This is a genomic window from Streptomyces sp. NPDC058620 (assembly GCF_042717135.1).
Lineage (GTDB): Bacteria > Actinomycetota > Actinomycetes > Streptomycetales > Streptomycetaceae > Streptomyces.
Window position 1 is genome coordinate 93,019 of sequence record NZ_JBHXQO010000005.1, and the last position, 56,595, is coordinate 149,613.

General features: G+C 68.9%; 59 protein-coding genes and 1 pseudogene (2 of these 60 cut by a window edge). 44 read left to right on the plus strand and 16 right to left on the minus strand.

The annotated features are described in order from the left end of the window. The 8 genes in view from ACFWSK_RS07965 to ACFWSK_RS08000 are tightly spaced (at most 60 nt apart) and all read left to right on the plus strand, a layout consistent with a single transcriptional unit that may run on beyond the window. Positions 1-618: the 3' portion of a 7-carboxy-7-deazaguanine synthase QueE gene (locus ACFWSK_RS07965; RefSeq protein ID WP_383783016.1), read on the plus strand. It extends 129 nt beyond the left edge of the window; only the last 618 of its 747 coding nucleotides appear in the window; its start codon lies beyond the left edge, outside the window; it ends in the stop codon at positions 616-618. Positions 619-673: 55 nt separating this feature from the next. Next, a complete protein-coding gene (gene folE / locus ACFWSK_RS07970; protein ID WP_383783017.1) occupies positions 674-1,303 on the plus strand; it encodes a GTP cyclohydrolase I in 630 nt (209 codons plus the stop codon). After that, positions 1,300-2,127, plus strand: coding sequence for a hypothetical protein (locus ACFWSK_RS07975; protein ID WP_383783018.1), 828 nt, complete (start codon positions 1,300-1,302; stop codon positions 2,125-2,127). Before folE ends, ACFWSK_RS07975 begins: the two co-directional genes overlap by 4 nt. Then, complete coding sequence (locus ACFWSK_RS07980; protein ID WP_383783019.1) at positions 2,124-3,203, plus strand: hypothetical protein; 1,080 nt, start codon at positions 2,124-2,126, stop codon at positions 3,201-3,203. The genes ACFWSK_RS07975 and ACFWSK_RS07980 overlap by 4 nt, the downstream gene beginning before the upstream one ends. Further along, positions 3,200-3,892 (plus strand): dTMP kinase, encoded by a 693-nt coding sequence (locus ACFWSK_RS07985; RefSeq protein WP_383783020.1) that lies wholly within the window; start codon positions 3,200-3,202, stop codon positions 3,890-3,892. Before ACFWSK_RS07980 ends, ACFWSK_RS07985 begins: the two co-directional genes overlap by 4 nt. 36 nt (positions 3,893-3,928) lie before the next feature. Next, positions 3,929-4,858, plus strand: a complete 930-nt coding sequence (locus ACFWSK_RS07990; RefSeq protein WP_383783021.1) for a DUF2797 domain-containing protein — start codon at positions 3,929-3,931, stop codon at positions 4,856-4,858. Between the two features lie 60 nt (positions 4,859-4,918). Then, positions 4,919-5,764 (plus strand): class I SAM-dependent methyltransferase, encoded by an 846-nt coding sequence (locus ACFWSK_RS07995; RefSeq protein WP_383783022.1) that lies wholly within the window; start codon positions 4,919-4,921, stop codon positions 5,762-5,764. Continuing rightward, on the plus strand, positions 5,761-6,306 hold the full coding sequence (locus ACFWSK_RS08000; protein ID WP_383783023.1) for an NUDIX hydrolase: 546 nt from the start codon (positions 5,761-5,763) through the stop codon (positions 6,304-6,306). The genes ACFWSK_RS07995 and ACFWSK_RS08000 overlap by 4 nt, the downstream gene beginning before the upstream one ends. A gap of 20 nt (positions 6,307-6,326) precedes the next feature. Here the strand turns inward: ACFWSK_RS08000 and ACFWSK_RS08005 are convergent, their stop codons facing one another. Next, the gene (locus tag ACFWSK_RS08005) at positions 6,327-6,833 is read right to left on the minus strand and encodes an NUDIX domain-containing protein (protein ID WP_383783024.1); all 507 of its coding nucleotides are present in this window, start codon (positions 6,831-6,833) and stop codon (positions 6,327-6,329) included. Positions 6,834-6,999: 166 nt separating this feature from the next. Between ACFWSK_RS08005 and ACFWSK_RS08010 the strand changes: the two genes are divergently transcribed. From ACFWSK_RS08010 to ACFWSK_RS08105, 20 genes are all read left to right on the plus strand, one after another. After that, positions 7,000-8,208 (plus strand): hypothetical protein, encoded by a 1,209-nt coding sequence (locus ACFWSK_RS08010; protein ID WP_383783025.1) that lies wholly within the window; start codon positions 7,000-7,002, stop codon positions 8,206-8,208. A 213-nt stretch (positions 8,209-8,421) separates the two neighbouring features. Beyond that, positions 8,422-8,847 (plus strand): NUDIX domain-containing protein, encoded by a 426-nt coding sequence (locus ACFWSK_RS08015; RefSeq protein ID WP_383783026.1) that lies wholly within the window; start codon positions 8,422-8,424, stop codon positions 8,845-8,847. Continuing rightward, complete coding sequence (locus ACFWSK_RS08020; protein ID WP_383783027.1) at positions 8,844-10,832, plus strand: ABC transporter ATP-binding protein; 1,989 nt, start codon at positions 8,844-8,846, stop codon at positions 10,830-10,832. The genes ACFWSK_RS08015 and ACFWSK_RS08020 overlap by 4 nt, the downstream gene beginning before the upstream one ends. 108 nt (positions 10,833-10,940) lie before the next feature. Continuing rightward, a complete protein-coding gene (locus ACFWSK_RS08025) occupies positions 10,941-11,996 on the plus strand; it encodes an NUDIX domain-containing protein (protein ID WP_383783028.1) in 1,056 nt (351 codons plus the stop codon). Positions 11,997-12,053: 57 nt separating this feature from the next. Beyond that, positions 12,054-13,535, plus strand: a complete 1,482-nt coding sequence (locus ACFWSK_RS08030; protein WP_383783029.1) for an NUDIX domain-containing protein — start codon at positions 12,054-12,056, stop codon at positions 13,533-13,535. 71 nt (positions 13,536-13,606) lie between these two features. Beyond that, on the plus strand, positions 13,607-14,797 hold the full coding sequence (locus ACFWSK_RS08035; RefSeq protein ID WP_383783030.1) for a M15 family metallopeptidase: 1,191 nt from the start codon (positions 13,607-13,609) through the stop codon (positions 14,795-14,797). Positions 14,798-14,923: 126 nt separating this feature from the next. Beyond that, on the plus strand, positions 14,924-15,826 hold the full coding sequence (locus ACFWSK_RS08040) for an NUDIX domain-containing protein (RefSeq protein ID WP_383783031.1): 903 nt from the start codon (positions 14,924-14,926) through the stop codon (positions 15,824-15,826). 29 nt (positions 15,827-15,855) lie between these two features. Beyond that, positions 15,856-17,028 carry an NUDIX domain-containing protein gene (locus ACFWSK_RS08045; protein ID WP_383783032.1) on the plus strand — a complete coding sequence of 391 codons (1,173 nt, stop codon included), beginning with the start codon at positions 15,856-15,858 and terminating at the stop codon, positions 17,026-17,028. Positions 17,029-17,134: 106 nt separating this feature from the next. After that, positions 17,135-18,253: a hypothetical protein gene (locus ACFWSK_RS08050; protein WP_267081118.1), complete on the plus strand. Its 1,119-nt coding sequence runs from the start codon at positions 17,135-17,137 to the stop codon at positions 18,251-18,253. Continuing rightward, a complete protein-coding gene (locus tag ACFWSK_RS08055) occupies positions 18,240-19,289 on the plus strand; it encodes an enolase C-terminal domain-like protein (protein ID WP_383783033.1) in 1,050 nt (349 codons plus the stop codon). The genes ACFWSK_RS08050 and ACFWSK_RS08055 overlap by 14 nt, the downstream gene beginning before the upstream one ends. Positions 19,290-19,312: 23 nt before the next feature. Further along, entirely contained in the window at positions 19,313-19,738 is a 426-nt protein-coding gene (locus ACFWSK_RS08060) for a hypothetical protein (protein WP_383783034.1), read from the plus strand. A gap of 20 nt (positions 19,739-19,758) precedes the next feature. Then, the gene (locus tag ACFWSK_RS08065; RefSeq protein WP_383783035.1) at positions 19,759-20,433 is read left to right on the plus strand and encodes an HAD family hydrolase; all 675 of its coding nucleotides are present in this window, start codon (positions 19,759-19,761) and stop codon (positions 20,431-20,433) included. Continuing rightward, positions 20,430-21,209, plus strand: coding sequence for a class I SAM-dependent methyltransferase (locus ACFWSK_RS08070; protein ID WP_267081114.1), 780 nt, complete (start codon positions 20,430-20,432; stop codon positions 21,207-21,209). Before ACFWSK_RS08065 ends, ACFWSK_RS08070 begins: the two co-directional genes overlap by 4 nt. A gap of 78 nt (positions 21,210-21,287) precedes the next feature. Then, a complete protein-coding gene (locus ACFWSK_RS08075) occupies positions 21,288-22,058 on the plus strand; it encodes a phytanoyl-CoA dioxygenase family protein (RefSeq protein ID WP_383783036.1) in 771 nt (256 codons plus the stop codon). Positions 22,059-22,072: 14 nt separating this feature from the next. Then, on the plus strand, positions 22,073-22,726 hold the full coding sequence (locus ACFWSK_RS08080; protein WP_383783037.1) for an L-threonylcarbamoyladenylate synthase: 654 nt from the start codon (positions 22,073-22,075) through the stop codon (positions 22,724-22,726). Beyond that, positions 22,716-24,833, plus strand: coding sequence for a phosphoketolase (locus ACFWSK_RS08085; protein ID WP_383783038.1), 2,118 nt, complete (start codon positions 22,716-22,718; stop codon positions 24,831-24,833). Before ACFWSK_RS08080 ends, ACFWSK_RS08085 begins: the two co-directional genes overlap by 11 nt. Continuing rightward, positions 24,830-25,696: a phytanoyl-CoA dioxygenase family protein gene (locus ACFWSK_RS08090; protein WP_383783039.1), complete on the plus strand. Its 867-nt coding sequence runs from the start codon at positions 24,830-24,832 to the stop codon at positions 25,694-25,696. The genes ACFWSK_RS08085 and ACFWSK_RS08090 overlap by 4 nt, the downstream gene beginning before the upstream one ends. Positions 25,697-25,837: 141 nt before the next feature. Continuing rightward, the gene (locus ACFWSK_RS08095) at positions 25,838-26,287 is read left to right on the plus strand and encodes an NUDIX domain-containing protein (RefSeq protein ID WP_383783040.1); all 450 of its coding nucleotides are present in this window, start codon (positions 25,838-25,840) and stop codon (positions 26,285-26,287) included. A 360-nt stretch (positions 26,288-26,647) separates the two neighbouring features. Next, the gene (locus tag ACFWSK_RS08100; RefSeq protein ID WP_383783041.1) at positions 26,648-27,586 is read left to right on the plus strand and encodes a hypothetical protein; all 939 of its coding nucleotides are present in this window, start codon (positions 26,648-26,650) and stop codon (positions 27,584-27,586) included. Between the two features lie 1,312 nt (positions 27,587-28,898). After that, the gene (locus ACFWSK_RS08105) at positions 28,899-30,110 is read left to right on the plus strand and encodes an MAB_1171c family putative transporter (protein WP_383783042.1); all 1,212 of its coding nucleotides are present in this window, start codon (positions 28,899-28,901) and stop codon (positions 30,108-30,110) included. A gap of 24 nt (positions 30,111-30,134) precedes the next feature. On the opposite strand, the gene ACFWSK_RS08110 is transcribed toward ACFWSK_RS08105, so the two are convergent. Both ACFWSK_RS08110 and ACFWSK_RS08115 read right to left on the minus strand, forming a co-directional pair. After that, positions 30,135-30,671: a hypothetical protein gene (locus ACFWSK_RS08110; protein ID WP_383783158.1), complete on the minus strand. Its 537-nt coding sequence runs from the start codon at positions 30,669-30,671 to the stop codon at positions 30,135-30,137. A gap of 135 nt (positions 30,672-30,806) precedes the next feature. Then, positions 30,807-30,992 (minus strand): annotated as a pseudogene (locus tag ACFWSK_RS08115) (helix-turn-helix domain-containing protein); the annotation flags it as partial. A 957-nt stretch (positions 30,993-31,949) separates the two neighbouring features. Here ACFWSK_RS08115 and ACFWSK_RS08120 point away from each other — a divergent pair. The 8 genes from ACFWSK_RS08120 (at position 31,950) to ACFWSK_RS08155 (ending at position 39,046) form a co-directional block, all read left to right on the plus strand. Further along, the gene (locus ACFWSK_RS08120; protein WP_383783043.1) at positions 31,950-32,873 is read left to right on the plus strand and encodes a helix-turn-helix domain-containing protein; all 924 of its coding nucleotides are present in this window, start codon (positions 31,950-31,952) and stop codon (positions 32,871-32,873) included. A 5-nt stretch (positions 32,874-32,878) separates the two neighbouring features. Further along, complete coding sequence (locus tag ACFWSK_RS08125) at positions 32,879-33,565, plus strand: hypothetical protein (RefSeq protein ID WP_383783044.1); 687 nt, start codon at positions 32,879-32,881, stop codon at positions 33,563-33,565. 151 nt (positions 33,566-33,716) lie between these two features. Continuing rightward, entirely contained in the window at positions 33,717-34,343 is a 627-nt protein-coding gene (locus ACFWSK_RS08130) for a WhiB family transcriptional regulator (RefSeq protein ID WP_383783045.1), read from the plus strand. A gap of 14 nt (positions 34,344-34,357) precedes the next feature. Then, the gene (locus ACFWSK_RS08135; protein ID WP_383783046.1) at positions 34,358-36,106 is read left to right on the plus strand and encodes a hypothetical protein; all 1,749 of its coding nucleotides are present in this window, start codon (positions 34,358-34,360) and stop codon (positions 36,104-36,106) included. After that, positions 36,103-36,294 (plus strand): hypothetical protein, encoded by a 192-nt coding sequence (locus tag ACFWSK_RS08140; RefSeq protein WP_383783047.1) that lies wholly within the window; start codon positions 36,103-36,105, stop codon positions 36,292-36,294. Before ACFWSK_RS08135 ends, ACFWSK_RS08140 begins: the two co-directional genes overlap by 4 nt. A gap of 159 nt (positions 36,295-36,453) precedes the next feature. Beyond that, positions 36,454-36,627 (plus strand): hypothetical protein, encoded by a 174-nt coding sequence (locus ACFWSK_RS08145; RefSeq protein WP_383783048.1) that lies wholly within the window; start codon positions 36,454-36,456, stop codon positions 36,625-36,627. Positions 36,628-36,950: 323 nt separating this feature from the next. Then, entirely contained in the window at positions 36,951-37,301 is a 351-nt protein-coding gene (locus ACFWSK_RS08150) for a plasmid mobilization protein (protein ID WP_383783154.1), read from the plus strand. Next, positions 37,298-39,046: a relaxase/mobilization nuclease domain-containing protein gene (locus ACFWSK_RS08155; RefSeq protein WP_383783049.1), complete on the plus strand. Its 1,749-nt coding sequence runs from the start codon at positions 37,298-37,300 to the stop codon at positions 39,044-39,046. The genes ACFWSK_RS08150 and ACFWSK_RS08155 overlap by 4 nt, the downstream gene beginning before the upstream one ends. Positions 39,047-39,054: 8 nt before the next feature. Here ACFWSK_RS08155 and ACFWSK_RS08160 read toward each other — a convergent pair whose 3' ends face one another. Further along, the gene (locus tag ACFWSK_RS08160; RefSeq protein ID WP_383783050.1) at positions 39,055-39,201 is read right to left on the minus strand and encodes a hypothetical protein; all 147 of its coding nucleotides are present in this window, start codon (positions 39,199-39,201) and stop codon (positions 39,055-39,057) included. Between the two features lie 260 nt (positions 39,202-39,461). Here ACFWSK_RS08160 and ACFWSK_RS08165 point away from each other — a divergent pair, with 260 nt between their 5' ends. Together ACFWSK_RS08165 and ACFWSK_RS08170 are read left to right on the plus strand one after the other, a co-directional pair. Then, on the plus strand, positions 39,462-39,905 hold the full coding sequence (locus ACFWSK_RS08165; protein ID WP_383783051.1) for a hypothetical protein: 444 nt from the start codon (positions 39,462-39,464) through the stop codon (positions 39,903-39,905). A 94-nt stretch (positions 39,906-39,999) separates the two neighbouring features. Continuing rightward, entirely contained in the window at positions 40,000-40,695 is a 696-nt protein-coding gene (locus ACFWSK_RS08170; protein ID WP_383783052.1) for a hypothetical protein, read from the plus strand. 82 nt (positions 40,696-40,777) lie between these two features. On the opposite strand, the gene ACFWSK_RS08175 is transcribed toward ACFWSK_RS08170, so the two are convergent. The 4 genes from ACFWSK_RS08175 to ACFWSK_RS08190 form a co-directional block, all read right to left on the minus strand. Next, a complete protein-coding gene (locus ACFWSK_RS08175) occupies positions 40,778-41,851 on the minus strand; it encodes a hypothetical protein (protein WP_383783053.1) in 1,074 nt (357 codons plus the stop codon). 170 nt (positions 41,852-42,021) lie between these two features. Next, positions 42,022-42,708, minus strand: a complete 687-nt coding sequence (locus ACFWSK_RS08180; RefSeq protein ID WP_097242927.1) for a DUF317 domain-containing protein — start codon at positions 42,706-42,708, stop codon at positions 42,022-42,024. Positions 42,709-42,786: 78 nt separating this feature from the next. Further along, the gene (locus ACFWSK_RS08185) at positions 42,787-43,068 is read right to left on the minus strand and encodes a hypothetical protein (RefSeq protein WP_097242928.1); all 282 of its coding nucleotides are present in this window, start codon (positions 43,066-43,068) and stop codon (positions 42,787-42,789) included. Positions 43,069-43,168: 100 nt separating this feature from the next. Further along, on the minus strand, positions 43,169-43,540 hold the full coding sequence (locus ACFWSK_RS08190; RefSeq protein WP_383783054.1) for a DUF317 domain-containing protein: 372 nt from the start codon (positions 43,538-43,540) through the stop codon (positions 43,169-43,171). Between the two features lie 304 nt (positions 43,541-43,844). Between ACFWSK_RS08190 and ACFWSK_RS08195 the strand changes: the two genes are divergently transcribed. From ACFWSK_RS08195 to ACFWSK_RS08205, 3 genes are all read left to right on the plus strand, one after another. Continuing rightward, complete coding sequence (locus ACFWSK_RS08195) at positions 43,845-45,656, plus strand: hypothetical protein (protein ID WP_383783055.1); 1,812 nt, start codon at positions 43,845-43,847, stop codon at positions 45,654-45,656. After that, complete coding sequence (locus ACFWSK_RS08200; RefSeq protein WP_097242930.1) at positions 45,656-47,290, plus strand: UvrD-helicase domain-containing protein; 1,635 nt, start codon at positions 45,656-45,658, stop codon at positions 47,288-47,290. Before ACFWSK_RS08195 ends, ACFWSK_RS08200 begins: the two co-directional genes overlap by 1 nt. A 321-nt stretch (positions 47,291-47,611) precedes the next feature. Next, positions 47,612-48,304 carry a hypothetical protein gene (locus ACFWSK_RS08205; protein WP_383783056.1) on the plus strand — a complete coding sequence of 231 codons (693 nt, stop codon included), beginning with the start codon at positions 47,612-47,614 and terminating at the stop codon, positions 48,302-48,304. Between the two features lie 15 nt (positions 48,305-48,319). Here ACFWSK_RS08205 and ACFWSK_RS08210 read toward each other — a convergent pair whose 3' ends face one another. Beyond that, a complete protein-coding gene (locus ACFWSK_RS08210) occupies positions 48,320-49,381 on the minus strand; it encodes a hypothetical protein (RefSeq protein ID WP_383783057.1) in 1,062 nt (353 codons plus the stop codon). Positions 49,382-49,715: 334 nt separating this feature from the next. On the opposite strand from ACFWSK_RS08210, the gene ACFWSK_RS08215 reads away from it, so the two are divergent. Together ACFWSK_RS08215 and ACFWSK_RS08220 are read left to right on the plus strand one after the other, a co-directional pair. After that, positions 49,716-49,859, plus strand: coding sequence for a hypothetical protein (locus tag ACFWSK_RS08215; RefSeq protein WP_164493841.1), 144 nt, complete (start codon positions 49,716-49,718; stop codon positions 49,857-49,859). Between the two features lie 20 nt (positions 49,860-49,879). Beyond that, a complete protein-coding gene (locus ACFWSK_RS08220; protein ID WP_383783058.1) occupies positions 49,880-50,746 on the plus strand; it encodes an SDR family oxidoreductase in 867 nt (288 codons plus the stop codon). An 8-nt stretch (positions 50,747-50,754) separates the two neighbouring features. On the opposite strand, the gene ACFWSK_RS08225 is transcribed toward ACFWSK_RS08220, so the two are convergent. From ACFWSK_RS08225 to ACFWSK_RS08235, 3 genes are all read right to left on the minus strand, one after another. Beyond that, positions 50,755-51,195: a GFA family protein gene (locus ACFWSK_RS08225; protein ID WP_097242934.1), complete on the minus strand. Its 441-nt coding sequence runs from the start codon at positions 51,193-51,195 to the stop codon at positions 50,755-50,757. Between the two features lie 400 nt (positions 51,196-51,595). Beyond that, positions 51,596-52,516, minus strand: a complete 921-nt coding sequence (locus ACFWSK_RS08230) for a hypothetical protein (protein ID WP_383783059.1) — start codon at positions 52,514-52,516, stop codon at positions 51,596-51,598. Positions 52,517-53,000: 484 nt separating this feature from the next. Then, positions 53,001-53,867 carry a SpaA isopeptide-forming pilin-related protein gene (locus ACFWSK_RS08235; RefSeq protein ID WP_383783060.1) on the minus strand — a complete coding sequence of 289 codons (867 nt, stop codon included), beginning with the start codon at positions 53,865-53,867 and terminating at the stop codon, positions 53,001-53,003. Here ACFWSK_RS08235 and ACFWSK_RS08240 point away from each other — a divergent pair. Then, on the plus strand, positions 53,860-54,039 hold the full coding sequence (locus ACFWSK_RS08240; RefSeq protein ID WP_239987848.1) for a hypothetical protein: 180 nt from the start codon (positions 53,860-53,862) through the stop codon (positions 54,037-54,039). The two genes, ACFWSK_RS08235 and ACFWSK_RS08240, sit on opposite strands and share 8 nt — an antisense overlap. A 46-nt stretch (positions 54,040-54,085) precedes the next feature. On the opposite strand, the gene ACFWSK_RS08245 is transcribed toward ACFWSK_RS08240, so the two are convergent. The 4 genes in view from ACFWSK_RS08245 to ACFWSK_RS08260 are tightly spaced (at most 41 nt apart) and all read right to left on the minus strand, a layout consistent with a single transcriptional unit that may run on beyond the window. Beyond that, entirely contained in the window at positions 54,086-54,580 is a 495-nt protein-coding gene (locus tag ACFWSK_RS08245; RefSeq protein WP_097242937.1) for a hypothetical protein, read from the minus strand. Between the two features lie 26 nt (positions 54,581-54,606). Beyond that, positions 54,607-55,080: a hypothetical protein gene (locus ACFWSK_RS08250; protein WP_383783061.1), complete on the minus strand. Its 474-nt coding sequence runs from the start codon at positions 55,078-55,080 to the stop codon at positions 54,607-54,609. A 33-nt stretch (positions 55,081-55,113) separates the two neighbouring features. Then, the gene (locus ACFWSK_RS08255) at positions 55,114-55,998 is read right to left on the minus strand and encodes a DUF317 domain-containing protein (protein ID WP_383783062.1); all 885 of its coding nucleotides are present in this window, start codon (positions 55,996-55,998) and stop codon (positions 55,114-55,116) included. A 41-nt stretch (positions 55,999-56,039) separates the two neighbouring features. Continuing rightward, positions 56,040-56,595, minus strand: the 3' end of a protein-coding gene (locus tag ACFWSK_RS08260) for an ATP-grasp domain-containing protein (protein ID WP_383783063.1). 668 nt of this gene lie beyond the right edge of the window; the window shows 556 of its 1,224 coding nt (coding positions 669-1,224); its start codon lies off the right edge, out of view; its stop codon occupies positions 56,040-56,042.

Consider the following 56,595-nt stretch of genomic DNA (forward strand, 5'->3'; position numbering starts at 1 on the left):
GCGCTGTTCATCCGCCTGTCCCGGTGCAACCTCACCTGCGCGAAATGCGACACGAAGTACACCTGGGACTGGTCTAGGTTCGATCCGCGCAAAGAGTCGACGAAGCGGTCCGTGGCGGACCTGGTGGCCTGGGCGGAGTCCTCGCCGGTCGAGCTGGTCGTGATCACCGGCGGCGAGCCGTTGATCCAACAGGCGCGGCTGGTGCCTCTCGTGCGGGGGCTGACAGCAGTCGGCAAGCGGGTCGAGTTCGAGACGAACGGCACCATCGCGCCCGCTCCCGAGCTGATGGCCGACGGGATCCGGTTCAACGTCTCGCCCAAGCTCGCCAGCTTCGGCGTGGAGGAGACCAAAAGCATCGTCCCCGCCGCGCTGGAGTCGTTCGTGGCCTCCGGGCGGTCGGCGTTCAAGTTCGTCGCTTCCACGGTGGCCGACCTCGACCGGATCGCTGAACTGGCCGACGCCCACCGGCTCGCACCGGTGTGGGTAATGCCGGAGGGCACCACCCCCGAGGCGATCACCGCGACCACCCGGGTCCTCGCGGACGCGGTCGCGGCCCGGCACTGGCACTTCACCACCCGGCTTCACGTGTTGGCCTTTGCGGACACCCGAGGCCGCTGACCGCACGCGCCACCATGCCCATCCGTTCCCCAGTCCCCGGAAACGAGAGACGCCCATGACGACCTCTATCGCCAGCCCGGCAGTGGCGCCGCCCGCCGCCGCCCCTGGGCCCACTGCGGCCATCGACACCGGCCGGGTCGCCGGCCTGATCCACCAGCTCTTGGTCGAGCTGGGCGAGGACCCCGCCCGCGAGGGGCTGACCGGCACTCCGGACCGCGTAGCGGCCTGGTGGAACGCCTTCCTGTCCCCGGACGGCGCAGCAACGGCCACTTGCTTCACCGAGTCCCAGTTGGGCGGTCAGCTGGTCATCGTGGGCGGCATGAGCGTGTGGTCGCTCTGCGAGCACCACATGCTGCCCATGAACTTGCAGGTCACGGCCGGATACGTGCCAGACGGCGAGGTGGTGGGCCTGTCGAAGTTCGGGCGGATCGCCCAGCACTTCGCCGGCCGACTGCAGGTCCAGGAACGCTTCACCCGCCAGGTCGCCGAATACCTGGGCGGCGTGATCGGACACGAGAACGTCGCCGTCACCGTGCGCGGCGTGCACCTGTGCATGAGCATGCGTGGCGTACGGATGGAGGAGGCCCGTACCACCACTGTGCACTCGGGCGGGCGCTTCGGTACCGACCTCGTCCTTTCCCAGCAGTTCCTCACCCTCACCACCGGCCTGTGGGGGGCGCGGTGACCGCCAACACCGGCATCGGCTTTTCCGTCATCGCTCCGCCTGCCTACCTGGAGCACTTCGTCGCCCAGGAGCCCGCCCGCGTCCACCACGTCGCCGCCCAGCGCGTGCTGTCCGACGAGATCTACCGGGGCTTCTTCGCTCGCGAGGCCGAGCGTGGAGCCGAGATCATCGTCGACAACGGGCTCTTCGACCTCGGCTACGCCCTGCAGGCGGAAAGCCTTGTCGAAGCCGCGCTGGCGGTGTCAGCGAGGGAAATCATCCTGCCGGACGTCATGCGGGACGGGGCCGCGACCTTTAAGGCGAGCGAGAAGGCCGCGCGCGAGATCCGGGAGCTGTCCGCCGATGCATTCCGGCTGTGCGCGGTACTGCACGCCGGGGACGATGACGAGTGGCTGCGCACCTACGACGCCTTCGTGACCAGCGACTGGGCCGGGGCCATCGCCCTACCGGCCTCGCGTCGACCGGACCCCGACGAGCAGCTGTGCCGCACCCGCTGGTTGGCGACCGCCTACCTGCAGGACCACGGCTTGGTCGACGATCTGCTCGTCTACCGGCTCCTCGGTCTGGGCCGGACCGGGCACCTGGAGCTGATCGAGCAGCGCGAGCACGAGTGGATCTCCTCCGTGGACGGCGCGGCCCCGGTCATCCTCGGCGCGATGGGCGTCGCCCTGCTGCCCGAAGGGCCGTACGAGAAGCCCTCCACGCCCCGCATCGAGAAGCTCGGCCCGATCCCCGAAGACCGGTTCGACCTCATCCGGAAGAACATCTCCGTCGTCCGCGCGGCGGCCGGCAGCACCGTGACGATCGCCGAGGAGCACCGATGACCCCCCTACTGGCCGACCCCGCCCCCGGGCTCCTGCGCGCCGCCCCGATCGAGCCAGCCGGGCACACCATGACCCACGCGAGGCTGCTGCGCTACCTGGAGATCAAGGTCCACCACCTCGTCCAGGACCAGAACTGGGACAGCATCCGCGTCATCGGCGGCTACGACCGCACAGCGGTGGTCTCCCGGTACGAGAAGACCGGGAAGCTGTTCAACATCGAGCGGCCCACCGCGGAGGTCCACGGTCGTGACCTCGTCGTCAAGGCGTTCCCTGGAGCCGACTACGTCCAGCACTACGCCCTGATCATCGCCACGTACCTGGCCATGACCGGCCGCCCGGCCAGCACCGTCACCTATCAGCCGCCCGATCAGGAGGAGTGCCGAACGGCGCTCAACGCGTTTGACCTGGAACTGGACGGCGACCTGGTGGTCGTCGGCTGGGGCCTTCAGTACCTCGCTCCCGAGAACGGAGTCTGGACTCGCGGGCCCGGCTACGCGTGGCAGCGCACCGAGGTCGCCGGCCGTCGTGTGGTCTACCTCGGGTTCCTCCACAGCATCTGGGGGGACGTGGCCGGACGGGTCGTCGCGCGCCTTGCCGAACTCGGCGCAGGCGATGTCGTCTACGTCGGCAAGGTCGGCTCGCTGACTCCGGGCGTCGAACCGAACGCCTGGCTGGCGACCGGCAACACCAGCCTGATACGCGGGGCGTTGGTGAGCTGGGACGACTTCTTCGGCGACTACGCCGCCGCCCACGACGGGGTGCGCAGCGGTCTGCACGTCTCCTCCCCGTCGATCTTGCTGGAGAACCGCGACTGGCTTCTCCAGCACACCGCCTCGTACGCCTTCGTCGACCCGGAGATCGGTCCCATGGGGGCGGCGGCGCGTCAGGCGGGGATCAGGTTCGGTTACCTCCACGTCATTTCCAACAACCTCGCCACCCACTTTCCCGCCGACCTGTCCAATGAGCGTCACAGCGACGTCCTGCGCCAGCGCGCCGTCCTGGTGGACCGCATCCGCACCATCATCACCGGTCGCCTGACCTCCAGCCCGACCCACAGCCTGGGAGAATCCCGATGACGGCGAACGCGCCGACCACCCCCGCAGCCGGGAAGTTGATCACCTTCGTCGGCGGTGACGGGGCCGGCAAGTCCACCCTCGCTGCCCGCCTACACCAGGCCATCAACGACGCCGGCCACACGGCAGTCCTCATCGGCAAGCACAGCACCGACGTCCCCCAGGACCCGGAACTGTCCGCCTACCTCGACCGTCTCAACGAGCTGGTCTACCGGCGCGACGCCCGCGTCGCCCAGGCATGCGGCGACCACTACTGGCTGCTGGCCCTCGCCTCCTGGTACACCCTGCAGGACCGGCTCGTCATCCAGCCGGCCCTCGCCGCGGGCACCCACGTGATCCTCGACAATGCGCACCACAAGATCCTCGCCCGGTACGCCGTCAACCCCAAGGTCTCCCCCGGCCTGTGCGAGCACGTCTTCGCGCATCTGACGCAGCCGGACCTGGTGTTCTTCCTGAACATCGGTGCCCGCGAGGCACTCGTCCGCAAGGGCTCGTTCACTTCCCTGGAGGCTGGCCACGCCGGCGGCGGTGACGAGGACTTCATCCGCTACCAGGACACCGTCTTGGACCAGATGCGCGAACAGGCGCAGCGAGGTACCTGGCTGACGCTGGACGTCGCCCAGTTGGACCGCGACCAGGTCTTCAAGGCCGCTGCCGCTGCCCTGGCCGACCGTCTGCATCTGACCGTCTGACCCGGCCCTCCCGCCCCGATCGACAAGGAACGCACCATGGACCAGGCCCTGCCCACCAGCGGGACAAACGTCTGCCACGGCATCATCTGGGCGAGCGGAGACCCCCGCCTTTTGCTCGCCCCCGTGACCGGCGGGCCACTTGTCTACGCCCCGGTCATGGGCAGGCGCCTGGGTTACCAAGTGAGCGGTAGCGGCCGGTGGTGCACCGGCCGGTACCGGTTCGCCGACCGCGTCCGCGTCGAGGCGGTCGCCTGCCCTGACCGGGCCCCGGCCGAGGCCGGCGGCCAGTGCGCGGCCTGCGCCGGGCGGGACGACTTCCGCTTCGCCCACCGGTTCCACTCCGGCGGGCACGTTCCCGACGCCCTGGCGGCGTACATGGCCCAGCCGCACTGGCTGTACCTGGCGACGTTCGCCGACGGCACCACCAAGATCGGCACCGCGGCCGAACCCCGTAAGCGCTCCCGCCTCGACGAACAGGGTGCCCTGATCGCTACCTACCTCGTCCGGAGTCCTGACGGCCGCGCCGTGCGGTTTCTGGAGGATGCCCTCACCCGCCGCCTCGGCCTGACGCAGACCGTGCGAGCCGCGGCCAAGCTGACGGCCCTGGCCGAGCTGCGCGACCTCGCCCCGGCCCGCGCCGCCCACCAGCAGCACCTCGACCGCGCCACCGAGGCCCTGAGCGGCCTGAACGTCCCGGCCACACCGGAGCCGTGGACGCCGCCCGGCGAAGGCGACCTGCTGCGGACGCCGGAGACCGGGCGCGCCTTGTACCCGCACGACCCACGCTCCGGTGAGCACGGGCTGACGGTGCTCTCCTGCCTCGGCTCCCAGGTCCTCGCCACCCTCGACGGCGACGGTCAACAACTGCCCTACCTGCTCGACCTCGGCACCCTCAAGGGCCGGCGCATCGTCCTCGGCGCACAGTTCTCCTCACCGCCCGCCGCCATACAGTCCGCGCTCTTTTGACCCTGTCCGAACGCACGGCCTGCACTGCCGGGCCGCCCCGAGAAGCGAGGCCACAGCAACATGGCACCCCAGGACGCCATCCTCGGCTGGGACAAGGACACCAACGCCGAGGCGTACAACACCTTCACCCGCGCCCACCCCATGTACGACGCGACCAGCCGCGACCTCGCACGCCGATGCCATCTGGCCAACGCCAGCCTGGTGGTCGACCTGTGCGGCGGCGCCGGCGCGACCGCCCGCGCGATCCTCGACCTGATTCCCGCCCGCGCCCGGGTCGTCTCCGTCGACAACGCCGCCGCGATGCAGCGTGCCGGCCGCCGCACCCTGACCGACGCCCGCCTGACCTGGATCACCTCCCCGGCCGAACGGCTCGCCGACCACCTCCACGCTGGCAGCGCCGATGCCGTGGTGTGCAACTCCGCGATCTGGAAGACCGATACCGCCGCAGTGTTCGCGGCCGTCGCGCACATCCTGCGCCCGGGCGGGCACTTCGTATTCAACATCGGCGGCGGCTTCGCCAGCGTCCGGCACCCCGACGAACTGTCCGCCCGCACCGGGCCTTCCCTCAACGCCCTCATCCGCCAAGTCGCCGCTGAGGCCCACGGATACACCCCACCGCCTCGCGACGCCGACAGGCCGCCGAAGCTGCCGCTGGAGACAGCCACCGAGCAGCTGACCGCGGCGGGACTGACGGTCGTCGAAACAGAGGTCACCGCCCAGCACAGCACCATGGCCGAGAAGAAGGCGTGGCTGTCCATCCCCGTCTTCGCGCGGCCCGAGGGCGACTTCACCCACGTCCAGCGGATGCAGATCCTCGACACCGCCTACGCCATGACCACCCCCGACGCCCCGGCCGTGACGAGCTGGCTCGTCGTCGTTGCCCAACGGCCGGAGGCCACCGCATGACCCCGGCCGCCCCGGCTCCCAGCGGCAGGATCCGCCTCTGTGACCACGCAAGCGTCGGGGTACTGATCTCCTCCCCGAGCGGCCTCCTGGTGTTCGAGCGGGCGACCCCTCCAGCCGGAATCGCCCCGGTCGCCGGCCACGTCGACCAGCATGGTGACCCCGAGCAGACAGCCCGCAACGAGGTCCTCGAAGAGGTCGGTCTCACCGTCACCCACCTGCACCTGCTCCTGGACCAGTGGCGGCCCAACCACTGCCGCCGCACGCCCAGCGGTCCGGTCGGCCACCACTGGTGGATCTTCCAGGCCGAGGTTTCCGGGTCGCTGCGCCCCTCGGCCCGGGAGGTCCGCGCCCCCCGGTGGATCCACCCCGACCAGCTGCAGCAGCACGCGCTGCGGACTGCCGCGTACGCCAATGGGTGCCTGGACCGTGAGGAGTTCGAGCGCGAACCCGGTCTGGAGCCGGTGTGGTGCCGTTTCTTGCACGGCCTTGAGCTTGTCACCCTGCCCGCGGCTGACCTCGATCGGATCGAGGCCGTCCTATGAACGGCGACCAAGGGCCTACCTCAGCGGGAGCCGACCGCCCGGCCTGCCGCAAGGCGGCGAGCGTGCGCACGGATCCGCTCACGGTCCGCGGGGAAGACGCTGTCCCAGTCGGCGTCCAGACGGAACCATGCCGCCGGCTGGTTCTGCTCCCCGGCGAGCGGTGCGTCGCGTTCGGCGACCGCGGCATAGGACAGGCCCAGCGTCGGAGACCAGTCGGCCCGGTAGGAACGCACCGCCACGGCTGCGGGCTCGGGCAGCAGCTCGCTGTGCAGGCCGGTCTCTTCCAGCAGCTCTCGTGCCGCCGCCGCACGCGGCGCCTCGCCCGGCTCCACCTTGCCGCCGGGCGGCACCCATCCGCGCACGCGGTGCTTGACCAGCAGGACGTGCTCGAAAGCAGGGTCGGTGACCCACACCTCGGCCGCCAGCGGCTCCATCGGGTGCCGGCGGGCTTCCTCCAGCCAGGCCCGTGCACCGTCGAACTCCGATGCGGCGAGGCGGGCATCCGCAACAGCCTCGTCCAAGATCATCTGACCGACTTCACCATGATTCACCCGCCCCACCCTAGGCCGACGAACCGGCCGAACGTCGCAGCGACGAGCAGGCAGCCATCCGGGGATGTCCGGCCGACCCGGCGGCCCCTTCGGGCTGCAGGGCGATCACCCGTGGCGCCCGCTTCACACGAAGGAGACCAGCGTGCACGATGAGCAACCCTCGGCCTGGGGAGCCTGGGTCGTCCTCGGCGGCGTCCACCTCCTCAACCGGAGCGCACCACGGCGCCCAGACGAGCCGATCGTGCTCGTACGGGTGCCACCGCAAGAGGTATGCCGACCAGCAACCACCGTGATCGTCCGCTGGAACGAGCTGGGGCTCTGCCCAGCCGAAGCGCTGCACCCCGGCGGCACCCGGCTAGGGGCGGCCAGGATCGACGGCGGCAAACTGTTCCCCGACGCCATCGCCGGCAATGCCCTGCGCGGCCTGGTCGGCACCGAGGCCGCCCCCGGCCTGGTGCCGCTGTGCTACCTGGCCGAACACCCCGGCGGCGGCTACCACGCGTACGCGCAAATCCGCTTCCACCCCGAGGACGCCTGCTTCGTCCGCACCACCCGAGAACCAGTCGGCCACGGCCCGGTCGAGGAACTGCGCTGGCTTGAGCCCATGCTGACGGCACACGCCGAGTCGGGCACGGCGCTTAACAACCACCTGCGTTACTTCCGCAAGCACTTCTCCGGCACCGAGCTGGAGTTCAAGTACACCCTCGACCCGGCACCGGACATCTGGGCCGCGTCCATGGAACTACTCAAGGCACTGCGCGACGGCAAGCTGGAGGGCTGCCGTCCGGAGTACCGGGAAGAGTTCCAGATCCACCACACCGAGAACCATCTATTCGACGTCACCGGCCCCGAGCCCGAGATCGGCTACGCCTCCTTCATCCCCACCGTCACCGCCGGGCACGTGCTCAAGCGGAAGTGGTTCGCCGAGGACGCCTTCGCCCGCCGCGAGGAACTCACCCCCGGCCTCGGCATCACCTCCGACCGCTTCGAGGCGTTCCTGCGCGAAGACCTGGGCCTCCAGGTCCGGGCCATGCCGCCCTTCCAGCGCGTCCGCTACGACATCCAGTGCGAGTCGCTGCGCACCGGACACGTCTACGGCATCTTCCTCGACCGCTGCGCCCTCCTGGCGGCCCCCGAGGTGGTGCTCTCCCAGTGCGAGCTGGAGTATCTCCGCTCGCGCAGCATCCTCGACCACGACCAAGACGAGGTCCTCATCGAGATGAAGCGGATCGACATCTGGCTCTGCGAGTACCTCGCCAGCCACGGCTGGGCAGCCGAGCACACCTTCTACTCGAAACGCAGCTTCCTTCGCGACGCCATCGCCCTCCGCCCGGATCTCGCCACACCATGACCGACCAGGCGGCCCCCGGCAATCCCCCGCAGGAGGTACCGCAACCCACACGAGTGATCGAACACAGCATCACAAACCGCCCCACCCGACCACAGAAGGAGAGGGCTCGCTATTCGAAAATGCGTTCCAGATTTCGCCCGCGTCCACCCGTTACGGCGACAGCAGACCCGCCGTTACCCGATCACCTGTCCGCATCCACCCCGAGGAGCCCACATGCATCCCGTACGCCGCCCTGCGCTCGTTCATCCTGAGTTCGAAAACACCGCTGCCTCCTCGGGCGTCGGCCTTCACCTTGACTCCGACCGCGCCGTCGGCGAACCGCACAACCACGCCGCGCGGCGCGAGGCGGAGAAAGAGACGGGGGTCTGCATCAGCGTCGGGCAACAGGAGTTCTACGGCCTCATTCACCACCATGATTCCGCGGACGGCCTGGACCGGATCGCCGTCGTCTTCGCCGCCCAGTCGCGGGCGGGCGAGCCACACAACGCCGAGCCGGACAAGCACGAGGGCTTGTTCTGGGGGGCAATGGAGAAGCCTCCGCCGGACTGCCACCCGTACACCACCTCCATCTTCCACATGACCACTCACGGCCCGTCCTGCCGGGCTCTGAACTGGCCGACGCAGGGAGGCAGCGAGTGAAGCGATTCTTCGGCAAGGTCCGCATGGCGGAGCCCCAGGTATCCGAGGCAGAACGCGAACTCTTCGGCGGGCCGTTGCGCTACGACATGGGCTGGTCCCAACATGAGCACGCGGGCCTGGACTTGACCATGCGCTCCGCGCTGCGCCAGATGCCCAGACTCGTCGGCGCCGCCCTGCGGATGGCCTGGAGCGCGGATCGCCGCGCGCTCGTGGCAGTGGCAATCAGCGAACTCGGCCAGGGCATCGCCGCCGCGATCGGCCTGCTTGCCATCAACGCGGTCATGCACGCGCTGTTAGGGGGCGGAGACGCTGTCGAGCGGCTGCACGCCTTGCTGCCGGGACTGGTCGCAGCCGCAGGCGTCGCCGTCGTGAACTCCGCCCTGGCCGGCTGGTCGACCTCTCGGGCCGGCCGCCTGGAGCCAAAGGTCGAGCGAATCGCCACCACCCAGTACCTGGCCGCGGCCACCGCCGTCGAACTCGAAGCCATCGACGACCCGGACTTCCGTCGTCTGATCGACATCGCCCAGTACGGGCCCGCCTCCGCGCGCCGCATGATCGGCGCCTGTGTCTCCGCGCTGAACAGCAGTATCTCGCTGATCGCCACGGCCGGTGTGCTCACCATCCTGCATCCGGCACTGCTGCCCATGCTGCTGGTCATCGCCGCACCCCGCGGGTGGGGCGCCATGCGGGTGGCACAGGAACGCTACGTGTCGATGATGAGCTGGATCGAACACCTGCGGGCCAGCCGCCTCATCGGCAACCTCCTCACCGAACGCACCGCCGCACAAGAAGTGCGCATCCACGCCGTCGGTCCCTTCCTCCTCGACCGGTACCGGCGCATGGCCGACAGCGCAGAGGCGGAGCAGGAACGTCTGGCCTCCAGCAAGGCCGTCACCGAATGGGTCGCCTCCGCACTGTCCGGGCTTGCGATGGCCGCCACCTACGGAACGATGATCTGGCTGATCATGGCCGGGCACATGAGCCTCGCCGTCGCCGGCACTGCCGTGATCGCGGTACGGACCGGGTCAGCGAGCCTGGGTGCCCTGGTGATGAACATCAACCAGCTGCACGAAGAGTCCCTCTACGTCCGGGACCACGGACAGTTCCTGGTCGAAGCTACCCAACGCGCCATCCCCCAGACCGGCAGTCCCGTCCCCTCCCAGGTCAAACAGGTCTCCCTTGAACACGTCACCTACCGGTACCCCGACCGCGACGCACCGGCCCTGGACGACGTGACGCTCACCTTCCCCATGGGGTCGGTCGTCGCCGTGGTAGGCGAGAACGGCTCCGGCAAAAGCACCTTGATGAAGATCCTGTCCGGTCTGCTTCTCCCTCACGCCGGGTCGGTGAGGTGGGGCGAGTCCGACGTCTCCGGGCTGAAGCGCTCCCAGGTCTTCGACCGCGTCTCGCTTCTCACACAGGACTTCCAGCGCTGGCCCGTAACCGCCGCGATGAACATCCGCATCGGCCGCCCCGACCACGACGCCTCGAAGCATGACCTGCAGACGTCCGTCGACTACGCCGGCGCCGGATCCATCACCGCCAAACTCCCCAACGGCCTGGAAAGCATGCTCGGCCGCATGTTCCGCGGAGCCATCGAACTCTCCGGCGGCGAATGGCAGAAGGTGGGCCTAGCCCGCACCCACTGGCGCAGCTCAACATCGCAGGAGGACAGCGTCCTCATCGTCGACGAGCCGACCTCCGCCCTCGACCCCGAAGCCGAGATCGCTGCCTTCGACCGCATCCGGCGCCTCGCCGCCCCGCACCGGGCCGTCGTCCTGGTCACCCACCGCATGTCCGGCGTCCGCCACGCCGACCACATCTACGTCCTCAACCAAGGGCGCCTCGCCGAACACGGCACGCACGACGACCTCATCGCCGCACGTGGCCGGTATGCCGCCATGTTCGACACCCAGGCCGCCCAGTACGCCCCGACCCCGAACGTCCCGAAGCCTGCTTCGCCCCGCGTCGTAGACAAGGCATGACCCGCCCCACCGAAAGGCAGAGCCATGCCCTCCTCTCTCCCTTCGTCAGCACGAGTTGCCTCGCAGTCCGTCCTGTCAGCAGCGCAGTACGCCGCAACCCGTCACGCTGTGTGGCTCGGCGCCGCCGCGATCATCACCGACCAGGTCGGCCGCGTTCTGTTGGTCCACCCCACCTACCTCGAGGACGACAGGTGGCTGCTGCCCGGAGGCGTCGTCGAACCCGGCGAGCATCCCTTGGACACCTGCAGGCGCGAGATCACCGAGGAACTGGGCCTGTCGAGCCTGCCCCTGACGGGCGTGCTCGCCGTCCACTCCCTCTCGTCACACCACGCCGACCTCCGGCCCGGCATGCCCTGCCCCGGAGAGATCCGGTACGTCTTCGACGGGGGAACCCTCACGGCCGACCAGGTCGAGGCGATCTGCCTGCCGCGCGAGGAACTGTCTGAGTTCGCCTTCTTCGAGACCCGAGACGCGGTACAGCGGCTGCGCTCCGTCGACGGGCAGATCATGCTCGCCGCCTACCGTGCCCGGCTGGGGAACACCGCCACCGCGCACCTCGCCGACGGCCAGCACATTCTCGACGTCCCGGCGCTGGACCACCATGACGTCCACGTCCGCTACCGCCCCCTGTGGGACAGCCCCCTCAACCGCGGTCCCGTGCCCGAGCGGCTACCCGTGCAGCAAGCCTGGGCTTGGTGCTTCGTTCCCGACGGCAGGGTCGTACTTGTGGCCGACCCCGGCCCGCGGGGCGCGCTGCCGATGCTGCCCGGCGGCACCGTGGAGAGCACCGACGCGACGCCCGAGGACACCCTGCACCGCGAAGCCGCCGAGGAAGCCCAGCTCACCCTGACCGACCCGGTCCGACTGGGCTGGGTGCTGGATGAGACCGGCGAGATCTACGGCGGAGTGGGGCCTAACGCCCGGCTCCGCCTAGCCGCCCGGGTCACCGCCATCGGGCCGGCGGCCGTCGACCCCGCCACCGGCCACCCCTTCGCCCGCCTGCTCGCCACCCCCGCCCAGGCAGCCGCCCTGCTGGGCTGGGGCCCGCCCGGAGCACGGCAAGCCCAACTCGCCGTTGACACGGCACGAGAGCGGTGGGGCCTATCCGCCGCAGCCCTCGCCCCTATCGAGGAGATCCCTGCGGAGGGGATGCGACTGAGCTGACCCGAACCCAACCCCGTCTCACCTCCTCCCGCTCCACGCCCCTCTGAGGTAGCCCCCATGCCGTTGTCGCACCACCACATCCGCACCACCGTCGATGCCTACCTCGTACGCCACCCCCACGAGCGCGAGCAGCTCGGCGTCCTCCTGGACGCCCTCGACCGGACCGGCGAGGACATCGCCAGCCGCTCGACCTTCACCGGACACGTCACCTGCAGCGCGATCGTCGTCGATCAGCTCGGCCGCGTCCTGCACGTGCTGCACCTGGCCAGCGGGAAGGTACTAGCACCCGGCGGACACACCGAGCCGACCGACGATTCCCTGGCAGCGGTGGCACTGCGGGAGCTGCACGAGGAGACCGGGATCCCGCCCCGAGCCGTCACCGCGTGGCCCGGCTACGAGACCGTGCCGCTGGACATCGACATCCACGACATCGACGCCCACCCGGGCAAGGGCGAACCCGGCCACCAGCACTTCGACCTCCGCCTCCTCTTCCGGCTGCACACCTCGACCGAGGTGCCGGTCGTGCTTCAGGAGGACGAAGTCGGCGGCATCGAGTGGCGCCCCATGGACCGGGTGACCTCACCGACCCTGCGCGAGAAGCTGCTCAAGCTCCCGCTCCAGGTCGAACCGGAGACGGCCAACGCCTCGGCCCTGATCCACAACGACCGCGGCGAGTACCTGCTCCACTTGCGCGACTACTTCCCCGGCCAGATCTGGGAGCCGGGCATGTGGTCCCTTCTGGGCGGCGGCCGAGAGCCCCAGGACGCCACCCTGGAACACACCGTCCGGCGCGAACTTGCCGAGGAAGCCGGCCTCGACCTCACCGACCTGACCCCGTTCGGCACCGAGTACGCCGCCGACGACGCCGGCGCGACCGTGCCCATCGCCATCTACGCGGGCCGCTGGAACGGTGATCCGCGCGAACTCCATCTGACCGAAGGGGTAATGCTCGCCTGGTTCGCCCCCTCGGACCTCCACCGCCTGCGCATCGCGGACACCACCAGCGACCTCGTTCGGCGCCACGCCGCCCGCAATCCAGCGACGCAGAGCGGGCCCGAACCCGAGGAGGAGGAGGAGCGTCTGGCTTCGCCACACGGCACGGTCCCCAACATCATCGGTGTCCACCTCTATCTGGAGCGGCCCAACGGGACGGTGCTGCTCGGACTGCGCCACCCCAACTCCGCGTTCGCGCCGTCCACCTGGCACGTCTTGGCCGGCCACTGCGAGCAGGAGAACGCTATCGCCTGCCTGATCAGGGAGGCCCAGGAGGAGGCCGGCCTGCAGATCGAGCGCCAGGATGTCGAACTCGTCCACGTCGTCCATCACATCGGCAAGCCCAGGAACCCACCCCGCATGGGCCTGTTCTTCCGCGCCCGTACCTGGCGCGGGGAACCGAAGCTGCGCGAGCCGGACAAGTGCCTGCAGTGGAGATTCTGGGACCCGACTGCCCTTCCCGATGACCTCGTCCCCTATACCCGACTGGCTATCGCGAAGATCCAGAGCGGTGAGCTTTACAGCGAGACGGGCTGGCCCGCATGACTGGCACCCCGACCAGCGCACCCAGTCGCATGCCCGCTGCTACAGCGGCCGGGCGCCCGGACACCCGACTCGTGGTGCTTCGCGGGAACTCGGCGTCGGGCAAGTCGAGCGTGGCCCAGGGGCTGCGAGATCACTACGGCCGCGGTGTCGCGATCGTGGGCCAGGACGTGATCCGCCGGAACGTGCTGCGCGAGCACGACACCACGGGCGGCGCCAACATTGCCCTGCTCGGCAGGATCGCCCGCCAGGCCCTGGACGCCGGTTTCCACGTCGCGCTCGAAGGGATCCTGTACGCCGACCGCTACGGCCACATGATCACGTCGCTGGTACGGGACCACCGCGGCGTCTCAGCCTGCTACTACCTGGACGTGCCGCTGGAGTCGACGTTGGTACGGCATGCGTCGAAGGCGGACGCCGCGTACCTGGAGCAAGTCACCGACAGCCACCTCACCTCGTGGTACCGGGAGCTGGATCTGCTGCCCGGCGGGCTGGAAGCCGTGATCCCGGTCGACAGCACGCTGCAGGAAACCGTCGCCCGGATCGTGCGCGACACCGATCTGATCCCTGCCGCCGCCCCGCCACCGCAGTGCAAGCCTTCACAGGGAGACTCTATGAACCCTCTGGTGCTGATGTCCGATCCGCAGGTCGCGGCGATCCCGGTGCGCGAGTGCGGAGAGCCGCTCGTCGACGTGCGCGACCACGACTTCCGCGTCGACCCTCGCAAGCAAGACCCGCTGGGCGCATTCGCCCACGTCCGTGAAGGCGTCCTCGCCCGGCTGAAGCATGCCCGTTCGCTCCTGCCCGCCGGCACCGACCTGCTGTTCATCGAGGGCTACCGGCCACTGGCGCTCCAACAGCGCTACTTCACCGAGTACCGCGACGAGCTGGCCGCCGCCCATCCCGACTGGGCACCTGAGCAGCTGCACCAGGCCGCCAGCCGGTACGTGTCTCCGCCGGAGATCGCGCCGCACTCCGCAGGCGCGGCCGTGGACGTGACCCTCGTCGACCAGGACGGCCACGAACTCGACCTCGGCACCCGCGTCAACGCCTCCCCCGAGGAGAGCAGCGGAGCCTGCTTCACGCACGCCTTGAACCTCAGCGACCAGGCGCGCCACCACCGCACCCTGCTGCTCAACGCCATGGAGAGCGCGGGCTTTACGAACTATGGAACCGAGTTCTGGCACTTCTCGGCAGCGGACCGGTACGACGCGCTGATGCGCCAGGAGCCGCACGCGCGCTACGGACCGATCGAACTGCCCTAGCACCCCGGCGGACTCGTCCACTTCCCCGCCACCCACTCCGATCCGCAGACACAGGAGTGCGCGGCCACCGTTCCACGACCGGTCCGCACGACCGCGACGGACGGACAGCACCGAACGGAGGTACGTATGTCCGACGACACCCAGCAGACGATCCGGGCCGTCCCGAGCCCGTCGGCCGGCGACGTACCGCCCGAGCACCACATGCACCTGCTCGGGCGGTACTACCGCCACGTGGAAGCCGGTCGTAAGACGACCGAAGTGAGAGTGGCCGCTCCGAACAAGCGCGACATCGGGGTCGGCGACACGGTCGTCTTCCACGACCGGGACACCGGGCGGGAACTCGACGTCATCGTGCAGCGGATCACCCCGTACTCCTCCTTCGAGGACCTGCTCCGCTCGGAGGACACCGCGCGCATCGACCCGGACGGGCCGCCCGGAGAGCTGCTCGCCAACCTCCGCGGCATCTACCCACCGGACGAGGAAGCCCTCGGCGTGCTCGCCCTTGCCTTCGACCACCGCCCCGCCCGGCCCGGCCGCCCCATGCCGATGACAGCCGAGCAGTACGCGCAGACCGTCCCCCACCACACGGTGTACGGCTGCCTGTACATCCGCGACGCGCACGACCGGCCCATCCAGCTCCGCTCGGTCTACGGCTCGAGACTCTGGCAGTTCCCCGGCGGCAACTTGGACGCCCCGGACGAGGACCCGCTGCAGACCGCTCAGCGCGAGGCGGTCGAGGAGACGGGCCTTGAACTCGGTCTGGACGCGCCGAAGCTGCTTCTCACGCACTTCATGCACGCCGGTTCACGCCTGCCGTTGAACAAGATCGGGCTCATCTTCGACGGAGGTCGGCTGACCGCCGAGCAGCTCGGCCGGATCAGCCTCGACCCCGCCGAGCACGACATGTGGGCCGTCCACGACCTCGCGACCTGGCAGGAGCTGATGGCACCGCTCGCTTTCGCCCGTCTCGACGCCATCGAGCGAGCAAGGCGCGGTTACGGCCCCACCTTCCTGATCACGCACACCTGAACCTTCACCATCCCTATCAGGAGGCAACCGTGCCCGCCGAGGACACCAACACCCGGGCCTGGCAGATCTACGGCCAGCGCCAAATGGCCCGCGCCTACACACCGCCCATCCCCGACCGGCTCGGCTGGACGCCCTGGGAAGGGATCGGACCGGGAGCGGAGGTCCTCGGCGATGTCGCTGGCCGCCGTGTCCTGGACATCGGCTCCGGGGCTGGACACCACGCCGTCCATCTCGCCCAGGCTCACGGAGCCCGCGTCACCGGCATCGAGCTGTCCCCGACCCAGCACGAACGCGCAGTCTCCGCCCACGCGGACGTAGGGGGCGTGGAGTTCGTCCAGGCGGACGTGACCGAGTACCTGGCCGGAGTCGAGCCGTTCGATGCCGCGTACGCGATCGGGACGCTCTCCTTCATTGATCCGCACAGCTCGCTGCCGGCACTGCGCGACGGCCTGCACCCCGGCGCACCTCTGATCCTCTCGCTCCTCCACACCGACCTGCACGGCCGCGGTCCGTCCACGGAAGTGGCACCGCGCGAGCAGATGATCCTGCTGCGCGACGACCCGCCCCTGCCGACGCAGATGTGGGTCCTGGCACCGCAGCTGTGGGAGGACCTGCTCACCGAATACGGCTTCCGAGTCGAGGCCATCGAGCTGTTCCCGCACCCCGACGAGAGCGCCTCGGTCATCCAGCAGCTCATCCGCGCCCGGCGCCTTCCCAACCGGCCCGCGCGAGTCTCCAGCCGACCCCGCAGCACCCGAGCGCCGGCCGCCCACGCGGCCGTCGGCGTCGGCGCGATCCTGCTCAGCGCACGGGGCATCCTGCTGGGCCGGCACAACCGCGGAACACTCGAACTGCCCGGCGGCAGCGTAGAGGCCGGGGAAACCTTCGAAGACGCGGTCATCCGCGAGCTCGCCGAGGAATCCGGTCTGGTCGCTCGGCGCGGCGACGTGAGACTCCTGGGCACGCTTGTCGACCACGTCGAAGGTGTCCTGCGGATCACCGTCGGCGCGCTCGTCCACGCCTGGCAAGGACAACCGGCCACGCAGCCGGAGGAGAGCGTCGGCGACTGGGCGTGGTATCCGCTCGACCAGCTCCCCGACGGCCTGTTCGTCTGCAGCGCCCAGATCCTCACCTCCTGGCGGCCCAGCCTGCCCATCGACCACCCGCCGGCGCACTTCACCACCTTCGCCCCAGCCGAGTAGTCGGTGCACTAGCACAACGGCCGACACCGATGATCTGCCGCGACACGAGGTAGGTGCCGCGCTCCTGTAGCAACACACACCACTCAAGATCAAGTTGGAGTCCTCCATGCCACATCTCTCCATGCGCCGGCCCATATCCCCGGACGGCGCCGTCGGCACCGGCCGATTGCATGATCTGGAGCAGACCGCCCTGCGCCACAAAGTCCCCGTCGAGGACGTGCTGCTGATCGCCGTCAACCTGTACGGGATCACTTCGGCCCAGGACCGTCACCGGGCCAGGGTCAACCTCCGCCTCGTGCGCCGCCCCGACGTTGCCTGGCAGATCATCGTTCCGCTGAACCAGCCGGCCAGCCCGTTCCGGCTCCGGGGTGACGAGCTGTCGCTGAACGGCGAGGTGGTCGCACACGTCGAGCGCATCGATGCCGACGAGGCGGTCGGAGGATACTTCCGAAACGAGGGGCGTGCCGCGACCCTCAATCCCAACGCCCGCAGCCGGTGCGTCGGGTGCGGCTGGTGCCCGAACACCCTGGAGGCCGCCGCCGACCCGAGGATGCAGGAGGACCAGGGGCTCGACGCTCTGCTGCGGGCCCTCGGCGAGCAGCACCCCCGCCGCAACCTGGCCGAGTTGGAGGAGGTCACCGTCTCCACCGGTTGCTTCGAGCGCGAGGGGGCCGCCGTCGCGCACTTGACCGCCTTACGCCCCGCTCTGCAGCGGGCCGGTGTCACGGCTCGGATCGGCTTCCTCACCTCCGTGCTGCGCACCGACGAGGCGTTCGAGACCATCGCATCGCAGGTCTCGCCGTTCGTGCTCAGGCTGACGACCGAGCACTTCACCCGGCGCATCGCCCTGATGAAAGCGACTAAAGCCGACCTTGGCCCCGAGCAGATGCCGCGCCTGCTGACGCGGGCGCGGAAGGCAGGGCTGGACACCTCGTACACATACATCGTCGGCCTGGACCCGATGGAGGACCTCACGCGAGGGGTGAACGAGCTGGCGGGCGAGGTCACGGCGTTCCCGAACGTCCAGGTCTTCCAGGCACACACAGTGATCATGCAGGGGATGCGGACGCCGGGCGCGGAGAGCCTGGAGTACTACCTGCAGGCACGTACGGTGATCGAGCGGGCCATGGCGAAGACTGGGCTGCAGCCGGTGGGCTGGGAGTGCTACCGACCGCTGTGGTACTTCACCTACGCGGGAGAGGACCTCGTCGATGGGCCTCGCTGACCCGGCCATCGACCGGGTGAGGGTCGAGCGCCTCGACGAGAACGTGGCGGGCCCGTGGGAGGCCGGCGACAGCCAGTTCGCGGTGGTGGTCGAGTCCGGCGGGGTGGCCGGAGTGTTCGCTCCGGTCGACGAGCTGCCCGCCGCCTTGGTAGCCACCCGGCTCGGGCAGAGCGCTCTGCACCACCCGGTGGTCGACCACGACGGTCTGCTGCGCAGACTCCTGGCCGAACTCGGTCCGCACGCGGCGGGGCTCGGACGCTGGGCGGTCGGGGCGCTGGATTGCGCGGTATGGGACCTGCACGGGCACCTCGCCGGCCTCCCGGTCGCGGCCCTGCTCAGCGACCGTCCCGCACGGCAGGTGCCGGTGTACGCCTCCTGGCTCTCCCTGGACCTGAACGCGGCTTCAGCCGTCGAGTCGGTCAGGGCCACCGCTGGCCAGGGGTTCGCCTTCACCAAATGGGCGCTGCGCGAGGCCGAAGCCGACGAACTGGCGCTGCTGGCCGAACGGGCCGCGGAGTGGGCGGGGCAGAGCGTGGCGGTGGACGCCCTGGGCACGTGGGGCCACACACGGTCCAGGGAAGTTGCACGGCGGCTCACACTGGAGGCCGTGCGCTGGGTAGAGGACCCGCTCCCGCGGACCGATCTGGCCGCCTACACACTTCTGCGCAGCCAGACGAAAGGTCTACCGGTCGCGGTGGGCGAGCGGCTGTCCTGCCTGGAGGAGGTCGCAGTCCTGCTGAGGCGATGCCGACCGGAGGCGCTCACGTTCGACGCGGTGTGGTGCGGCGGCATCACCGAAGCGCGGGACTGGCTGGGTGTCGCTCACGATGCCGGGGTGCCGGTCCATCTACACGGGCGGGCGTTCCTTCCCGCCGTGCACCTGGCCGCAGCCTTCCCTCACGCGGCGGGCGCGGTGGAGTACCAGGTGGTGTGGGAGCCGCGCCGGCAGCGGACGCTGCGCGGCACGCTCCGGCCGGAGGGCGGGCATGTGGCCCTTCCCGACCGGCCCGGTCTCGGGGTGGAGGTGCGCTGGTAATGCCTCGACACACAGGTGAGTTAGTGGTCCGCGGACGACTGGAGCGGCGCGAAGGAGCCGTCCTGCTCGTCGTGGACGAGCGGCTGAGCGGACACGACACTTTCCTGTCGACAACTCTCCGCCTCGACCAGCCGGTGCGCCTGCCCGACCTCCCTGTCCGGATCCTCACGTTCGACGACGTCACCGTTCTGGCACCCCTCGTCTCCGTCCTGCCCCAGTCGCAGGACGGGGAGGAGTGGGGAGGTACCTTGCTGATTCCGCACGGCGCCCGCCCGCCGACGATCCCCGACGACCTCGCCCAGGCTGCTGCCGAGGCCGGTGTCGACACCAGCAGCTGGTCGCCGGCCGAAGCCCGGCACTTGCTGACCTTCCTTAGCGAAGCTGGTTCCGGGCCAGTGCGCACCGAGCGGATCGGCCTGATCATCGCGGCTCTGGCGGGTCTGTCGTGAACGCGGGTGGGGTGCGGCTGGTGAGCCTCGATGTCGGGTACACCCTGGGCGAGCCGTCAGGGACAACGCTGACGCAGCGCCTGGTGGAGCTGTCCCCGCTCCCGACCCGTGAGGCGAAGCGGGTCGCCCAGCGGATCCTGCACGCCCTGGACCCGCGCCGTGATGCGGCGGGGCCGCAGACGGTGTGCGCCGCTCTGGGTCTCGCGCCGTCTGCCTTCCCCCACGACCACCGCCCGCCTCACTTCGCTCTGTGGCCTGGCGCGGTGGTGGCGGTGGCACGGATCGCCCGAGTCGTGCCGGTGGTCACCCTGTCGAACGTGAGCCACTGGGACGAGCGGGAGACCGACGTCGCCGCCCTTCTCGCCCCCTATCTCCGGGCCCACCACCCCTCGTGGCAGCTCGGGTTCGCCAAGCCGGACCCACGCGCTGTGCAGACTGTTGCCTCGCTGCACGACCGTGATCCCGCAGAGGTGCTGCACGTCGGCGACAGCCTCGACTACGACGTGCGCGGCGCTCTCGCCGCCGGAGCCCAAGCTCTGTGGATCATCCCGCGCCCGGCGTCGGCCGAAGCCCTCCGGCTGCTGGCCGAGCACCCCGGGCGGGTCACGGTCGTACCGGACCTCGCCCGCGCGGTCGGGCACATCGAGCAAACCGTCCTTCCGTCACCCCACACGATCAGGAGCACCACCCCGTGAGCCAGTTCGACACCACCGCCCCGTTCTACGCCGCTTACCGGCCTGGCATCCCGAAGGAGGCCGTCGAGCTGCTCGCGCGGCGGGTGGCCGGCAAGGAGCACCGGGTCCTGCTCGACCTCGGGTCCGGCACCGGACAGGTCCCCCTCGCCCTGGCCGGGACGGTGACGGAGATCGACGTCGTCGAGCAGGACGCGGGCATGCTCGCAGAGGCAGACAAGGCGCTCGCCGGGCTGCCGGTCACCGTCCGCCTGCACAACGCCTCGGCCGAGCAGTTCACTCCGCGCTCCTCCACCCGGGCCGATCTCGTCACGGTCTGTCGCGCGTTCCATTGGATGGACCAGGAGGTGGTGCTGTCGCGTCTGGAGGGCATGACCGCGCCGGACGCGACCGTCGCGGTCATGGGCGACGGCAGCCTGTGGACCGCACGCACCGAGTGGACCGACGCCCTGCGGGCCCTGATCCAGGAGTACCTGGGCGAGAAGCGGCGAGCCGGAGTGGGCAAGAAGTACGAGGCGCACGACCGGCCATACAGCGAGATCCTCGCCGAGTCCGCCTTCGGCCAGGTCGAGGAACACACCATCGCGGTCGAGCGAGAGTGGACCACCGACAGCGTGATCGGCTACCTGTACTCGACTTCCTTCGCCGCCCGGCCGCTGTTCGGCGAGCGAGTCGAGGACTTCGAGCGCCGTGCCCGAGCTCTGCTCGACGAACACACCGCCGCAGGCCGACTGATCGAACACGCCTCCTTCCAGGTCGTCCTCGGTCGGCGCGGCTAACCCGCTCCTCCCTCTTCGCCAGGGTGGCCCCCTCCCCGCCCCGGCTCCCTGTCCCGTCCCTCCGGAAGGAGATCCACCATGCCCCAACCTCTGACGTGGAGCGACGACGAGCGGCGCCGGTTCCTCGACGACGGCGTCCTCATACGCCGTGGCTTGGTCCACGGCGAAGTCCTGTCCCGGGCCCGAGACCTAGTCAGCGACTGGTTAGCCGAGGCGTACGACCCCGCGCGGCTCACCGCCTACACCGAACGCAGCTTCGCCCCCGAGCTGGAGGAGCACCCCGACCTCCTCACCGTCTACCAACACAGCGGCCTGGCGGAGCTGGCCGGAGACCTCCTGCGGCCTGCGAGGACCGCCCCGGTCACCCGGGCGCAGATACAGATCCGGCTGCCCCACGGCGCGCAGCAGCCCGTGAAGCGGATGCACGTCGACGGCGTCTCCTGCCCCCACCTGGAACCCCGCGACCTGCGCACGTTCACCTTTATCGTCGGCGTCGTCCTGGACGGCAGCGCCACTGCAGACGCCGGCGCTCTGCACTACGTGCCCGGCGGGCACCACCAGATGGCCCGGTTTTTCGCCACGGACTGGGCCCTGGGGCAGCCGGCACAGACCCCCGACGACATCGACGCCCAGAACGGCACCGCCTTCACCGCCGAACCAGGCGACGTGGTCGTGATGCACCACCTCGTCCCGCACCAGGTCGGTATCAACACCAGCAGCACCCCGAGGGTGATGGCGTACTTCCGCGTCCACCACGCCCAACACACCGACCTCGCCCTACGTGCCCTGTCGGACCCGTGGCTGGAGTACCCGGCGCTCGCCGCCCTCACCCGCCCCGGCACCGCGTGAAAGGGCCGAGCACCGTGGACGTCCTCACGCCCGACCAGCTCCCCGACGCCGCCCGGCTCCTGACCGCCGGGCAGATGGTCGCCGTGCCCACCCCCCGCTGGTACATGCTGTGTGCCCGCGCCGCCGACCCGACCGCCACGAACGCGGTCTTCCGCGCCAAGCAACGCCCGAGCACCAAGCCGCTGCTGCTCCTGCTCGACTCCCCGGTCACGGCCGAGGCCCTGTTCGACCTGAGCGACGACGCCCGTCTGCTGGCTTGCGGCCTGTGGCCGGGGGACCTCGCGCTGCGTCTTCCGTGGAAGCCGGGAGTGGAGCCCATCGCGGCGGTGGGCTCCCCGGCGCTCGTCGGATGCCCCGACGGGGCCCTGGGCTGGCTCGTAGCTCTGGCCGGCGAACCGCTCGCCGCCGCCGTGTGCAGCATCTCCACCCCCGCCGCCCGCGAGGAGGACCACCCGGCGCTCACCGCCGCCCAGGTCGGCGCCTTCGAGCGGACCACGGGGGCCGGGATCGCCGCGGTCGTCGACGGCGGGATCTGCCCGCACGGCCGGCACATGACCATCGTCGACTGCCCCGCAGGCACCCCGGCCCGCCTGGAGCGGGAGGGCACCGTCCACGCCCGCGCCGTCGAAGCCGCCCTCATCCCGCCGGGAGGACCGCATGTGGGCTGACCTCGCCCGCCGCACGAACCGCCTGGTGCCCGACGCTTCGGTGGCCGCCGTCACCGACGCGCTCGACTACCTCTGCCTCGCCCAGCTCTACCTGCGCGACAACCCGCTCCTGGCCCGGCCCCTGATTCCGGGCGACGTCAAGGCGCGACCGGCTGGCCACTGGGGAGTGTGCCCGCCCGTCAACCGGATGCTCGCCGCCCTGGGCCCGCTCCAGGCGGCCGTCCCCGACGGCTACGATTTGCACGTCCTGCACGGTGCCGGGCACGCCGGGCCCTCCGCCCTCGCCCACGCCTACCTCACTGGCCGACTCGGCCATGCTTACCCTCACCTGCGCCAGGGCGCGGCCGGGCTGCGCGAACTCGTCACGGGTTTCCCCCTGCCCGGCATCGGCGGGGAGATCACCCCGATGATCCCCGACCACCTGCACACCGGAGGCCAGCTGGGGCCTGCGCTTGCGATCGGACAAGGCACCGCCCTCGACGCACCCCACCGGCTGTCGTTGGTCCTGATCGGCGACGGAGAGTGCGAGACCGGGACGACCGCCGCCTCGTGGCTCGCCACCCGCGCTCTGCACGGTACGGGCGACCACGGCACCGTCCTTCCCGTCGTCCTGCTCAACGGGATGCGCATGGGCGGACCGAGCATGCTGGCCACCCTGGACCGCGCCGAACTCACCGCCTATTTCACCGGCCTTGGCCACCGGCCCGTCTACAGCGACGGGCTCGACATCGGCCAGCTCCGCCGGGCGGTAGCCGAAGCACTCGGCGCCGCCCAGCCCCTGGGCATTCCGGGGCCTTCCAGTGTCCTGGTGCTCACCCTGGACAAGGGTCACGGCGCCCCGGCCCGCCTCGCCGGCACCTCGGCGGTCCACAAGACGCCGCTGCGTAACCCAGCAGGTGTGCCCGCCGAGTTCGACGCGCTCGCCGACTGGCTGGCCTCCTACCAGCCCGCCCAGCTCCTCACCTCCAGCGGCCGGCCCCGGCCGCATCTGCTGCCCGCGCTCCCGCCGCCCCGTCCCAAACCCGACTGCCTCCCGGCGCCGCGCGGCTGCGTCGCTGCCTCCGCCAAGGTCGCCGCCCACGCCGTCGGGCGCCCGTTCGCGCAGGTGGTCCCCGAGGTCCTGCGGGCCCGCGCCGAGCAGGGACCGTTCCGCGTGTTCAGTCCCGACGAGCTGGCCTCCAACCGCCTCGACCTCACCGACGATCACGGATACCCGGTGCCGTGGGCGGTGGAAGTTCTGAGCGAGGAGCTGTGCCACGCCTGGGCCCAGGGCTACACGGAGACCGGCCGGCACGCACTCGTCGCCACCTACGAGGCGTTCGCGCCGATCTCCCTCAGCCTCATCCAGCAGCAGCTCAAGCACCGGTCCATGCGCCGGCACGCCGGGCTCGCCCCGCTGCCCAGCCTGGTCTACCTGCTGACCAGTCTGGGCTGGCACAACACGTTCACCCACCAAAACCCCAGCCTGACTACGGCACTTCTGGCCGGCGGCGACCCCACGCTTCACGTCCTCACCCCCGCCGACCCCGGGCGCGCCGCCGCCGCCCTCACCTTCGCCCTGCGCAAGCTCGGCCGGTGCACAATCGTCGTCGCCGGCAAGCACACGATCGTCCACCACCCGCTGGAGACCCTCGACGAGGAACTGCGGCACGGCATCGCGACCTGGCCCCACCTGACCCACCCCGGCCCCGGAGAGCCCGACCTGATCCTCGCCTCCGCCGGCGACCTGCCCGCCGAGGCCCTGACCACCCTCGCCCAGCGGCTGCGCGCCGAACGCCCCGGCCTGCGCCTGCGGTACGTCCACGTCCACGACCTCACGGTCCTCGCCGAGGACGGCGCCCGCCCTCTCGCCCTCGCCCCGGAGGCGTTCGCCCGCCACTTCGGCACCCGGGCACCGATCGTCCTGGCCACCAGCGGGCACCCAGCCGACATCCACGCCCTCCTCGGACGCCGCCACCCTGGGCCCCGGCTTACCGTCCTCGGCTACCGCGACCCCGGCCGCCCCGTCTCCCAGGAACACCTCCGACAGTTCTGCGGCCTCGACGACACCGGCCTGTGGCAGCTCGCTGCAACCCTCACCGACCTCCCGAAGGAGATACCGGCATGAGCACCCTGCTCCCGCCCGTGGCCCCCGACTTCGGCACCCTCGACGCCTTCGAACGCGATGGGTACGCGATCGTCCGCAACGCGATCACCCCGGAACTGCGCGACCGGCTCCTGACCGCCGCCGAGCGGCTACTGGCCAGCGACATCACCAAAGGCCGCGACCGAGGTGGCGATGGCAAGGACGGATTCCGCGGATGCCTCAACCTCGACCGTGCCTTCCTCCCCCTCCTCGCCAACGCGGCCGTCCTGCCCACCGTCGTCCAGCTCCTCAGCCCGAACATCCACCTGTTGTCGGCCCACCTCATCGCACTGCCCAGCGGTCCGCCGCGCACCATCCGCATCCCCGAGCGCCACGGATGGCACCGCGACATGTACGGCGTCACCGCCGACCTCGGCTTTCCCCATACCCCCCGCATGGCGATCAAGGCCGCTCACTACCTCACCCCCGTCACCCCCGACTGCGGGCTGACCATGTTCCTCCCCGGCAGCCACCGCCTCACCGAAGAACCTGTCGTCCCCGTCGGCACCATCGACCCGCCCGGCGCCGTCACCCCCGACATCACCGGCACCGACGCAGTCCTCTTCGAGAACCGAACCTGGCACACCGGAGGCATCAACCTCTCCGGCCATCCACGCATCGCCCTCATGCTCCAGTACGGATACCGCTGGCTCCACCCCGTCGACGACCCTGCCACCGCACTCCGGAAAGACCCCGTGCTCACCCCGATCGAACAGCAGCTCCTCGGCCTGCCAGACCGCGACCCGGACGGATCCCTCGCCAAGGGCAGCGGAGCTGCCCCCATCCGCTCGTGGTGGTCGACCGGCCCGCGGACTTCCTCCGACGTGCCCGTTCGGCTGCGATGAAACGACCAGCGCAACCGCGCGGATCGGGCGTCGTTGCCGAGGCCATCGCTGCCAGCTCTTAAGCTCGCCCCCTTCGTTGCGTCCGGCAGCCGGCGTGCAGTCGGTGGACGAAATGCACCACTAGTCCGTTTCACCGCTGCCATGAGGGGTGCCTCCGTTTCCCAGAAGATCACCAAGGCCAAGGTCCTGTGCTACGTCGTGCGCGACGGGTGCCTGCTCGTTCACCGCCACACCGACTTTCCGTGGGAGGAGGTCGGTGTGCAGGTCCCGGCCGGCACTATCCGCGAGGGCGAGCAACCTGAGGCGGCGGCGCTGCGCGAGGCCCGCGAGGAGACCGGCCTGCATAACTTCAAGATCATGCGGAAGGTCGGGGTGACCACATATGACATGACGCCGTACCGACCCGAGGTCCAGGAGCGACACGTCTTCCTCTTGGAGCTCACCGAGCCGACGCCGGATCGGTGGGCCAGCCAGGAGGACCACGACGGCGAGCAGGAGCCCACCCAGTTTGAGTGCTTCTGGATCCCGTTGAAGACCGCGCACGTGCTCCAGTCCGGACAAGGCGCCCTGCTCGGCCACCTGTACGATTGACCGCCCCCTTTCAATCGCTGCCGCTGCGGAGGTAGCCAATGATTGGCATCACCGGCGGCCCGTCCGGGCGACGAGCTATTCCGCAGCCTGGAGACCGAGGTGGTCTCAGCGGCCCCCGCCAACAATCCCAGATTTGGCCAATGAAAGCGTCCACCGGGAAGCCCTCTCCTGCCGCCTCAGCTCATTGGCGCCGCCGGTTCTATTAGCCCCACCGAGATAGTGGGACGTCACGGGTTGCGGCACACCGAGGAATCAGGTCGAGACGATCACTCCCATGCGAGTAGGAGTGACACGGAATGCTCCGACCATCGGGCGAAACGCCACGGTAGGAAGGCGTGACGCGATCATCCAGTACATTGTATGAACATGGAGAGAGCGCAACGAACCCACGTAGGGGAAATAGCTGAGAGGCTGTGCCAGCAGGCGACGGCGGCTGACTACGAGGCGGCCCCGACTCCGCTGGAAGAACTGTGCAGAATATCACTGCCCGCCGAGGACCCTGTAATCCACGTCCAGGCCGCGCTGCAGGCTATTGAGGAACGACTGGGTCCTCCTGCCCAATACGGCGGAAGCGGCATCGGTCCCAGCATCCGCTGGCAGTCGGCGACAAACACTCTCCTTTTGGATCAAGGATCAGGCGGATTGCAACTCTCCATCCACAGGAGCAATGAGCTTGCCGACCGAGAGGCCGCCGCCTTCCACCACGGGGTGGGAAGCGGCATCCACCAGGTGGCGACGTACAGGGAGCTGCCTTACCTCTGGCAGCTAAATCGCCACGACGCGGGCACGCCCACCACCGCCGCGCCTCTACCCCCTCCAGCCTCCGACTGGCTGCAACTGGAGCAGTCGGTGAGAACCCTGCTAATCGCCTTGTCGGACCAGCTGCCGGCACAGCTCGGAAAGGCCGGAGCGGGCTTCAATCTCCTCAATCACGCCGACGGAGACCGGGTCCTTGCCGTCCTGTGCAATCCAGACGACGAGCTGATGGCACTCATCGACACAACCGACTCGCCTGACCAGTGGAGCCCGGGTCACGCCGAGTACGAAAACGGCATGACCAGCCGCGGCTGGCACTCCAAGATCCCACTGGCCAGGTGGTGGGAGGCGAGCTTCCCGCGCAGCATCAAGGGCGCCACGGCACTGGCTACGCTCATCGTCCGCGAGCTGCGAAGCCGCGGCGCTCGGCGCCCCGCCGACCTCGGCCTCTCGAATCTCAGCATCGAGGAGACCCTGGACACGGGCGGCCTAGGTCGGGATCTTGGCCAGCTATTCCTTCCGGGTCTGGGTGTCAGCCACTAAGCGCCGACAGGGCCCCAACGCGCCTCCGTACCCATAGAGAAACAAGCCCCCGTTGATGCAACAATCGAGCGAGCGGCACCAATTGACGGCACGTCATTAACGGTCGCGCAGCTGCTTAATTGAGCGCGCCCCGCAACGTCCATCGACGACGATTGCGTCAATCGTGGCAGCCCTCACCAGAGTGACGCCCTCTCATGTCGCTTTCAGGTACAGGGATTTCCGTGGCTAGCGATTCAAGGCGCCACACAACCCCCACCTTACGACTTACAGCACCGGACAGACCTGCCAATGGAAGACGAATGGGGCCTCGGACTCCCCGACCCGAGCGACTCAGTAGCAAAACGAATCAACTGGACTTTTCCGTCATCTGCGGTCGAAATTTAAGGTTCTGTGATTCGGGACACATAAAAGCGGAGAGATGTCGACGCCACTGCCACTCAGGCAGCATTTTCCGCACAGCGCTCGGCACTCCAAATACGCCACTCTCCGCCAGCGTTGACCACTCGCGACAACCTGTATCCACTTGTAGCCGAATCCGCTGCAGGGCATGTACGCCACAATCACCCCCGAGCGACAGGCATAAGGTCATTACACGGGACGGCTGGCCTTCCCGTGATTCACCTGTCGCTCGCAGCAAGGTGCCCCTCGCACCGGACTAACATGCGTGGCAAAAATGACACCTAGGAAGGGGCGGCAATGAGTTCGTCGCGCGCATTGTTCTCGGGCAGCGAGATGCGCAAGCTGCGGCGGCAGTGCGAAGCTAAGCTAAGCAACTTGCCACTCCCGAGTGACGCCTTCAGTGTGCGGGCCCTGGTGGCGAACATGGAGGCTGCCAGTGGCCGCACGATCCACCTCATAGAGGTAGACGACGCGAGATCTGATCGCCGCACCGCGTGCGGGCTGCGCATCCGAGGGCGTCACACGACCTACATACTCTTCCGGCGACGCCCCACCCCGCACCAGACAGAGCACACGATCTTGCACGAGCTCGCGCACGAGTGGCTTGACCACCGTTCCACCCTCTCGCCCCGAGAGGCGCTGCTTAGCATTCCTACTTCCGTCTGGGAGCGCATCACTGCGGATCTGGGGCCCGGTGTGGTGGTCCAGGCCCGGTCGCGTTACGGCACGGTCGAGGAGAGGGAGGCCGAGCTTTCCGCCACTCTTATCAAGATCAAGCTTCAGCGGCGGGCAGGGGCCGGCAAGGATCCGATGAGCCTCCTGGAGTCGAGCCTCTCCCATCCTGTGGCACCGCCTCCTGCTGGGAAGTTCCGAGGGCGCACCGATGCTTAACGTCTGCACCTACATCGGGGCGGTGGCCATGACGTTGATGGCCTTGTGGCGGTTGCCGGCGCTTCGCTACGACGAGCCAGAAAGACGGGCTCTCTGGGCCTGCAGTGCTGGGTTCGCCGCCGCACTGTGGTGCCGTGTTCCTGCTGTAAAACGCGCCTTGGACGCACCGATCACCGACCTGTACGTGCTGGTGAAGTACCTGACCTCGATCGTCGCCATCCTCGCCGTGCTGCGCTACATCACAGCGATCTACGGCAAGCCAGCAACTGGGGCAGCCACACCGCGCTACGTGAGAACATCCCGACGCATCAGCCGCATCGCGCATGCCTGTGCGCTCAGCGCTGTCGGCGCGATGGTCACACTCTTCTTCACGGCGGTGGACCGGAGTCGGCCCAGCGTGGAGTTCGCCACTGACCACGCAGGTCAATGGGGCGCGGCCACCTTCATCAGCATCCTGTACGTGTACCTGGCGTCTGCATCGGCAACCTGTGCCTTCCAATGGGGCCGCGCCGCTCGCCGTGCGGAAACAAGACTTCTGCGCTCAGGTCTCGCGCTTATGGCCCTCGCAACGACGCTCTATACGACGTACTCGCTTTTCCGGATCGTCACAGTCTGGAACCCGACGAGTGCCAGCCCTCCCACCATGCGAGTCGTCGCAGATACCAGCAATCTCACAGTCGCCCTCCTGTGGGCCGCGGGAGCAAGCATCCCTTCCGCGAAAGCTCTTTCAGCGCGCTGGACGACCTGGCGAGCGCTGCACAAGCTGTACCCGTTGCGGCGCGACTTGATGGAGGTCTTCCCTGACGTCCCCTTCCAGCCGTCAGCGTCCCGTCTGCGGGAGTGGACGCGCGCTTCGCCATCGCTGGATGTCAGGCTCGATCGGTGGACGCAGGAAATAGCGGACGCAGTGGAGCAGCTTCGGCACCACGCCACTCCCACCCTGCTGCATACAGCAGAAGACGTAACTTCCGAGCATCCGGACCCTGAGCCGGCGGCGGAGGCATACTGGATCAAGGCAGCCTTGCACAACGCCCGTTCCGGCGGTCGCTCCCGGCTGCCGGTGAGAGGTCTTCGAGACAAACCTCTCTCCGACAGCCACGCTGAGGCGCACTGGCTCGCTCGCGTGCAGGCCGTCTACGCGACCATCTCGAACGAACAGGTCGACTCTCTACTCTTCCAGGCCGGAGAATCTAGAGGCCACTACTTCAGCAGACAAACTGCGGGGCAACCGTAGGAAGCCGAGGAGGAGGCCAACTGATCAGCGCGGTTCGTCTTCGCCGCCGGCAAGTAGCTCGTTGAGAACGGCCAGGAACGCTGGAGAGACGCCGCCCTCGCCGCCTCGTGCAGCGAGGGCGACGTCGTGCTGAGCCGCCAGGAAGCGGATGTCTTCCAGTACGCGCCGTTGCGCCGACTGTCCGTCATGAAAGACCATGGGCGACACATCGAAGTACAGGCCGAGCGCCTCGTAAACGACCGTCCGAGCACCGTCATCGAAGATCTCTTCTGCGGAGACGCCGGCGAGAAGTGCATCCACCTGCTCAGCCTTAAGTACTTCGGCACCAATCCTTCTATTGACTGCGGCGGCCAGCTCTCCAGCCGTGGGAGGACTGCCAGGGAACGCCTCTCCCATGAGCTCGGAAAGCTTCTCGGCCAGCTGCTTGCCAGCAGTGCTGGCCGTCTCTCGCGTAGGGACGTCCTCGCCGAACGATCTACGTTGGGCCGCCTGCAACTCCTCGACCGTGACTCCGTAGAGCCTGGCCGGCTCGAGCAGGGACTCCTCGTCGAGCTTGCGCACGCCTCGCTCTGCCGCCCCCAGACGGAATCGGCTGACAGTTTCGAGCAGGTCAGCCGCATGGCTTTGGGAGTACCCCGCGTCGCATCGGAGGTCGACCAGATCGGGGGCGCCGTCTCGCGGGAACAGAGTGTCGATATCCGTGTCTAGCGCCCGCGCGATCGCCGGTAGCTTCTCGGCAGGCGGAACTGACTTCCCGCTTTCCCAGCGAGCTACGGGCTCGTGTGACCCCACGCCCACTTCACGCCCCAGGACGCGTTGATGCATGTCAGCTTCGCGGCGCCTCGCTCTCAGGCGTCGCCCATCGAATCGGCGCGGCGGCATCGATTGCTCCAAAGCTGCAGGTAGACGATGTAGAGGGTCGGGTTCACGAGCTCTTGCAACAACAATCTACATGACGTAGATTCTCGACGCAGGGGCTCCCGCGCCGCAAAACCGGAATCCAATCATCCGATTGGGTTCCTCCTGCGCCCATACGCGTGCCCCATGCCGCGACTCCCGACTCCAAAGGGCCCTTCATGATCCATTAACCCACGCCCGCAACCGCGCGACTTCTACAGGGCCTGAATCCAACTCTGGCCCCTCACACAGAGCCGTGCGCATGTTCGCCAGGCAAGCCGCCCTTACGGACACCTACAAGGAGCAGGAACGACACAAACTCCGGGCCCCGCAAGCCCTTAAATCAGCGAGGGCGCCCGAGAGCGGCAACTCACGGACGCCGACGCAACAACCGGGGTTGCATGAGACACGAGAGGTCGCCGTGAAGATCACGTCCAAGTTCATCGGGGCGATCACGGCGCTGCCCGTGTCCCGGCCCGCCGCCTCCACTCGTAGGCGCAGGTGCCGACACCCGCTTGCACGACTTGTAGAGAGTCCTTTAGCAAGGTCTGGATCTTGCGCCACGGCCTGCATATGTTCGTCGTCCCCCGCCGGGCTCCCCGCCCAGCGGCAGACGGCATAGGAGCCATATGCGGAACGCGCGATCCAGTAGGGCTGTATAGCCCCGAACACAGCGACGGCGCCCATGGAGCCACTAACTCCCGGACGCCGACCGCCTGACGGCACTCCCGCCCCGGCAAGGGCGGAGATTACCCACCTTTACCGCACCGGACCTTTCCTACGGGCACCCCGGCGCGGCTTGCACTACGGAGGAGAGTCTTACATGCCGCCTGCCCTGCGCAAAAGGCCGGTGTTCCTGGCCTGCGCGGCAGCCGCCCCCGCTCACCTGTCTCCCGCGTCGTCGACACGCATGCTCACGCGTCCCGTGATGGCGGTGTCCCGATGAGCGGGCAGGCACGTAAGTGGGCCTGGGAGACCAGTGCCAGCCGTGGCACGGCCCGCTTGGTGCTCCTGTCGATCGCCGACCGGATCCCCGACGAGCAGTGCGTCGCCTATTCGGGCCTCACCGAGCTGATGGAGCGGACGCACGCCAGCCGTAATGCCGTGCGCGGCGCCCTGACCTCACTGGTCGCGAGCGGCGACCTGGAGATATGCGCCGACTTCGAGGGCCCCCAGCACAGCACGGTGTACCGCATGCCGCGCCCCGCTGCCTGGCTGGCGAAGGTCGCGGCTGCCCAGAAGACCGACCCCAAGTTGCGCGTCGAGGACATCGAACCGCTGGCGGACACCGACCCCGCTCCCTCCCTGGAAGACCTCGACGAGGAGCGGCTGCGCAAGCACCGCATCTGCCGCAAGGCAGGGTCTAAATCGGACCCCCTTCGTCAGGACCTGACCGGGTCGAAATCTGCACCCCCTCGTCAGAATCTGACCCCTCCCCGGGTCAAAAACCGACCCCCTTCCGGGTCAGAAACTGACCCCCAGAACTGTAGTGAACCGAAGGTGAACCGTAAGTACAGCAGCAGTAGTGCTGCCGGTCTCACCTCCGCCGCAGACTGGCAGGTCGACGACGCGAGCCTGTCCTGGGCCCAGCAACAGGGACACCTCGACCGCCTCGGCGAACACGGCGTGCAGACAGCCGACGCGAAGTGGCGCCACCACCGAGCCGCTTGGGGCCCCCGCTCCGTCGCCGCCTGGGCTGCCGACTGGCGGTGCTGGATCGCCCGCGAGCACAGCCCCACACCGCAGCGCCCGAACCTCTACGCCCTGCCCGGCGGCACTTCCGCCCCGCAGGCCAGCATGACCCGCGCCGACGCGCACATGGCCGCCCTGCTCGCCGCCGTCGACGAACCGACTGGAACGGAGTAACTACCTTGAACCGCCGCGAAGTTGCTGCCGTACTCACCTACGTCGGCCGCATCGACCCCCGCCTCATCCGCACGGACGAGGGCGAGGCCCGATCCCAGCTCGACACCTGGTACGAGCTGCTCGGCAACGTGCCCATGACCACCGGCCAAGGGTGGGATGTGCGCGACATCGTCCGCAAGCGCGTCATCGTCTCCCCATACCCAATCCTCCCCGCCGACGTGGCCCGGGAATGGAACGCGCACTACCGCGATCGGCTGGGCCGCCATACCGATCCGACCCCGATGGCCGACCCGGATAATCCGGAAGCCTGGAGGGCGGAGCTTGTCGCGACCCGCGAGGCCGTCGTGACCGGCCGGATAGCGCCGGCGCCTCACCGCGGGGTCACCTCAGGGGAAGCCAGTCCCCGTCTGCAGGACATGCTCGACGCCGTCGGCTCCTACGTCCCGCCCACCGTAAGAGCCGAGCTGGCACCCTTCCGTCCGGCCCGCGCTGCCCGCGAAGCCGCCATCGCCGCAGGGGGCCCCGACCTCTTCAGCGTCCTGTGCGAGAGATGCCGAGCCGCGGTAGGCGAGCCCTGCCGCGAACGGAGCGGTGGCGGTGTCCGGAACCGGAACACCAAACCGCGCGTCGAGCCGCATCCGGGCCGCGTTGAGAGCGCCTTGGCCGCTCAGGCGCAGGCAGTACCCGCCTAACCCAGCCCTCGCCTCTCCATAAAAACGCTCCCCCCTCGCGTACTGCCCCCTGCCGTACCCCGAGCCCGCCTCGCCTCGCTCGCCCTCGGCGACCCCGCCACCACCGGTGCCGAGCGACCTGCGCCGGCCGAGGCAACTTCCGGAGACTGCCTTGCGCCACATCACCACCAACCACTCCCCGGCCCCGACCATCCGTGGCATCGCCGACCACAGCTGGCAGGCCCGGGGCCTGTGCCACAACATGCCGCCCAAGGTCATCGACGCGCTGTTCTTCCACACAGCCCGCGACCGCGCGGCCATTGCCGAGGCCAAGTCGATCTGCGGCCAGTGCCCGGTGAAGAAGGCGTGCTTCGACTACGCCCTCGGCAACGAGATCAGGCACGGCATGTGGGGCGGCCTCACCGAGGACGAGCGCCGCCCCTGGCACGCCAAGGTCAACAAGCGCCTGGACTACAGCCGGGTGAGGGCGGCCTTCGAAGGGCGCGACATCCACCTCAGCGACGCCGAACGCGAGGCCGTCACCCGCCACGCGTACGTCCGCGGCTGGAGCCCCGAGCGCCTCGCCTTCACGCTGCGGCTCGACCTGGACTGGGCGCGTGACCTGATGCGCAACGCCGCGCATGCTGTCGCCGACCGCGACCGCTACTGGGACCAGGACGACGAGACCGAGCCGACCGACGACGAAACGGCCGAGGACGAGGACGTAGCCGCGCCCGTGCAGGTGCCCCGCCAGGTTCAGACCCACTCCTTGATCGCCGCTCTCCGAAAGGCCGCATGACTCACCCCATCGCCATGTCTCTGCCCCTCGGTATTGATCCCGTTTATGCGGTCGCAGCTGTCGGGGTGCTCGCCTTGGTGCTGGCCGGATGGTCGATCCGACGCAACCGGACAAAGGCGGGCGCCCCGCGCGCCGGCACCCCCACGGTCTGGGTCGCCGCCCTCGCGGCGCTGGGCTGCACGGCATACAGCGCGGAGACCAGCTGGTTCTTCGCCGCTGACTACCTCGGCATGACCGACACGGTGCAACGGGCTGCCTTCTTCTCCACGGCCGAGCTGGCGCTGTTCGCGAACGCTCTGCTGGCCCGCCAGAACCTGCGCAATCAAGGCGCGCCCGGCGTTCCGGGCACCCTGGTCTGGGTGCTCACCGGGGTGCAGATCATCCCGGCGTACGCCGAATCAGGGCCGGTCGGCGGCACCGTGCGAGCGATCGTCGGTCCGGTCATGGCGGCCATGCTCTGGCATCTGGCCATGGGTATCGAGCTGCGGCTGCACAAGCCGGACGCCTCCTCGCAGGGGCTGCTGGCGACGCTCGGGCGCGAAGTGCGGGAACGTCTCCTCTCCCGCCTGGGTGTCGCCACGCGGAACCGCGATGCCGCCCAGATCACCAGGGAGCGCGCCACTGAGCGGGCAGGGGCCCTCGCGTCCCGGCTGTCCAAGATGCCGGAGAAGGATCGCACGAATCGTCACGGGCGCCGGATCGAACGGCGGCTCGAGACGGCCCTTTCACGATCCGGGGTCGGCACCGATCCTGACCAGCGTCGTGCGCTTCTGGAGCAGCTGGCCGCCCGCCGGCATGCCGCGGCCCTCGCCTCTGTCGCCCTGCCGTCCCCTTGGACTCAGCCATCGTGGGAGCAGGGCGACCACCGTGGGGACCGGTCCCCTCGCGCTGCGGCCCCGGAGACTCGGATGCCCCCCGAGGAACACGTGAGCCCGACGGGGACGGTCCCCGAGGCCGGTCCCCGAATCACGGCCTCGATCGGGGACCGCACTGTCGGGGACACGGCCGAGACGGGGACGGCGGCCGAGCCCGTGGGGGACGGTCCCCACGCCGTCCCCAACGGCAACGGGGACCGGGGGCACCTCGACGCCGAAGCGGGGACCGAGCCCGACAGGGACCGTCCCCAGACCGTCCCCAACGACAACGGGGACCGCATCGGTGAGCGCGACTCGCGTCTGCCCGGCCAGGGTGAAGAGGCGAAGGCGGAGGACCACGTCGTGGTCCCGGGGACCGGTGAGAGTGACGATGGCGCGGGCGGCAACGTCCACGAAGTCGCAGCGCAGAGGGGCGGTGGCCCGTCCCCGGCGGCCGTCCCCAATGACGACGAGGGCCGGGAGCACCCCGACGCCGAAACGGGGACCGAGCCCGACGGGGACCGTCCCCACACCGTCCCCAACGACAACGGGGACCGGGAACACCCCGACACCGAAACGGGGACCGAGCCCGACGGGGACCGTCCCCACACCGTCCCCCTGCGGCGCAAGCAGCCGCAGAAGGGCTCCCGAACCCATCCGGGAGTTGGGAAGGCCAAGCGTCCGCGGAACGGCCCCCGGCTGACCGTCGAGCAGATGGTCGAGCGGGTTCGTCCGCACGTGCCCGCGCTGCTGGAGCGGGACGGCAACGCGTCGGTCACCCGTCCCCAGCTGCGGGAGATCCTCCGCGCCCAGAACATCCAGGGCGGCCGGAACGACCGCCTGACGCCAGTCCTGCAGCGGCTGCGGGACGAGGCGGCCACCACCACGACAAGGAGCACGACCCGGTGAAGACCTGCCATCGGTTCGCCACCATCAAGTCCGGCTTTGAGCAGGACATCCAGTTCCTGCGCGGTCACTCCGAGCGTCACCAGGGATCGACGTCGGCGAAGACGAGCGCGAAGAACGCCTTCTCGGTGAAGCGGAACATGGCGCGGGCCTTGAACCGGCACCTCGACCGCTGTCCCGAGTGCGGCTGACACCTGCAAAGGAGCAGGTCACGCGCCTGCCTCCGTATTCCGCCGGGTGGCCCGGCCTCGGTCGGGCCACCCGCCCCCTGTGATGGAGGGATCGCCATTCCTGCCCGCAATCCGCGTACGCACACCCCGTCGACCGCCGAGGCCGGCGCCTGGGCGGAAGTGCTCGTACGGCACCAGCTCCTGCACACAGCCGTGCTGGCCCCCAACGGCCAGTGGCTCACCCAGGAACGCCCCGAGTCCCCAATCCGCGTCCTCGACGGCCCGGCCGCCATGGTCGAACTCGCCGCCGAGATCCAGCACCGCATCCGCACCACGAGGAACCGCACCCGATGACGAACCCGACGACACCCCCCACTCACGCGCACGGTGAGCCGGAAAGCAACTCGACCTCACCGCGAGCAAGTTGGTGCGAGAGTAGTACTCCCGTTGGGAGTACTACTCTCGCGTCCTCCGCCCCAGGGGCGGCGGAGGCGGTCCAGCGCCGGGGGGCGCCGGACCGAGGGGATGCGACCGAGGGCGGCCGACGTCCCCAGGAGGAGCAGACAGCCGCCCACCCGTGCCACAACCCGCACTGCACCTACCACGCGAGCGCGCCATCGAGCCAGCCGCCCGCGCGCAACCGCACGCCGAAGTCCAAGTCGAGCAAGCGCAAGCACCTGATCACCAGCCGCTTCAACGACGACGAGAAGCAGTCCGTCCTCGACGCCGCAGCCGCGTGCGCCATGACTCCGTCCGGCTTCCTCGCCCACGCAGCCCTCAGCGCCGCGCGCGACCTGACGCGCACGGCAGCCGAGATAGCCGGCGAACGCGAAATGATCGCCGAGCTGTTCAGCCTGCGGCGCCACCTCGGACAGATCGGCAACAACGTCAACCAGGTTGCCAAGACGTTCAATTCAGGCGGTGACGCCCCGCACGCCGAGGCGGTCCTCTCCGCCGTGCACCGTGCCGCTCGACGCGTGGACGCCTTCACCCAGCACTACCTGGACAGAGAGCGCCCGGCTGCATGATCCCCAAAGTCCACGACATGGGCACGGATACCCGCGGTCTGGTGGCCTACCTGTACGGTCCCGGCAGGGCCGAGGAGCACATCGATCCGCACCTCGTCGCCGCCTGGGACAGCCAGGCCCCCGACCCCGGCCGCGATCCGGAGGCAACGTACGGCGACCTGCAGCGCCTGCTCGACCAGCCCGTCATGGCGCTACCCGAGAGCGCCAGGCCCGCCGAGCACGTATGGCACTTGTCCGTACGCGCCGCGCCGGAGGATCCGATCCTCACCGACGAGCAGTGGGCGGATATCGCCCGCCGCATGGTTGCCGCCACCGGCATCGCCCCCGAAGGCGACGACGCCGCCTGCCGCTGGGCGGCCGTCCGCCACGCCGGCGATCACATCCACATCGTCGCCACCGTCGTACGCGAGGACGGCCGCCAGGCCCGCATCCGCCAGGACGGCGCCCGCTCCCAGACCGAAGCCCGAAAGGTCGAAATCGACTACGGTCTACGCCGGTTGAACGTCGGCGACGGAACCGCCGCCAAGCGCCCCACCAGCGCCGAACGCCACAAGGCTGACCGCCAGGGCAAGGAACGCACCCCCCGCGAGGAGCTGCGCGAGACCGTGCGCCGCGCCGCAGCCGGAGTCGCCAGCGAGGAGGAATTCTTCGACCGCTTGGCCGCCGCCGGCCTCCTGATCCGCCAACGCACCGCACCCTCTGGTGACCTGCTCGGCTACAAGGTCGCGTTGCCGGACGACCGCAACGAGGACCAGGAGCCGATCTACTATTCCGGCTCCACCCTCGCGCCCGACCTCTCCCTGCCCCGCATCCGCAAGCGGTGGTCCTCCGACGCCTCCGGTCACCGCAGCGACTCCGCCACGGACCGCTCTTCCGGCTCGCCCCGTATCAGCCCGTCGGCCGCTCGGCGGCAGGCGACGACAGCGGTCTGGCAGACCGTGCTGATCCTCGACCAGGGCGACGACGGACAGATCGCCGCGCACCTCGCCGCAGCCGGCGAGGTCCTCGACGCGCTCGCCAAGACATCGGCCGCGCACACCCGCCGTGAACTGCGAGATGCCGCATGGGCGTTCGAGCGGGCGACCCGCTCCCACGTCCAGGCCGAACGAGGCCACGACCGTGCCCTGCGTCAGGCTGCCCGCGATCTCGTCTACGGCGGTCCCGCACTCGGCCGCGGCGAGGACGGTGCCACCACCGCCATGCTCATCGACATGGCGTTCTTCCTGGTCAGCGCCGCCGCCCACTGGCACGGGAAGAAGGAGCACGCTCAGCAGGCCGCTGCTGCCCGCCAGGCCGCCGACCACCTGCGTGCCGCCTACCAGGCCGCCGCGCCGCTGCACCTCGGCGTGATGCACCAGCGCGGTCGCCGCCTGTCCCAACCCCTCCAGCGCAAGCAGGCCGCTTATCTCCGACGGGCGGTGCCGGAGCTGGCCGGGCAGGTTCTCGCCGAGCCCGGCTGGTACGCCCTGGCCGCCACCCTCGTCGACGTCGAGAACGCCGGCCACGACCCCGCCGCGCTCCTGGCGGAAGCCGTGGAACGGCGCGAGCTGGAGACCGCAGAATCGATCAGTGACGTGCTGGTTTGGCGGCTGCGGCGGATGGCGGACCTGCCCGCGGACGCCTCGACTGGGCCGGAGAGCGGTACGGCAAAGGCCGCATCGAAGGGACAGACGCGGAAGAAGGCGACGCCGCCGTCGCAGAACGCCTCGGCCAAGCGGAGTGGCACGAGAGAACCCCGGCGCTGAGCCCGCGCTTACAGCACCGAGGCGCACACCGCGATGACCGCGGTGGCGCCTGCGATGCACAGCATGACGGTGCGCGCCTCCGGCACCCGGCGATCCCGCAGTTCAGGCTGCGGATCGCGGGTGCCGGAGCACCGGCAGCCGGTCGCGTGCTCCATGACCGGCGACTCCAGCCAGTACTCGCCGCCCAGCTGCGTCGGGAACGTTGAAGAACCTGTGCTCTGGGCAACGCCCGTCCGCCCAAAACGGCACGTGCCGTAACCGATCTGGAATGAAAACAGAGTCCCACGCCCTGCGCGGAAGTGCCGTGCCGAAGTCCTCCGGTAAGTCGTCCGCGTTCAACATTTCTAGAGTTGCAGCAGGTCAGGGGATTGCGGCACTCTCCTCGTGCAGGCGAGACGAGAGAGATGGAGACGGCATGTTCCGACGCAACCGTGCGGACCGAGAATTCCGTGAAGCCCAGCGGGCCGGCCAGGCAGTGCTGGCGATGCACACCGAGCTGCCGCTGCCGGACTGCCCCGGCCCCCGCGCAGCGCCGGCACCTGCCGCGCCGGAGTCCACGGTGGTGCCCGACTTCCTGCCGACGGACTTCCGGGCGCCGTCCCGCCAGGACGTCTCGGGGTTCATGATGCGCTGGGACCTGCCGCTCGTCATCGACGGCGAAGTCCACCAGTGCCACTGCGGCGCGTACCGGAACTGGATCGTCTTCAACATGCGTGACGACTCGGTGTGGCTGCGCTGCGAGGCTGGCCACGAGGCCAAGGAGTCCCGCCTGGACACCGCCTGGTACAACCGCAACTCCGGTCCGGTCGACCACTTCCACCCCACCCTCGACGAGGGCCTGCGCCACCTCGGCCACTGAAGTCGCGAAACCCCTTCCCCCACCCCTGCGTTCGTCGGCGCCCGGAGGACCGACCTGGTCAGACCGTCCATCTCGCATCACAAGGGGTTTTCGCATGCACCGTTCCACCACGACCGCCCTCGCCCTGAGCGCCCTCACCGTCCTCGCCCTGACGGGCTGCTCCCGCAGTACCAAGCCCGCCGACGCCCCGGCCGCGTCCTCTGCACCCGCGTTCCGGGGCGATAACAGCGGCTCCGCGTCCGCGCCGCTCTCATCGGCCAAGCTGAACGAGCGGCTGCTGAACGAGAGCGACCTGGGCGAGGGCTACACCCGCAAGCCCCAGGCCGCTGACCAGCACGACGACGTCACCGTCATCGGCTGCCCGGCGCTGGAGAAGCTCGGCAGCGACGCGGCCACCGGGGCCACCCTTGACTTCACCCGCAAGGCGAAGGCGTCCTTCACCTACGTCGGCAGCACCAACTCCGAGGTGAGCGAGGAGCTGTACAGCGACAGCGCGACGAAGCTGTCCAACGGGATCGGGAGGGTCTTCAACGCGATGGTCTCCTGCCCGTCCTACCAGGTGGCGTCGGGCAGCACTGTCATCGACATGGGCACGGAGAAGACGGCCGCGCCGGACCTCGGCGACGAGCAGTGGAGCCAGCTGCTCACCTACTCCGCCGGCGGGCAGCGCAGCGTCGTCAAGCAGACGGCGATCCGCTCCGGCAACGTCCTGGTGATCGTCTCCGGCTCGCCGGGCCTCGTGGACGCCCACCTGGACAAGGCGCTCACCAAGGCCCGCACCGCACACTGACCCGCTCCACCGTCCGCAACCCCGGTGTCCGGGCCTGTCCGTCCGACAGGCCCGGACACCGAGGTTGCGGCTTATGAGCCGATCAGCCCGCCAGGCGCAGTTCGCCGGGCTCGTAGCGCAGTTGGAATGTCTGCGCGTGGTCCCCGTCCATCCAGTACAGGGTCATGGTCGAGAGCATGCTTCTTTTCACATACCGGGTTCGTGAGGGCATTCCTTCGTCCTGTTCGACGATCCAGGATTCCACCCGTTCCGGCAGGCTGAACCTCAACGCGTATACATCAGGGTGCTCGGCCGAGCGCAGTTCCCAGACGGGATGCGAAGCCGACTGAGGCAGTCGCCGCACGCGCACGGCGTGCGTGGGGTGTTCTCTCGCGTAATTCACGAACCCGTACAGGTCATTCGACGCCAGCCCCAGAACGAACGGTGCTGCGGGAAAGGCCAGCACAAGACCCAACGTGGACCGGCTGTGCAGCGCCTGGGCGAGTTCATCGAGCGGCTCGCGGAATTGATCGGGCAGGTATGCGTCCTCGGCGTACATATCCAGCAGTGGGCCGCGAAGGTACGCGCGTATCTGGTGCACCTTCGGCCTCTCGCCCGCGGGCGCGGCGTCGAGCGCTGCGTGAATCGTGTCGGCCGCGATCCGGACAAGGTCCCGCAGTACGGCGAAGTCCGGAGCGGAGAGGTCGATCAGGGATATCTGATGGGCCAGCGCGTAGTCCTGGGCTTCTTTGCTGAAGCCCGACGTGGAGAAGATCGCGTAGTTGTAGCGGTACCGCGTCCTCGGCCGGCCCGTACCCGCGGCGGTGAGCGTAGTGGTCTCGCCTTCGTTCACGTCGTGAATCACGCCGTGACCGTTGCGCACGGTCGGCAGACCTACGCGCGTCGAGGTCAGATACTTCGCCTCGACGAACAGGCGGACGGGCAGCGAGAACGGCGGGACGTACCGGAACTGCCCGAGCGCGTCGACCTGGTGCCACGCCCCACGCCCACGGACCAGCAAGCCATTCTTGTCCTCTTTAAGGACCTTCCAAGGCTCTTTGTCCTTATCGTCGTCGGCCGTGAGCACTTCGAAGCCGCTGGATCGCAGCAACCAGGCCAGCACCTCCTCCAGGAGGTAGCCGCGCAGTGGTCCTTTGCCTATCAGTTTGACTGCCACGGGAGCGATCCTATTCAGGGCCCGGGTCCTGGATTCACGGCGCCGCCTCCCCGACACGGGTACGGCGAAGGCCCGGTGGTTCCACCCCCGAGGGGAGAGTGGAACCACCGGGCCTGGAGGGGCGGGGCATCACCCCATGTATCCCGTTCTTCGGCCGCCCGCGATCGTCGTCAGCTGCGGTGGACGACGGTGAGGCGGTCCTCCGAGCCCTCGGGCAGCCTCCGGCGTGGCACCGGGCCGGGTGCCGCGAGCGAGGAGGCGAAGGCGGCGACCAGCTCGTGCGGGGCGCTCGCGCTGAAGCTCGCACACCACAGGTACGGCGCTCCCAGCATGGGTTCCGCCCATGCCTGCCACCCCAGAAGGTCGTCCCGGGGGTCGGCGTCGTGGATGAGCGGCGGAAGCATCTCGAGCGAGACGCTGGCGGAGAAGCCGGGGTCCGTCGCGGTCGTGCGGGGGCGGTCCATGTCGCGCAGCCAGCCCCGCGCGCCGAGCGCGGTGAGCACCGACTCGGCGCCCTCGAACCCGGCATCGGGTGTGGCGCAGGCGTCGAGTGCGAGCAGGAGGTCGGCGAGGGCTTCGTGCGGGACGCCGGCAGTGAAGTAGGCGTTCCACTCGGTCATCGCCGAGGCGGCGTGGGGACGGGCCGACAACTGCCAGGCCACCGGGAGTCCGCCCAGCTCGAAGGGGTAGGCGGCGAGGATCCACTCGGCGCCGCGCAGTCCGTCCGGGCTCACGTAGAGCAGGGTGTTGCGGGAGGTTGGCCACATGCGCCAGCCGAGGCCGGTCAGGGTGTCACCGATCCGCTCGGCAAGGGCTCCGTCATCGCCGGCCAGGTGGCGCGGGGTGACCCAGTACAGCGGGTCCGGCGAGTCGGGGTGGGAGGGCTCGATGGGGTGGTGCGGGTGCAGGGGCGCCTCCGTAAGCTCGGGGATGAATCACTGGCCGGTGTTCGGCCCGGTCGCGCCGCGTCGGCGGCGCCGGGGTGCCTCGACCGGCTCCTGCCAGGTCAGAGCCACAGCCACCGCAGGCGGCAGGGGGCCGAACTGCTCGGCCTCCTCGGACTCGGCGATGTAGACCATCGACCGGCCGCGCTCGTCGACCGTATTGTGCACAGCGCCCAGGCGGTGGGCCATGGGGAAGAAGGGGTTGATGGCGAGCCGGACAGGCGTGTCGCGGTCGCAGGCGGACAGCAGGTCGAGGATGTCGCCGACGGTCATTTCGGGCGAGTGCGGGTCCAAGGCGTTCTCCTAGCGGTGGCGGACAGGGCCGCGAGAGCAGAGGCAGCGTACGCGTCGCGTACGGAGGGAAGGGGACAGGTCACAGGCGCCGGGAGGTGGCCATGATCCGGGCCACGACAGCGGCGACGATCTCCGCCGGCGTGTCCGTACCGAAGGCCATCCGGTACCCCGGCACATCCGCGGTACCGGTGACGGCGATCACCCAGCCCTCGCCCGTCACCCAGTCCTCGTCGGCGCCGCCGGGCCGGCCGTCGGGGAAGTAGCCGAGATAGAACCGGCCGTCGCGCGAGCTGACGTGCACATCGGCCCGGTCATCCACGATGTGGGTGAAGTCTGCGTCCGTGAACTGGTCGATCACCTCCATCGGCTGGCCGGCACCCAACTTCCAGGAGCGGAGCCGCAGGGCCGCGACCGTCGTGGCGAATCCAGGTTGCGCCGCATTCAATGCCACAACATCACCTCTCTGACCTGGGGTTTTCCGGGAAGGTCGTTTAGGTTGACATGCCGTGGCAGCGTCCACCAGTCCTTTGGGCGATCTTCCTCGTCTGCCACGGGCGAACTTGTCCGTTGACATCGAACCCGGTCGCTTTGCCATCGAACCGAGCCCTGCGGGGAGGTCTCGGCCTGGGCTTCCTGTAATGCAGTACCTGTGAGGCCATGCGTGCTGGATGATTGCTGCTGTGCGTGTAACTCGCTTGCGAATCTCAGGTTTCCGCGGATGGAAGCATCTGGACCTTCGTCCTGACCGTCACGTAGTGCTGGCGGGCATTCCTCGCGCGGGTCGTACCGACATCATCGAGGCCCTTGCGCGGGTGCTGGATCCAGATGCAGCCCGGGGCGCCGCCCTGACCGACCTGTACCAGGAGAGCGCCTCAGAAGCCGAAGAAGTCGAAGCCGCTGCAGCGCCCGAAGTTGACGAGGAAAGCGCGTTCCCGTCCGACTTCTCGCCGGTCGCTCGCGTTGACGCAGCCGAGGTCGAGGTAACCCTGACGGACCTCGATCCCGATGTACAGCAGCTCGTGGCCGACGGGGCACTTGAGCCACTGGACCCCTCAGGCGCGGCGAGTGAGGCCGCTGACGCCAATCCGGACTCTCCCCTGTGTATTCGATTGACGTACCGGCTCAGCTATGACAGCGATACCGAGGTCTTGGAAACCGTGGTCTTCTATCCGGCCCGGAGCACCCCAGGCGCTGGCGACTACCTCCGGGTTCCGGCCGCGACCCGGCGAGCCCTGCCCGTGATCACCCTCAACGCCGGGGTTCCTCTCCAGCTTCGGGCCGGCGGGAACTTGCGCCGCTTCATCGACGAGCGTGACCCGAAGGCCGCGGTAGCGGCCTTCGAAACGCTGCGTTCGGCGGTCGCCGACGCCGTCGGCGCCCTGTCAGCCGATCCAGCGATCACCGATGCCGTCGATGCGGTCCTAGCCGTCGGCGGTACTGCGAGTCGTCTGGGCGAAGGCACGATCTCGGCCAGAGACGTCGGTTTCCTAGCCGAAGATGGCACGGTCGCCGCCCTCCTGCGTACGTTGAGGGCCGCGCTGCGCCTGGACGACTCGGGGTTGCTGGCACTGCCCAGCCACGGAAGCACGGTCACCGCCATCCTGTCGATGGCCGAGGCCATGCTCTTGGCGAACGTTCCCGGTGCAGTGGTCTTGGCAGACGACTTTGGTGATCAGCTCGATGCTGCTACTGCAGAGCACCTCGCCTCTCTGACTCGTAATCAGGCGGGCCAAGTATGGCTGTCAACGCGGCGGCCTGAAGTTGCCCGCGCGTTCGAACCCGGCGAGGTGGTACGCCTGGTCCGTCACGGGGGCCTTCGCGGACACCACCAGATCGCGAAGACAACCGACCGCAAGAAGCTCGCCGCGCTGAGGCAGCTACACACCCAGCTCCTTTCTGCCTTCACCGCACCGGTAGTCGCGATCACCGAGGGGCCGCACGACGTGGCTGTTCTGAGCATGGCCGATCGCCGATTCCCACCGAGCAAACTCCCCCTCTCTGCTCACGGGGTCCGACTCGTCGCCGCAGGCACCGGCGGCGACGGCGGCATCGACCAGATCCCCCGCATCGCCGAACTCGCCCAGCAACTCGGCTTCCGCGTGATCGGCGTGATCGACCGGGACAAGGAAACACCACAGAGCATTGAACAGACGGCCACAGTCCAAGCTGCCTGTAACGTCGTGGTCCGTTTGCCCCCTGGCGCGATCGAGCGGGCCATGGTCGCCGGCCTCGATCTCACCACGGTCGCCGCGGCCAGCGCCCTGCTCACGGACTACGGCGTACCCGACCCCTTGGCCGCTGACGCCAGCGAGTCCGCAGTGACTCAACTGTGCAAGGTGCTTCACAAGAAGGGCCTGCACGAACCCCTCCTGGAAGCCCTCTACAGCGAATTGCAGCCAGCGCCTGACCACACCGAAACGCATGAGCACCCGCCGGGCAAAGCGGTCGTTCACCCGCCCGTGCTGGCGACGGCCCTCGACGCAATCGCCCAGGCCGCGAACGCCGCCTACTCCGGCCCCAGGCTTGTCGACCTCCCCGAGGTTGCCCGGCCGCAGACGGAGCAGTGATGACGTACACGCCGAAAGACAAGCAAATCGACATCATCACCAGTACCGCTCCGGTCGTGGTTGTCCTGGGCGGCGCGGGCACAGGCAAGACAACAACTGCCGTTGCCGCGGCTCGGCGGCACCTCGAACGGGCAGACGAGGAACTCGCGATGGCCCGGCGGGCCGCAGCGCGTGCCGGAGTCAGAACGAGGCTGCCCGCCCCAGAGCGCGCCCTGTTCCTATCGTTCTCCCGCACCGCCGTGGCACAGATCATCGACCGTGCAGCCGCGGTAATCGGGCCGTTCCGGCCGCGCTTGGAGGTCTCGACCTTCCACGGATTCGCCTGGCGCGTCATCAGGAGCTTCGGCCCGCACCACGGGTACCCGCCACCACAGACTGTGCTGAGCAAGGCCAACAGCCTGGTTGCAGGGGCCCCGCCCGGCCTCACCTATGACGAACTGATTCCCGCCGCGACCGAATTGCTTGCCCTCCCCAAAGTCCGGGCCCACTACCGCAGTCGGTACGGCATCGTCATCTGCGACGAATTCCAAGACACCGACGCCCGCGAGTGGGACTTTCTCCAGCTGATCGCGCCGCCCGCGCGCAGGATTCTGCTGGGTGATGCCAACCAGTGCATCTATACGTTCAAGAAGGGCGTCGACGCCACCGCCCGCATCAGTACAGCAATGGCTCTGCCCGGCGCCAGCGAGGTCCGCCTGCCGCCAGCCAGCTTCCGCGACCCGAGCGGCATGCTTCCAGCAGCCGCTGAAGCCGCCCGCAGACGAGACTTCAGCAACCCTGCTATCCGAGCAGCAGCTGAAGCAGGACGGCTGTCCATCACCCGGATCGAGGACGAGATCGGTCACCGCCACGTCCTGGAACTCGCCCGCCAAGCACGCAGCCACGGCGACACGGTCAGCATCTTCACCCACACTAACGCCGCGACGACTGAACTCTCCGACGCACTGACCGCCGACGGCCTGGCCCATGAGCAGGTGGGTTTCACCGAAGCGTATGGCGAAGCTCTCCCCGCCCAACTGGCCATGGTGCAATTTGCCCTCGGGAACAGGGCGCCCGTTTTGCGTAGTCTCGCCGTGTACGTCTCGGCCACACAAGGCGGAAGTAAGATGCCTCCGCTGGCCCGGCAGATACTCAACCTCTCCGACAATCCCGTTCTGGCCAGGGCAATTAAACGGTTGGCCAAAGACCTGCGAGCCGCCGCAGGCCATCCCGACCAACTAGCCGACGTTGTTACGAATGCATACCGCAGGATCGGTACGCACCGCGGTCAGGAGACCTGGATTCAAGCCGCGCAATTGACCCGCACCACGCTGCGCTCGCTAGGAGACGAGCTCGACATTGAAGCCGCTACTGACCAGCTACTACGTGCGCGCGACGAGATCCTCGTGGGCTCGCACACCACCCGCCGCTTCCCTATCCAAGTCATGAACCTTCACCAGACCAAGGGGCGCGAGGCCGACACGACCATCCTGCTCCTCGGCTCGGAAGAGTTCTACGGTTACGAGGGTGATCCGTTCCCTAACGGATCGAAACTGTTGTACGTCGTCATGACACGGGCCCGAAAGCATGCCCGCCTCGTCGTCCCGGAGCGGTCGCATCCACTGTGGGCTCCGCTCGTGGCTGCCCTGAGTTAGTAATCGAAGCCGAGGCATCTGTCCCCCAGTCCCAGACTTCACCTCCTGTTGCAGCTTCGGTTCCGGGCGCACCGGGACACGACACGACTCGGTTCGATGGCAAAACGACTGAGTTCGATGTCAATGGACAGAACTGTCCTTCGACAACAAATGCAGTCGCCTTGCCAGCCATTCGAGTCGACGACGAGAGCGCACACGACAGCTTGGCCGGAGAAGGCAACTGCATGCTGTCTCCGGCACCGCGCGACAGCTGGGCCTGCTGTCAGATCGAACCGTCCGAGCTGACACACGGGCCAGCTGCTGCGGAGACAGGCGCCAAAAGTGGTGGTGGTCGATGCGAGCGGTTGCCATCCTGACGGAATGGAGGAAGCAGGAGACCGATTGAGTTTGCCCCGGCCGCGATGGGCAAGTGCCGAGATCGCCGTCTGGGGAGGTGCCAGCGAGGACGATCTCGCTCTTGCGGGCGGCTATTTGCGAGTGGCCGAGACCGCCGCTCGCCACTGGATCACTCATGGCCCGGACGACCTGCTGCCCCTCCCGATTCTCTATAACTACCGGCACAGCATCGAGCTGTCGCTGAAGTGGCTGATCCGCAAGGCCGCCCAGTGCGCGCTGCGCGAGGGCTACTCGGGAGAGGAGGACCTCAGCCCCGACCAATTGGATAAGCGTCTACGCACGCACAACATCAAGAAGCTGGCGGACTGCCTCAACCGGTACCTGGCACTGCTGGACCTGCCCGAGGTGGAACAGCGCATCGATCCGGAGTCCTGGACTCAGTTGCACTGGCTGGACAGCGAGGATGCATCAGGGGAGACCTACCGGTACGCCGTGGTCGGCCACGGCAACGGCCGGACTCCCGCCCGGCCCGTGCAGCAGAACATCAACTTCTATGAGCAGGTGAACGAACTGCACAAGCTGGCCCACCTGCTGTGGGGTGGCTACTCGGCTCATCTCGGTCAATACGAGGACTGGCAGATCGAGTACCTGGAGGCCATGGACACGGCCGGCTACTGAAGCAGCGTGCCGCCGCTATGGTGTCGGCTTCTTGTGCCGGGCGAGGAGTTCGGTGAAGAAGTCGGAGATGAGCTGCGGGCTGTCGGGCCGGGTGAGTTCCCAGCCGCCGAAGCGGTAGATCTCATAGCCGGCCAGCCGCAGTCGGCGGTCCTCGGCGACCATCTCCGAGTGCAGCCTGGGCGAGGCGGTGTAGGTGCTGCGGCTATCCACCTCGATGGGGTTCTTGGTGCCGTAGTGGTGGACGCCGTCGACCTCGATCACGATGCGGGAGCGGTCAGGGGCCAGAAGCAGGAAGTCCATGCGCTGGCGGTGCAGGGCACCGCTGTGTCCGCCACTCTTGCGGGTGTAGGGGTCGTAGTGCAGGTAGACCTGCGGGATGAGGGCTGGCAGGTCGAACCCGGCGGGTTCGGCGTACCGGGTGCAGTAGGTGCGCAGGACCGTCTGCTCCGGCAGGGAATCAAGCGAGCGGTACAGCCGGCGGTAGAGGGCATCGGCGGCCTCCGGCTCCTCGGCGTTGGGGAGGTGCTTCGCCTGCCACCAGGTGACCATCTGCCGCCAGGTCAGGCCCTGGGCCGGCAGAGGGTCGCTGTACACGAGGCAGTTCTTGGCGTTCTGGACGATCTCTACGTCGTTGTTCACCGCGTCCCGCAACACGATCTTCGGCTTCGGGCCCACGGCGGCGAAGATGAGGTTCTTGAAGGTGCCGCGGGGGCCGTTCTTGAAGCGCTGTTCGTACTCGATCTCCTGCAGGTCCTCCAGGGCCTGCAGGGTCGGCCCGAGCAGCCCTTCGATGCACCCGCGGCGCGCCTGCCAGCCGCCGCCCCCGGACATGTCGTTCTTGCGCCAATAGTCGTAGAAGCCGCTGTGATGGCGGAAGGGCAGCTTTGGCGGCTCAAGACCCAGGCGTTCGAGGACAGCACGGTGCGCTTTGACGGCGAGGACGACTTCCTCGTCCTTCATACGTTCATCGTGGCGTGTGCCCCGGGCGACGAAGTCCTCGTGCAGCAGCCTGGTCAGCGCCTCGGCTACCTCCAGGTCCGGGTGATCGAGCAGGGGGCCGAACCGCAGGGACTCCATCTGCTTGACATCCAGTTCCCATAGCTGACATACCCATTCGCCTGGCCTGTGGTTGGGCCAGTCCACGTGTTCATCGGGCCTGTTGCGAAAGAAGTCATCTGTCTGCATGCGTGTGCATCCCCCTGCCCCGCCAGCGCTGTCGAAGAGAATTGTCGCTGGTGTCACTGACAAGGGAAGCTGCGTGCAGCCGACATGACCTCTGCCGCCTGACCGCCCGCTGCAACCTCGGCAACCAGAGCTGGCAGCCCGCCGCCTGTGGCCGTCTTGCGGCGGCTTCCGCCGCCGCTCACCCCAAACCCCTCCGCAGACATCCGTGGGCATTGATCATCTAGACATGGTGTTCGCCAGGCAGCCGGTCATGAGGGCCCGCCAGCCGGAGTACCGCGGCAAGGCGGCCCTCGCCGCGGCACGCATCGTAAAACCGCACACGGCCCTCATCGACGCTTCCACCCAGGTTCTCGCCATCACCGGGCCGTGACGGGTCTAGGGTGTCGCCTCATGACGCTGCTGATCGTGGGTGGGTCCGGGTTCCTGGGCACCGAGCTGGTTCGGCAGGCTGTATCGGTGGGACGCCCGACGGCCGCGACCTATGCGACCAGGCCCGGCAGTGTTCCAGGGGTTACTTGGCGCAGCCTCGACCTGCGAGATCCAGGGAGCGTGGAAGCGGTCGTGGCCGAGGTGAACCCTCGCGTCATCGTTAATGCATCGAGTGGCGGGGCCGACTGGGCAGTCACAGCCGAGGGACCCGTCCGTCTCGCAATCGCCGCGGCGAAGGCCGGAATCAGAATGATCCAGGTCTCCACCGACGCCGTCTTTTCCGGCAAGCGCCCTGCCCCCTACGACGAACACTGCAGGCCCGACCCCATCACCCCGTACGGGGCGGCGAAGGCCGCCGCGGAGACGGTGCTTCTGCTCCATCCGGACGCCGCCGTGGCCCGCACCTCGCTGATCATCGGCGACGGACAGTCCGAGCACGAACGCGCCGTCCACGAACTGGCCGCCGGCACCCGCGACGGCGTCCTCTTCACAGACGACGTCCGATGCCCGGTCCACGCGAGCGATCTGGCCGCAGCGCTCCTCGAACTCGCGTCGGGCGGCGCAACCGGCGTCCACCACCTCGGCGGGAACCAGGCTCTCAGCCGACACGAACTGGGCGTGCTCATCGCCCGACGCGACGGACTCGACGCATCGCGACTGCCCACTGGCCTACGGGCCGACAGCACCCTTCCCGGGCCCCTCGACATCCGCCTCGACAGTCGCTCGACGCAACGCAAGCTGCGCACGACACTGCGCGGCGCACACCAGTTCCTCGTCCCCCACGGCCTGAACGCCGCAGCCGGAGCGGATGACGTTGCCGGCCAGTGAACGGTTGGTCAACCGGCCGTGCTGTGCTCGGTCTCCGGCACCGGGGGCAGCCAGTGAACAGCGTTATCTCGGAAGGACACGTGGATCGGCACGAGGTCTGGGCCGCTGGTGTCGTCGAGAGCGGTGGCGTTGATGCCAATCTCCGGGATGTCGCTATCGATCGCCGCGAGGCTGCTGCCGCAGGTCGGACAGAAGCCGCGTTTCGCCTCGCCTTCGAAGGTCTCGTACCAGGTCGGCTCTCCGCCTTCACCGGTCCAGGTGACCGTCTGGAATCCCACCCACCACATCACCGGTGTACCGCCAAGCTTTTGACAGTGGCGGCAGGCACAGGTGTGGGGGAAGACAGCTGGACCTCGGGTGGTGAAACGGATACGGCCGCACAGACAGCCGCCGGTACGTTGCCCGGCTGTTTCGGCTCCCTGGGCGTCGGCGGCGGGGGTGGCGTTCATAAGGTGATCTCCCGGGATTTCAGCAAGTTGGGCCCTCAGCGTGCCATCGCTTCTATGGTCGCCAGGGCGCTCTTAGTACGGCCCTGGGACTGGTGGGCTCGCATGTTCGGTGCCGCGTGTCTATTCATATGGACGAACGGCCGCCCCTCGTGGGCGGGGATGCGGGGCAGCAGGGCGGGCTGGGGACCTGAAGGCACCGCCCACCGTCCACCAAGCCGATTCCGACAACTTCCACCCGAACCCACCATGAAGCCCCTGCCCAACAGCCCGGGAATCTGTCAACGAGACCATCCCTCCTATGCTCCGGCCGTCGTCTGTCAACGGCCACCGAGACGCCCAGGTGGGGGTCGTGGGACAGCCGGGCGGCGGCGATTGCGGTGGAGCGCGGCCTCGGGGACCGTCAGTGCGCCAGTCTGAGACGTGCCGACTCTGTGGCATGGGAGGCGGCTTCGATCAGTCCGAGTTCTCCGGCGAGAGTTCCCACGAAGGCATCGACCGCCTCGATCGCGTGACCTTCCATCGTGTCGGGCTCTGCGAAGTACGCCGCAAACTCTCCTGCACCTATGGTTGCCATGGCGGGCCGGCTGGCCTGGTAGTCGGCCCAACTCGGCCTGTATACGGTGCGTACTCGGTCGAGTTCGGTCTCGTCGATCTCCTCGTGCCGGAGGCTGCGGAAGGTTTGCTGGCGGGCCTTCCACATGGCGATGTGGTGCTGGACAGAGATCGGCCCGAATGGGCCAGGAAGCGCTCGTTCGATCCTCGGCATACCCGGCTGAGTCGACCAGGGCGAGTTCAGCTCCGTGAGGACCCAGGTCAGTCTGTTGATGTCGATCCTCCCGGTCCGCTCGCCCTCCTCGATGACGAGCTGGGCGGCGCGCCGTTGCTTATGGGTGGCTGAGGGGTGGGCAAGTTGCTCAACCAGGGTGCGAACGTTCTGGCCTCGTCGAACGGCGGTCGTCTGCCCGGCGGCGCGTGCATGGGTACGCCAGGCTCGGCGCGCCTGCGGGGTGGGCACGATCGTGTCGTCGATCAGCCACAGGAACAGCACGACGCGGATTAGAGCGCGCTGCGGGATGCGCCCCAGGGGGGAGCGCTCCCGGGCCTCAAGAAGTCTGGTGAACAGCTCGCGTTGCTCGGGCGGGAAGATCCGCGGATCGCTGCCGTGCGCGCTGGTCTTGCGCGGTTCGGGGTTGGCGAGCATGCCGTCCTCGACCCAGGAGGTCACCATTCTGGGACTGGCTTTCACACCCATCGCGAGCGCGTCGGCGACCAGGTCGGCCGACGTTCCCTCGGTCCACGTGGTGGCCTGATCGCCTTTCATGGGGCCGAACTTACATCGAAATTCGAACCCTGAAAGCTGCGTTCAGCACACGTCACCCGTAAGGCTTGGGTCCAGCAGAAACTGCGCCCCGCACCGTATCCCTGCCAGGAACACGCGGTGCGGGGGCAGCCGACACATCCCCTGAACGGAGACCGTCATGTCCCACCGTACGCACCGCCCCGCCCCGAAGCGGCGACGCGCCCGCCACCGTCTTGTCGTGGGCCTTGGGCAAGCAGCGCTCTACGCCGCTACCACCACGTTGGCCGGCGGGCTGGTCCGCGAACTCCTCCACCTGGTCCACATGTCTGTCTCCTCGTGCTGACCTGAACAACAGGGAGATGTCGCGTCCGTGCCAGCCGTGCGCGGCATCTCAGCAGCGTCCCGCTACGGGAACCGACTCGATCGGGCTGTCCACCCCACGCGCCCACGCAAAAGCCCCCGAAATCATGGAATCCGGGGGCCTTCAGCGATGTGGGCGGGCAGGTTAATTTTCGTCGGTGGAGTCGTCCGTACGACGTCGGCGGGCCGCGTAGAGGGCGCCTCCGCCGGCGGCGATCAGCACTCCGGCGCCGCCGATCATCCACGGGGTGGCGTCCGCGCCGGTGTGCGCGAGCGAGCCCGCAGGGGTGGGGGCCGCGTTGCTCGACGCGGTCTCGTCGGTGGTCGGGGTGTCCGTGGCCGAAGCCGAAGCCGACGGGGCCGGGGTGTCCTCGTCCTTGCCGGGCTTGTCCGGCGTGGGCCGGTCACTCGGCTTGTCGGTGGGCTTGTCGCTCGGCTTGTCGGTGGGCTTCTCTTCGGGCGGCGGGGTGGTGGCGGTCTTGGCGTTGGTGACGGTCACCGTCACGGGATCGCCCGGCTTGGCCTTGAACGCCTTCGACGGCTTGTAGATCTCGTAGCCGTCGGGCGCCTTGACTTGCTTGACCCAGAAGTCGCCGCTGGTACGGGAATTGAGGGGCAGCTTGCCGCTTGCCGTGCCGTCGGAGCCGGTGGTCAGCGTCAGGAGGGTCTTGTCGCCGCTGCCGATGTTGACCGTGGACCCGGCCAGCAGCTTGCCGGTCTTGTCGTCCTTGGCCTTCAGCAGGACCGAGGCGTCCTTGAACGGATCCACGATCGTCAGGGGCGTGTCGGCGCCGGGAGTGACGATCACGTCCTGGTCGTCGACAGTGTCATGCAACGGGCTGCCGCTGGAGGTCTCCTTGAGACGGTAGATCCCGGGAGCGAGGTCCTGCAGGGCGAGCTGTCCCTGGGCGTTGGTCTTGCCGCTGGCGGCCTCCTTCCCCGCGGAGTCGAAGAGAGTGAAGGCCGCCCCGGCGAGGACGTCGCCGCCGGGGTCCTTCTTCAGGATGGCCACACCGCCGGACTCCGTCTCGGCCGCGCTCTTCGGAGTCGAGGACGCGGAAGCGGACGGGGTGGGCTCGGGGCTCTGGGCCGAGGCGGTCGGCGCCCAGGACAGGCTGCCGGTCATGGTGGCGGCGACGGCCACAGCAGCTGGAAGGGTGAGAACGGAGCGGATGCGCAAGTAGGGACTCTCCAAGGGAACGCGTGCGGTTGATGGAGCAGGGTGGTGATTCAGCGGGAGCGGCCAGGCGCCGGACGCGGAGGTGCTGTCGCCGGGGCGGCCGGTGAACGGGAAGGCGCGGTGATCGCGTATCTGCGGGCTGCGGCACGGACGAGCTGCTGTTGCTGCTGTACGGGCAGCTGCTCGATGCCGGACAGGCCCTGGGCGATGGCCAGACCGAAGGGGGAGCCGGCGTCGATGCCGGCGGCCTGCACGATCTGCGCTGCGGCCTCGGCTTCGACCAGGACGCCGTAGGTGCTGGGGACACCGAGCATGTGCTCGGCGTGGTCGCGGGCACCGCCGAGGACTTCGGTAAGCGGGACGTCGTCATCGTTCAGACGGTCCTCGACGATGTCGAGGAGGGTCAGCGTCGCGCTGTGCAGCCGATCACGGAACGCAGGATCCGTGATCCAGAATCCGTTCGGGCCCGACGGCGGAGGCGGGCCAGAGACCGCGGTGGCCGACGGTGGCTGTCGGTGCGAGGGGAACCATCGGGGCGGGGACATCCGGAACTCCGTGGCGCGGTAGGTGGTCAGCGGCTGCGGGGCGAAAACACGGTGGTGGGTGTGGGCTGGGCGACCGGTCGGGCTGGCGGTCGGGACACAGGCTCCGGGAACCAGACGTGGGCGTACTGCTCGATCGCGGTGCGCAGCCCCGTGCCGTCCGCGCCGTGCCACGGCGGCTGGCTGCTGTTTGCGTGCCAGTCCCGGATGACGGCGTAGCCGTCGCGGCCGGCCACGAGCCCGCGGGCGGTGTCGCGGCGTTCAAAGGTGCCGTGGTCGGCGAAGCGAAGGATCGCGGTGTCGAGGACACCCTGCTCGGGGTGGACAACACGCAGGCGCAGTCCGTCGTACTCGCCGTGGCGGATGGGCGGGGCGAATCCGATGCACAGCCGCAGCTCCGAGTTTGGCTGCGGGGCTGCGTACAGGGCGTCGCCGACGATGGCGTACTGGTAGAAGGGCAGTTCGAGGACGTCATCGAAGAACTGCTGTGCGTGAAGGGGCACATGACCTCACAGGCAAAGGGGGCGATCTGGCAGTCAGCGGCGCGGGCTGGAGGGACGGGCGGGCAGGAGCGCTGAAGGGGTCGTGGTGGTGCTCCAGCGCGGGACGCTGCGCGTGGTGAGCGCGGGACGCCGTCTCGGCGCGGTGCGGTGGACGTCGAGGGGTGTGGGCACCGGGGGCGGCGGCGGTGTGACGGGCACGAGCTGGGCGTGATCACGCAGTCCGCGCGACAGGAAGTCCTTCCAGCGCGGCAGCGGTGCGGTGTCGGACACGCTCTGGGTGATGGCCTTCACCAGCGGCGTCGGGGTGTTGGTGGAGGCGGTGGCGTACCAGCGGGCGTATCCGTTCTTCGGGCCGCCCCACATGTACCAGCGGGCCTCCAGCGTGGTGAGTTCCCTCTCCGCGTCGAGCCGGCCGGTGGCGTATTCCAGGCCGGCCATCCCGTCCGGGGTCTGCAGTTCCATCACACCCCACCGTGGATGCTGGATCTGCCAGCCGCGGTTGATCAGAGGGGCGACCGCGTTGAAGGCGGCGAGTTCGGGGTCCGTGGGGTCGGGCTGGGCGAGGTAGTGCTCGGTCCCGTCCTGGTATGCCTGTGCCAGGGCCGTGGTGAAGGCGGTGACGAACTCGGTGGGGCAGCTGTCGTTGAAGCTGACGCCCCAGGCGGGCGGCCCGAAGCGATCCACGTAGGCGTTGATACGCCACAGTCCGTCGTCGTCGCCTTCGGGCAGGAAGCCGAGACGGACCTTGTGGTCGGGGGCGTTGAGGTAGGCGTTGCCGAGGTCGTCGTGGGTCAGCTCCCAGTCGAGCTGCATCAAGGGCTCAAGGGCGGGGTCGCCGATGCCGGTGGTGCCGGCCAGGTAGCGGGGGAAGACGTAGACATCGCCGTCGATGTCGAGGTCGGGATCGGGATCGGTCAATTGGACATCCGGGAGGGTCGGGGCGGGCGCGCGGGGAGGCTCTAGGCGGGGGTGACCTGGACGGCCAGGTGCCGGTACGCCTCGGTGGAGCGTGCCTGCGCGTCTGCGGCGTTGGCGCCGGTGGTGATCAGGTAGCCGATGCGGGCGGTGAACATGTCGCCGCCGTCCTGCGGCAGGACGAGGAGGTCGCCGACTTCCCGCTGGAAGCTGACGCGCTCGAGCCAGGGGAATGTGTCGTCGAGACGGCGCTCGGTGAGGGTGCCGGAGTAGGCGGGGTAGACCAGCCGGATCGCCGCCGCCCGGCTGCGTGTCGAAGTGAGGTCGGGAGCCAGTCCGCAGGCCACGTCAGCGGCGGCGCGGGGGAGGTCGACGCCGGTGGCCAGGCGCACGAGGTGGCCGATCATGTCGCCGCCCAGGCGGGCGTTGACCTCGACCAGGCGCGGGCGCCCGTTCACCAGGCGCATCTCGACGTGCTGGACGCCGTCGGTGATGCCGAGCGCCTTGACGGCTGCCGCCGCGACGGGGGCGACCTGGGCGAGCAGTGGGTCGGCCGCGTCGACGCAGTGGGCGACCTCTTCGAAGAACGGCGGGTCGCCG

Excerpts from the sequence above, each read along its gene's own strand:
- ACFWSK_RS08100 (WP_383783041.1), top strand. The coding sequence starts at position 26,648 with ATGAACATGGAGAGAGCGCAACGAACCCACGTAGGGGAAATAGCTGAG.
- ACFWSK_RS08160 (WP_383783050.1), bottom strand. The coding sequence starts at position 39,201 with ATGGAGCACGCGACCGGCTGCCGGTGCTCCGGCACCCGCGATCCGCAG.
- ACFWSK_RS08215 (WP_164493841.1), top strand. The coding sequence starts at position 49,716 with ATGGTGTTCGCCAGGCAGCCGGTCATGAGGGCCCGCCAGCCGGAGTAC.
- folE (WP_383783017.1), top strand. The coding sequence starts at position 674 with ATGACGACCTCTATCGCCAGCCCGGCAGTGGCGCCGCCCGCCGCCGCC.
- ACFWSK_RS08000 (WP_383783023.1), top strand. The coding sequence starts at position 5,761 with ATGACCCCGGCCGCCCCGGCTCCCAGCGGCAGGATCCGCCTCTGTGAC.
- ACFWSK_RS07990 (WP_383783021.1), top strand. The coding sequence starts at position 3,929 with ATGGACCAGGCCCTGCCCACCAGCGGGACAAACGTCTGCCACGGCATC.
- ACFWSK_RS08210 (WP_383783057.1), bottom strand. The coding sequence starts at position 49,381 with ATGGAGTCCCTGCGGTTCGGCCCCCTGCTCGATCACCCGGACCTGGAG.
- ACFWSK_RS08075 (WP_383783036.1), top strand. The coding sequence starts at position 21,288 with ATGCCCCAACCTCTGACGTGGAGCGACGACGAGCGGCGCCGGTTCCTC.
- ACFWSK_RS08165 (WP_383783051.1), top strand. The coding sequence starts at position 39,462 with ATGTTCCGACGCAACCGTGCGGACCGAGAATTCCGTGAAGCCCAGCGG.
- ACFWSK_RS08185 (WP_097242928.1), bottom strand. The coding sequence starts at position 43,068 with ATGACCGTCGGCGACATCCTCGACCTGCTGTCCGCCTGCGACCGCGAC.
- ACFWSK_RS08055 (WP_383783033.1), top strand. The coding sequence starts at position 18,240 with ATGGGCCTCGCTGACCCGGCCATCGACCGGGTGAGGGTCGAGCGCCTC.
- ACFWSK_RS08120 (WP_383783043.1), top strand. The coding sequence starts at position 31,950 with ATGAGCGGGCAGGCACGTAAGTGGGCCTGGGAGACCAGTGCCAGCCGT.
- ACFWSK_RS08240 (WP_239987848.1), top strand. The coding sequence starts at position 53,860 with ATGGCCACACCGCCGGACTCCGTCTCGGCCGCGCTCTTCGGAGTCGAG.
- ACFWSK_RS08015 (WP_383783026.1), top strand. The coding sequence starts at position 8,422 with ATGCATCCCGTACGCCGCCCTGCGCTCGTTCATCCTGAGTTCGAAAAC.
- ACFWSK_RS08135 (WP_383783046.1), top strand. The coding sequence starts at position 34,358 with ATGTCTCTGCCCCTCGGTATTGATCCCGTTTATGCGGTCGCAGCTGTC.
- ACFWSK_RS07985 (WP_383783020.1), top strand. The coding sequence starts at position 3,200 with ATGACGGCGAACGCGCCGACCACCCCCGCAGCCGGGAAGTTGATCACC.
- ACFWSK_RS08155 (WP_383783049.1), top strand. The coding sequence starts at position 37,298 with ATGATCCCCAAAGTCCACGACATGGGCACGGATACCCGCGGTCTGGTG.
- ACFWSK_RS08005 (WP_383783024.1), bottom strand. The coding sequence starts at position 6,833 with ATGATCTTGGACGAGGCTGTTGCGGATGCCCGCCTCGCCGCATCGGAG.
- ACFWSK_RS08040 (WP_383783031.1), top strand. The coding sequence starts at position 14,924 with ATGTCCGACGACACCCAGCAGACGATCCGGGCCGTCCCGAGCCCGTCG.
- ACFWSK_RS08050 (WP_267081118.1), top strand. The coding sequence starts at position 17,135 with ATGCCACATCTCTCCATGCGCCGGCCCATATCCCCGGACGGCGCCGTC.
- ACFWSK_RS08095 (WP_383783040.1), top strand. The coding sequence starts at position 25,838 with ATGAGGGGTGCCTCCGTTTCCCAGAAGATCACCAAGGCCAAGGTCCTG.
- ACFWSK_RS07995 (WP_383783022.1), top strand. The coding sequence starts at position 4,919 with ATGGCACCCCAGGACGCCATCCTCGGCTGGGACAAGGACACCAACGCC.
- ACFWSK_RS08090 (WP_383783039.1), top strand. The coding sequence starts at position 24,830 with ATGAGCACCCTGCTCCCGCCCGTGGCCCCCGACTTCGGCACCCTCGAC.
- ACFWSK_RS08170 (WP_383783052.1), top strand. The coding sequence starts at position 40,000 with ATGCACCGTTCCACCACGACCGCCCTCGCCCTGAGCGCCCTCACCGTC.
- ACFWSK_RS08085 (WP_383783038.1), top strand. The coding sequence starts at position 22,716 with ATGTGGGCTGACCTCGCCCGCCGCACGAACCGCCTGGTGCCCGACGCT.
- ACFWSK_RS08220 (WP_383783058.1), top strand. The coding sequence starts at position 49,880 with ATGACGCTGCTGATCGTGGGTGGGTCCGGGTTCCTGGGCACCGAGCTG.
- ACFWSK_RS08030 (WP_383783029.1), top strand. The coding sequence starts at position 12,054 with ATGCCGTTGTCGCACCACCACATCCGCACCACCGTCGATGCCTACCTC.
- ACFWSK_RS08225 (WP_097242934.1), bottom strand. The coding sequence starts at position 51,195 with ATGAACGCCACCCCCGCCGCCGACGCCCAGGGAGCCGAAACAGCCGGG.
- ACFWSK_RS08200 (WP_097242930.1), top strand. The coding sequence starts at position 45,656 with ATGACGTACACGCCGAAAGACAAGCAAATCGACATCATCACCAGTACC.
- ACFWSK_RS08230 (WP_383783059.1), bottom strand. The coding sequence starts at position 52,516 with ATGAAAGGCGATCAGGCCACCACGTGGACCGAGGGAACGTCGGCCGAC.
- ACFWSK_RS07980 (WP_383783019.1), top strand. The coding sequence starts at position 2,124 with ATGACCCCCCTACTGGCCGACCCCGCCCCCGGGCTCCTGCGCGCCGCC.
- ACFWSK_RS08245 (WP_097242937.1), bottom strand. The coding sequence starts at position 54,580 with ATGTCCCCGCCCCGATGGTTCCCCTCGCACCGACAGCCACCGTCGGCC.